We start from the raw sequence: 55,724 nt of genomic DNA on the forward strand, positions 1-55,724 counted from the left end.
CGGTCCGCTCGCCCATCACACACAGACAGCGACCGCACTCCGGCCGAGACACCGAAAACGCCCGACTCAGGTTGCACACCGTCAGGCTTAAGCACGAGACAGGGATATCAGTAACTGCGCCAAGGTGGCAGAGTTCGGCCCAACGCATCCGCCTGCAGAGCGGAACCCCCGCCGGTTCAAATCCGGCCCTTGGCTTTTTGCTTCGAACGTCGCTCCCGTGAGCGACGCGTCTCGGAATCGAATCGGCGAGTGACGACGCTATCGCACGAGTCGTGCTTCGAGCGCGTCGGCCGCGTCGACGTCATCCAGTTCGCGTGCGAGTTCGAGGGCGTCGAGTGCGGTCTTTCGCGCTCGAACCCCTGCTTCGACGGACGAAAAGCACGTCGTAGCGCGCCGTTGTTCGGCGAGCGCCTCGGTTGCGTTGCCGACTTCGCGGAGTGCACCGGCGTACTGTCGGCGGCATCGACCTTCGAGGACCGCCGTCGGCGCGGACTCGGTTGCCGCCGCGAGAAGCGAGAGTCCGTCGTCAGTCTCACCCGACCGCACGTACATGTCTCCGAGAGTCATCTTCGCGAGCGCCTTCGGTTCGTCACCGAGCGCCGCCGCTCGTTCGTGGGCTCGTTCTGCGACCGTTCGCGCGTCGTCGAACGCTTCTTGAGCAAGTCGTATCTGTGCTTGAACCGCTAACACTTCGACGAGACGTGACTCGTTGTTCGAACAGTACGACGCCGCGCGTTCGGCACAGGTGAGCGCCTCGTCGAGTTCGCTTCGGTCGAGGTGCGTATCGGCGAGGCCGTGGTAGACACCGCCGTTGACCCATCCGTACTGTTGACTGTCGACGACGTTCTTCAGTTCGAGGAACTGTTCGTGTGCGGACTCGATGTCGCCGCGCTGGAACTGAATTTCGGCGAGGTTTGTCGCCGAAGACGCGGCTCCCATCTGGCCTCCGATTTCGCGTCGCACTTCGAGCGCCGCGCGGGTGTACCGCTCTGCTTCGTCGAGTGTTCCGTCTTCGATTTCGATGAGGCCGAGAATCGAGAGTGAGAGCGCCTCTCCCCAGCGGTATCCGATTTTCCTCTGTCGTCGTAAGCTTTCGCGGGCGTACTCGCGGGCAGGCTCGTACGAGCCGACCGACTGCTCCGTCCGCGCGAGGTTCGCAATCGTACTCGCGATTTTCGCCTCGTCGCCGACAGACCGACGGATTTCGAGTGCTCGCTCGTAGTTGACTCTCGCGCCTTCGTAGTCGTCGTTTCGCGCTTTGATGTTCCCGAGCGCGTTCAACACGTCGCTTCGTCCCACGTCGTCGTCGATTCGGCTGAACCGTTCGAGGGCTTCCCGTGCGTACTCGCGGGCGCGTTCGAACGAGCCGCGGTAGCGCTCGACCTCGGAGAGTCCGGCGAAGCCGTCGGCACGCGCGCGGACCAGCACCGTTTCGCTGCGGCCCTCGCCATCGAGCGACGCGAGCGACTCGAACTCTCGTTCGGCGCGTTGGAGTTCGCCTCCGTTGACGAACATGCGGGCACGCCACCGACGCACGTCGAGTCGGAGGTCGTCGTCGCAGGCCGCGGGTACGTCGACGCTCGAGAAGTCGGTCTCGGCGTACAGTTTCGACAGCGCCGGGTTGTTGACGCCGAGTTCGAACACGCCGCGAACGAGTCATTCGCCCCACGCCGCGGGGTCGTTCTCGATGGTGCGGACGATATCGGCGGTCCCGCCGAACACCGATTGGACGGCCTGTCGCGCGTCGTCGTCGACGAGCGAGCAGAGCGCGTCGAAGCATCGCTCGAATCGTCGGCGGGCGCGGCGTTCGGATTCGAGGTCGAGCAGTCGCTGGAGAAAGCGCGCGGACCACGTCTCGTGGACCGTTCGGACCCGTTCACCGTCGGTCCCGTCGTCGAACGCGGAGTACAGCACCGACCGTTCGAGCGCGTCGAGCGCGTCTTCGACGACAGACTCGTCGGGTCTCGATTCGGTGAGCGCGTACGCCAGCGGCGTCGAGACGCCGACACCGGAGGCGTTCAGGAGGTTCACGAGGACGCCGACGTCGACGCCGAGGCGGTCGTCGACGCGTTCGAGGTCGGCGTAGACGGAATCGATATCGTCGAGGAGGCTCGTCGGGGCGGTCTCGCCGGTCGCTGGTTCGGCGTGTCGGGCGAGTCGGCGGAAAAAGAGATACATCTCGTCGGGGTCGAGGTCGCCGCCCCCGCTCGGGGAGAGTTCGTCGGGGTCGATATCGACCCGCGTCCCGACGGTCGCCTCGAAGTGGTCGACCAGTCGGGTTCGCTCCCGGGCGTCGACGGGTGGAACGGAGACCACGTCTATCGACTGGGTCCGATGGGATTCGAGGCGGGCGGCCCCGCGGAGCGTGCCGTCGCGCCACTCGTTTTCCCGGCTGTCGAGGAGGAACGTCACGCGACCGTCGTCCCCGAACTCGCGGACGAGTTCGAAGATGCCGTTGGCCTCGTTTCGGGTCGCGTCCTCGACGACGACGAGGACGCGCCCGCTCGTCTCGGCGAGGTACGACCCGAGGTGAGCGGTGGCGGTAAACGGGTCGCGCCGGCCGGACTGCCGATAGAGCACGGGGCCCTGTTCGCGCTCGTGCCACCGGCACGCGACGGACATACAGACCGTGCTCTTTCCCGCACCGGGCGGTCCCGTCACGACGAGGTCGTTCCCGGTTCGAAGCCGCGAGAACAGGTCGTCGGTGACGTTCTCCCGGGCGTCTTCGGTCGCTCGCTCGCGGTCGAGCGCGTACCCGACGCGGACCTCGCCGAGGTCGAACCCCGCGCGCCAGCACGCGAGCGGTGGCGAGACGCCGACGCGGTCGAAGTACGTCGGCGAGAGTCGGACGAACCCCTGTGACTGAAGCGTCGTGGGGAGCGGCGGGCCACGAACCGACGAATCTGCGTCGGCGTCGTCGGTGGCGTTTTCGCTCTCCGACTCGGCTCTCGTCGACTCGGCGGGGACGCCGTCGGAGTCGGAGTCGGAGTCGGAATCGCCGTCTAATCGGGTCGCCGATTCAAACCCGGGTTCGGGCGCGGGCGACGCCGACCCGGCTTCGCTCGCGGTGCCCGCGTAGGACTCTGGGGCGTCCCCGCTGACGGCTCCGTTGAGGTCGAACGGCGACGCCGCCTCCCAGACCGACTGCACGCGGCTCCGGGCCCACGCCACGGCGCGTTCAGCTGTGTTCTCGATGACACAACTGGCACGCGCGTCGTCGTCGTAGGCGACGACCGTCATGTGGGGAACCCCGTCGAGCGTCGTCTGTGCGATGGCGAACGGCGGGACTTCGCCGACCCGAAGCTCGCAGTCCGGGACGGTTTGTACGGTTTCGAGAAACGCCGGATACGTCCGCCAGGTGGCGGTGATGACCGATTCCGGCGCGACGAACCGACAGGAGTGGCCGTCGACGAGCCACGACGTACATCGGTCGACGAACGTCTGGCTCGGGAGGTACGGGAGGACGAACGCTCCGTTGTTCGTCGCCGTCAGCCTGTTTCCGAGCGCGTCGAGTGGGTGTGACACGCGGGGCCCGGTCATCAGCTCGTCGGCGCCGACGACGGCTTCGACCGGAAGCGGGTAGTCGGCGGTCGTTCCGGCGACGAACGAGTCGAGTTCGAGCACGTCGGCGACGGCGTCGCGGGCGGTGCGGAACAGGGAGACGAACTGTCGCCCCTTCAGCGACGTGATGTAATCGCCGTCGTCGAGGACGAGACCCGCGGCAGTCAGGTCGCGTATCGCGCGGTCGACCGTCGACCGGGAGTGCGGAAGCGATTCGGTCAGGTCGCGCTTGTCGAGGCGTGCGCCGTCGAGCGCGTCGAGGAAGTCGAACCGGTCGGAGACGAGTTCCAACTGCTCTATGATGTGGTCGTCCGCGCGCGTCACGGCCCTCCCCCGATGCGGTGCCGTCGCGCGACTGGTCCGTAACTCATGATACGTCCGTTCGGCCGACAGATTCAAAAAGTCTCGTCAATCTGCGACCGCGACTGCGCTTCCGCCCCGCCGTATTGAGGGTGGGAGTCGCCGCCGGCGGGCGCGCGACGCGGTGACACGCTCCGAGGAAAAGTAATCGTTATACGCCGCGTGGCCCATGCCGAAACCATGCAACGACGCGCCGCGGTCATCTCCGTCGTGTTCTTCCTGGTCATCGGTGCCGGTGCATACTCGCTTATCGCGACTGCATCGACGCCGTCGGTCAGTTTCGAGAACCCCGAGTACTCGCTGGCACAGGGAGACGAGTTCTCCGTCCCCGGTAGCGACCAGGCGTACACAGTATCGTCGATAACCGAAGAGGAGGAGTCGGGCGGCCACGGTGGCGGCACGACGCTGGTCCGTTCCGGTGAGCTCACGTACGTGAACGAGTCGGCCCGGTACACGGAGACGTGGGACAACGAGAGCACCGTCACGCTCGACGGCACCGACTACCGTGTCGAAATCGCCAACGTCTCGGACCCCAGCGAGGCGACGCTGGTCGAACTGTACAACGAGACCGCGATTCTCCGGGCCGACTCGAACGCCGACAACGAGACCGTCACCCGTGACGGCGAGCGCTACGTCGTCATCAACGATTCGACGCTCGTCTCGGTCGACGAGTACTTCCCGGAAAACGAGACGCGCACCGTCGCCGAGGGCGACTCCTTCGGCTACAACAACCAGTCTGTCACCGTCGCGGCTGTCGAGACTTCCGGCGTGACCGTCGAGTGGTTCGCTCCCGAGGAGAACACCGTCACCGTCGACAACGAGGCGAACCTGACTCTCTCCGGACAGCAGTACCTCGCGTACTTCCCGGACGGCGAGACCCTCGTCCTGACGCAGAACTACGACAGCTATCAGGCCCAACTGTCCGAAATCGAGCACTACCACGAGACGGAAAACGGCCTCTGGGGTGTCGCCATCGTTTCGTTCACCACGAGCATTCTCCTCGTCGGCATGGCGTTCCTCCCGTCGCGGTACTGAACGCCGCGGCAGTCACCGTTTTTCGCGCGCAGTCTTCGCTTCGAGCCACGCGATTCCGATTCCGATAGCGACGGCCGACAGCGACCCGAGTATCTGGAGCCCGGCGACCGTGAGAACCGAATCACTGGGTGCGTAGCGCCACGAGGCCTCCACGAGTGTCCCGAGGCCGACGAGGACGAGGAACGCGCTGACGGCGACCGACGGCCACGACTCCGTCCGCGCGAGGGCTCGGCGAATCATCACTCGGAAGCGTCGCGCCGCGAGGAGAAAAGCGAGACGGGAACACGGCGGGGACACAGCGGGGACAAGCGGGGACACGGCAGAGACATGGCGGGCCGACACGAAGCGGAGACGAAACAGAAACGCCGGGGGCGGTCGGCGAGCGTCGACCGAACCGGGCGACTACCGCCGCAGGAAGTCGAGGAAGTGGTAGTCGTGGTCCGGCGTGTAGGTCCGAAACAGGAGGCTGTTCGTGAGGACGGACACCGACGACAGCGCCATCGCGCCCGCGGCGAACACCGGCTGGAGGAGGCCGAGCGACGCGAGCGGAATCATCGCGGTGTTGTAGCCGAGCGCCCAGAACAGGTTCTGTTTGATTTTGGCGAGCGTCCCCGCGGAGATGCGGATGGCCTTCACCACGTCGAGCGGGTCGTCGCGCATGAGCGTCACGTCGGCGGCCTCGATGGCCACGTCGGTGCCGGAGCCGAGCGCCGTGCCGACGTACGCGGCGGCGAGCGCGGGCGCGTCGTTGACGCCGTCGCCGACCATCATGACGCTCGTCCCGTCGGCCTGCAGAGACTCGACCGCGTCGGCCTTGTCCTCGGGGAGGACGCCCGCGCTGACGTTCTCGGGGTCGATGCCGACCTGCTCGGCGACGGCGCGGGCGGTGCGCTCGTTGTCGCCGGTAATCATGTGGACGGTCACGTCGCGGTCGCGGAGCGCGGCGACGGCCTCGGCGGCCGACTCCTTGATTTCGTCCGCGTCGGCGACGACGCCCGCGAGGTCGCCGTCGACCGCGACGAGCATCGCGGTCTTGCCCTCGCCTTCGAGGTCGCGGAGCGCGTCTTCGGCCGGCGCGGGGTCGACGCCCGCCTCAGAGAGGAGTTTGCGGTTGCCGACGAGGACGGTCTTTCCCTCGACGGTCGCGCGAATCCCGTGGCCGGGAACGTTCTCGAAGTCCGCCGGCTCCGCGAGGTCGAGACCGCGGTCCTCCGCGCCGGAGACGATGGCGCGGGCCAGCGGGTGTTCGCTGTTGCGCTCGGCCGAGGCGGCGTACCGGAGGACGGCGTCCTCGTCGAGCGTCTCGTCGTCGGCGGTGACGACGCCGGAGCCGTCGGCGGCGGGGCCGACGGCGACCACGTCGGTCAGCGTCATCTCGCCTTTGGTGAGCGTGCCGGTCTTGTCGAAGACGACCGTCTCGACGTCTTTGACGCGTTCGAGCACGTCGCCGCCCTTGAACAGGACGCCGTTGCGCGCGCCGATTGCCGTCCCGACCATCGTCGCGGCGGGGGTGGCGAGGCCGAGCGCGCAGGGGCAGGCGATGAGCACGGCCGAGGCGAAGACGACGACGGCGAACTCGAACGTCGAGACCGCGCCGCCCGCGGCGACCGGACCGCCCGCGACGAGGCCCCAAAGCGGGAGCGACCGGATGAAGCCGGAAAGCGCCTCGGGGAAGAGGAACCAGACGACGCCCCACAGGAGGGCGTTGGCGATGACCGCGGGCACGAAGTACGCCGAGATGCGGTCGGCGAGGTTCTGAATCTCGGGCTGGCGGCCCTGTGCTTCCTTGACGAGCGAGACGATCTGCTGGATGGCCGTCTCGGAGCCGACCTTGGTCGCTTCGACCACGAGGACGCCGTTTTGGTTCACCGTCGAGCCGACGACCTCGTCGCCTTCGGCCTTCGAGACGGGGACGGACTCGCCGGTGACCATCGACTCGTCGACCGCGGAGTCGCCGTCGACGACGACGCCGTCGGTCGGAATCTTCTCGCCGGGGCGGACCTTCATGCGGTCGCCGACCTCGACGTCGTCGAGGGGGACCTCGCGTTCGGTCCCGTCGTCGTCGACGAGCGTCGCGGTGTCGGCTTCGAGTTCGAGGAGCGTCCGGAGCGCCTCCGACGCCTGTCCCTTCGAGCGCGCTTCGAGGTAGTTCCCGAGCGTGATGAACACCAAGATGAGCGCCGCGGTGTCGAAGTAGAGACTGCCGGCGAGCAGGCCGCTGAGGACGGCGATCGAGTAGACGTACGCCGTGGACGACCCCATGGCGATGAGCACGTCCATGTTGGCGGTGCGGTTCCGCACGACCGCCGTGTAGGAGTTCTCGTAGAACTCGCGGCCGAGGTAGACCTGCACCGGCGTGGCGAACGCGAAGCCGATCCAGCCGACCGGGACGCCCGTGCCGGGAATCGTCTCGGGGAGGCCGCCGCCGAACAGTTCGACCGCGAGCATCGCCAAAAGCGGGAGCGACAGCGCCGCGCCGAAAAGCGTCAGGCGCTTCTGTCGGCGAATCTCCTCGTTGCGGGCGGCGTCGCGGGCGTCCTCTGCGTCACCCTCGTCGTCGCCGCCCTCGCGGATGGGCGTGTAGCCGGCGTCTTCGACCGCCCGATACATGTCGTCGAGGCTCGCGTCGGCGGGGTTGTAGGTGACGTGCGCCTCGTCGGTGGCGAAGTTGACCTCGGCGGCGACGACGCCCGGAACCGACTCCAAGGACTTCCGGTTCGCGTCGGCGCAGTTCGCACAGCTCATCCCGGTGATGCCGATGGTTCGGGTCTCCGAGAGCGCCTCGTAGCCGGCGTCCTCGATGGCGTCGTATATTTCGCCGAGCGATACCTCCTCGGGGTCGTACTCCACCGACCCCTCGTCGGTGGCGAAGTTGACGCTGGCGCTCGTCACGCCGTCGAGCGCCTCCAACGCCTCGCCGACGGTGCGCGAGCAGTTCGCGCAACTCATTCCGCGGATGTCTAAATGGGCCGTTCGGCTACTCATCTCACCTAGACGTACGTGCCCCTTGCTTACCTCGGTTGCCCCTTCAGAACCGAACGTCCGAGAGGGGCGGAACTTTAGATTCGAAACCGGTGGGTTCGACGCTCGGTCGCCGCCAGCACCGCCCGACCGTCGCCCGCCCGCTCAGTCGTCGTTCGCGCCGGCTTCGAGGCGGTCGTATCGGTCTTCGAACCGGCCGAGACAGGACGAACAGCAGAAGTGGTAGAGCGACCCGCCGATGCGGGCGCTCTCGCCCTCGCTCGTCACCGTGTTGCCGCACTCGGCGCATTCGAGGGCGAAGCCGGTCCCGTTGACCGTCGGCGTCCACTCGGCGGACTCCACGAGGCTCACCTCGTAGTCGCGGACCCGCGAGAGGTCGACGAGGTCGTCCAACTGGGCGCGGACGGAGCTTCCGTCGAGTCGGGCGTGGGCGGTCACCTCCCCGTCGGCCGCGACGAACAGGTGTTGGACCGGGTCGGCCGCGCGGAGGGCGTCGCGGACCTCGTCGACGAACTCCGGGCGGACGGTCAGCCTGACGAGGACGGGCGTCCCGCCCGACAGCGTCGACTGGTCGAGGTCGACGGTGAACCGACGGATGATGCCCTCCTCGCGGAGGCGGTCGATGCGGTCGGAGACCGCCGGCGCGGAGAGGCCGACTTCGGCGGAGATGTCGCTGAACGGTCGGCGGGCGTCTTCGGCGAGGAGTTCGAGGATGTGGAGGTCGGTTTCGTCGAGCGCACGCATGGCTCCGTTTGGCACCGCGATGTCATAGGTTTTTCCCGCGTTCAGCTTTCGATTCGAAAGCAGATACCGGCACGACACCGAATCGTCGAAAGGGAAACCCACTAAATCGAGAAGCCCCTCCCTCGAACCGTATGCCGACAACCCTCACCGTCACCGGGATGACCTGCGAACACTGCGAACAGCGCGTCGCTGACGCCCTCGCCGGCGTCGACGGGGTCGAGGACGCGACCGCCGACCGCGAGGCGGAGCGCGCGACCGTCGAGGGCGACGCCGACACCGACGCCCTCGTCGCGGCCGTCGAAGACGCGGGCTACGACGCGAGCGCCTGACCCCGAGGCGACGACGGGCCGGGCGAGAAGACTCGCAGAACGAAGACTCGAAGAATCGGACGGCGCGACCGACAAGTCGCTTCGACGCGCCGACCTGAACGGTTTTAGCCGGCGACCCGCTACGCTCGACCATGCACGCGCGGTCGTGGGCGACCGTCCTGTTCGCGCTCGCCATCGGGCTCCTCCTCGCGCTCGGCGTCGTTCGACTCGCCGCCGGCGACACCGGGGACTTCGCGAGAAACGCCGGAATCGCCGCCCTGCTGACGATTTTCGCCGTCGCGCTGGTCAGGGACTGGGAGTCGAGCGCGGAGTGAACCGGCGGGCGGCGAGTCGGAGTTGTGCCGGTCCCGCGGCGAACTGTCATCCGCCTGTCTTTCACTTCGGCTGTAGGCGGTTACAAGAGGCCGCGGTTCCAACCCCGTCTGTGTCTCCACCGAGCGACGACGACTTTCGCACGCACTCCCCCACCGCCCCGATAGACGACACGCCCACCGTCTCGTGTTCGCGTTGCGGCGAGGAGTGGGACCTCTCGTACGAGCTGGACGAGCTACAGCTGGGGAACCAGTCGGTCGAGCAGTTCGCGCTCGACCATCGCCGCCACACCGGTCACTTCCCGGACGACGTCTCGCCGTGGGTCGTCAGCTGTCGGCGGTGTCCCGACGGCGAGCAGTTCCTCTCCGAGGCCAGCGCCCGCCGGTGGGCCCGCGCGCACGCCCGCCACACGCGACACGAGGTGTCGATGGACCACGCCGACGACGACGGGGTCGTCATCACGCCCGAGTGAGGCTCGGCGGCGTCCGGTTAGTCGCGCCGCTGGCGCGTGGTCAGTCACCGCCGCCGGTGTCGGTCGTCGGCGCGCTCGCGGCGGGCCGCATCCTCGGCCTCGACGCGTACCTCGAAGCGATGGAGTTCGTCCGCCGGCGGCCCAAGCTCAAGTACCTCCTCGGCTGAGGGGGGCGCTCCGGCCGCGTTCGGCATCGTTTCTCTCGGACGACATCGTCGATTACCAGGAACGTGAGTTCCTCTTCGGACCGTTTCGAAGCGTGTCGTCGGGTTTAGGAGTCCCTAAAATCCGAAAGTGGTTTATTGTATTAGGGACGCCTAAAACGTATGAACGAAGACGGAGTCGACGTCGACCACGCGTTTCGATGGGCTGTTCTCACGGGGAGGGTCTGAGCCGTGACCGCTCAAGACACCGGCCCCGAATCGGCGGACGTGGTCGTCGTCGGCGGCGGTCCCTCGGGATGCGCCGCGGCCGTCTTCACCGCGCGATACGGTCTCGACACCGTCGTTTTCGACCGGGGCAACGCCGCCTTCCGCCGGTGTGCGTACCTCGAAAACTACCTCGGTTTCCCCGCCGGCATCGGCGTGGACACCTTCACCGCGCTCGTGCACGAACACCTCGCCGAGGTCGGCGCGGACTACGTCGCCGACATGGTCGTCTCGGTCGAGCGACCGGGTGACGAGGGCGAGGCCGCGGATGCGAGCGAAAGCGAGTCGGACGCGTTCGATGCCGACGCCCGGCGGTTCGTCGTCCGCACGCAGGAGGGTCGCCGGGTCGAGGCCGACTGCGTCGTCGCCGCCGCGTGGTACGACGGCGACTACCTCCGCGGCCTCGACGACGACGACGCGATGTTCGAGGAACGCGACCACCACGGCGAGGTCCACGAGCACTTCGATTCCGACTACGCCGACGACGGGCGGACCCCCGTCGAGGGGCTGTACGTCGCCGCGCCCTCGGGCGAGAGAAACGCGCAGGTCGGCATCGCGGCCGGACAGGGCGGTCACGTCGCCCGGTGTCTCATCGAGGACCGCCGGCGCGAGCGCGGCTTCCCCGGCGACCTCGCGCGCCACTACGACTGGCTCCGCGCCGACACCGAGTTCCAAGGCGAGTGGGGCGACCGCGACCGCTGGCGCGAGTGGTTCGACGGCGAGGTGCCGGCCGACGCCGACCTCGACGACGAGCGCCTCGCGGAACTCCGCGAGTCCTACATCGACCGGGCGTTCGACACCCGCCGGACCGACCACGAGGTCGAGGCCGCGGAACCCCGCGGCATCCGGCGACTCGTCGAGACAATCGGCACCGAGCGCGTCCTCGACGCCCTTCCCGACGAGGCGCTCGCTGACTACCTCGACGGGCGCGAACTCGGAGGTGTCGAGCAGTGAGCGGGACGACGCCGACCGAACAGTCCTCCGGGTCGGCGCTGACCCGGCTGTTCGGCTGGATTGACGGGTCGCTCCTGTCGCTTTGTCTCGCCAGCCTCGTCGTCGTCGTGGCCGGCGGCCTCGTGCAGGTCAGCTTCGGCGCGTTCTCGATGACTATCGCCGAGGCGTGGCGCGCCGTCTTCGACCCCGCGGTCATCTTCGACCCGCAAGTCTGGCAGGTGTTCCTCCTCGGCGGCGAACTCCCCGAACTCGGTCGACAGACGCTCATCGTCTGGAACATCCGGCTTCCGCGGGTGTTCGTCGCCATCATCGTCGGCGCGAACCTCGCGATTTCCGGCGCAATCTTTCAGGCGGTCACGCGGAACGAACTGGCGAGTCCGTTCATCCTCGGCGTCTCGTCGGGGGCCGGACTGCTCATCCTCCTCACGCTCGTCGTCTTCTCGGGGCTCGCGGCGTACCTCCCGCTTCTGGCGGCGCTCGGCGGGATGTTCGCGTTCGTCCTCGTCTACCTCATCGCGTGGAAGAACGGCACCTCGCCGGTCAGGCTCGTCCTCGCGGGCGTCATCGTCGGCACCGTCTTCCAGAGCCTCCAGACGGGGCTTTTCTTCTTCGTCGACGATATCGGCGTCGTCCAGTCGGCCATCGCGTGGACGACCGGCTCGCTCACCGGCACGGACTGGGAGCAGGTCCGCATGGCCCTCCCGTGGTCCATCATCGCCGTCGCCCTCGCGCTCGGAAGCTCCCGACAGCTCAACGTCCTGCTTCTCGGCGAGCAGACCGCCCGCTCGCTCGGGATGTCCATCGAGAAGGTCCGGTTCGCCCTCTCGGGCGTCGCGGTCCTCGCGGCCGCGGCGAGCATCGCCGTCGCCGGCATCGTCGGCTTCGTCGGTCTCGTCGTCCCGCACCTCGTACGGAACGTGGTCGGGAGCGACTACAAGCGCCTCGTCGTCGGCTGTCTGTTCGCCGGCCCGGCGCTGATGGTCGCCGCCGACGTGGGCGCGCGCCTCGCGCTCAACCCGATTCAGCTCCCGGTCGGTGTCGTCACGGGCCTCGTCGGCGGGCCGTACTTCCTCTATCTCATGCGCAAACAGCAGAACATCGGTGAAGTGTGATGTCGAACCAGCAACCAGAGAACTCCCGACAGATGGCACACCACGGCGAAACGGCCGCTGACGACAGCGGCACCGCGAGCGTCGAAGGCGAGACCGACCGCGAGAGCGCGCTCACCGGCGACGCGCTCGAACTCTCGTATCCGACGAGCGAGGGCCCGGTCGTCGAGTGCGACCGAATCGACATCCCGCGCGGCGAAATCACGGCGCTCGTCGGGCCGAACGGCTCGGGCAAGAGCACGCTCCTGAAATCCCTCGCCAAACAGCTCTCGCCCGACAGCGGGAGCGTCTACCTCGACGGGAAGTCAATCTCCGAGTACGACGACAAGGCGTTCGCCCGCGAGTTGGGGATGCTCTCCCAACAGCACGACTCTCCCACGTCGCTCACCGTCGAGGACCTCGTCTACCACGGCCGGTACCCCCACCGGAGCTTCTTCGAGCAGGTCAACGAGGCCGACCACGAGGCGGTCGAGCGCGCCATCGACCTCGCGGGCGTCGAGCACATCCGCGACAAGCAGATCGGTAACCTCTCGGGCGGCCAGAGCCAACTCGCGTGGATTGCGATGGTGCTCGCACAGGACACCGACGTGCTCCTCCTCGACGAGCCGACGACGTACCTCGACTTACACCACCAGCTCCGCGTGTTGGAGACGGTCCGCCAGCTCAACGAGGAACGCGGCGTCACGGTCGCGGTCGTCCTCCACGACATCGCGCAGGCGGCGCGGTTCGCCGACTACCTCGTCGCCATGCAGGACGGCGAACTGTACGACTGGGGCCCGCCGCGGGAGGTCGTCACCGAGGAACTCCTCGCCGACGTGTTCCGCGTCGAGGCCGCGGTCAACTACTCGCCCGACCCGGAAATCGTCCCGAAGCACTCGCTGTAGCGGGTCGACCCGTTTCGTTCCGTGCGGCCGCTCGGCAGAAGCGACTCGACACGCCCCGTGCGCCTACTGGACGGCGACGATTTCGATGTCGAAGACGAGCGTCTTCCCCGCGAGTTCGTGGTTGAAGTCCACCTCGACCTCGTCGTCTCGGACGGCGATAACGTCGCCGTGAAGCCCGTTTTCGGCGTGGACGTGCAGGCCGACCTCGGGCGTCTCGCCGACCATCCCCTCGAACGTCTCGGGGTCGTAGGTTCGGATTCGGTCGGGGTCGAACTCGCCGTAGGCGTCTTCCGGCGGGACGGTCACGGTCGCCTCCTCGCCGGCCGACATCCCGACGACGGCCTCGTCGAGCCCCGGAATTATCTGGCCCGCGCCGACGACGAACGTCTGGGGGGCGTAGTCGTCGCGGTCCTTCTCTTGGGCGTCGAACAGGCCGCGTTCGACCGCCACCTCGTACCGCGAGGTGTTGAAGACGGTCCCGTCTTCGAAGCGTCCGACGTACGCGAGCGCGACTCGGTCTCCCGACTCGATTGCCATAGCGGGGGTCGGCGGAGGACGCGCATAAAAGTCGTCATCGAGGCGTCCCACCGGGGGTTCGCGTCAGTCGCCCGTGCTCATCTTCCGGGCGTGTTGCGGGGGGAGTCGGAGCTCGTCGAGTCCGGGGAGGTGTTCGATGTTGTAGACGACTTGCAGGTCGTCGGTCACCGGGAGGCTGATACACGACAGCCGGACGCCCTGGTCCAGCATCTCCTCCGAGAGGATGTGGTTCGAGGGCATCTTCACCTCGCCGTCGACGACCGCCACCGCGCAGTTCGCACAGGCCCCGCCGCGGCAGGCGAAGGGCCAGCTGTGGCCGGCGTCCTCGGCCGCTTTCAGGAGGTTGGTCCGCGGCTCGACGAACACCTCGCCGTAGGCGTCGCCGTCGAGGCCGCTCTCGGCGGCCTTCTCGAAGAGGTCGTCGTCGGTGAGCGACCAGCCGCGGTCGGTGAGCACGTCGTAATCGAGGAACTCGACCCGCGCTCCACGCCGTTCGGGTTCGGGCTCCGGGTCGGCGTCGACGCCAGCGCCCTCGCCGCCGGTCCCGTTTTCGGCGCGGCCGTTCCGGGCGGCACCGGCGTCGTGCCGTCCGTTTCGGGCCGCGCTCTCGTCGGTCGGGCGGCGGGCGTCCGTCTCGACGGGTTCGAGTTCGTCGCCGGGCTCGTAGCCGCCTCGAATCGCCTCGTAGGCCGTCCGAACCGCCTGAAATTCCTCCGCCGACCCGCCGTGGTCCGGGTGGGCCGACTTCACCCGCCGACGGTACGCGTCGACGAGTTCGTCCTCGTCTGCGTCCGGGTCGATGCCGAGCGTCTCGAACGGGGAGTCCACATCGGGGCTAGTAGGAACTCGCGAGCATAAATCCACGGCCACCGGCCGTCTCGTCGTGGTTTACTCCTCGAATCGGAGCGCGACGGGGGACGCCTGAGCGCGGCCGCGAGCCGCGGTGGTTTTGTAGCGGGCCTCGCTTGCTTCGGGTGTGAGACGCGGGGTTCGGTTCGCCGTCGGCGCGGGACTCGGCATCGGAGCGCTCGCGGCGTATCTCTGGTACGTCGGGCCGGGAGAGGTCGGCTCGCGCGTCGCGGCCGTCGCCCCGTGGGCCGTCGCCGTCGTCTGCTGTCTGATGCTCGCCGAGGCGACCGTCGACGGCCTCGGCGTCTGGGCGTCGGTGCGCCCCCTCCGGGGCGGACTCTCGCCGCGCGCGAGCGTCCAGTTCGCGTTCGCCGGCGACTTCTTCGACGTGCTCAGCCCCGCCGGCCCGGTGAGTTCGGAGCCAATCATGGCGCAGTTCTTCGGCGTCGCGACCGAGACGAGCTACAGCGAGGCCCTCGGCGTCCGCGGCGTCGCCAAGTACGTCAAGTCCGCGGCACAGCTCCTCCTGTCGGTCGCCATCGTCGGCGTCCTCTTTCTCGACGCGCCGACGCCGCGGTTCGTCCTCGTGACGCTCGCTGGCGCGGTCGCCGCGCTGTTGGTCGTCGGTGCCGCGCTCGTCTGGGCCCGAGACGCGCTGTCGGCGGTCGTCGTCGCGGTCCTGACTCCGGTCGTTCGCGTCGTCAGCGGCGTCACCCGCGAGACCCCGCTCGGCCGCGACGCCGTCGCCGACGCGGTCGAGCGGTTCTGGGAGCGCGTCGTCCGCTTCCGCGACGCGCCGGAACTCCTCGGCGTCATCGCGCTCAGCGGCGTCTTCGAGCAACTGCTCACGTCGCTCGCGCTCTGGGTCGCGCTCGCCGGCACCGGCACGACCGTGGCGTTCCTCCCGATTGTCGCCGTCATCCCGCTCCCGCAGGCGGCGAGCGTCGTCCCCGTTCCGGGGAGTCTCGGCGCGTACGACGTGCTTCTCGCGGGCGCGCTCAGCCTCACGACGGGCGCGCCGGCCGCGGGCGCGGCCGCGGCGGTTCTCGTCGTGCGGACGTTCGAACTCCTCGTCTCGCTCGGCTGTGGCGGCGTCGCAACCGGCTTCCTCCGCGGCTTTCGGGCCTGAGGCGAGTTGGTCGGCCCCCGTCGCGGCGGCGTGAGAGGTGATGAGAGGAGCGAAAAGCGAGTCAGTCGGCGGTGCGCTCGTGGATGGGGACGCTCGCCAGCCCGACCGCGTTAGACTTCGAGGAGACCGAGAGCGTCGCGTGCCAGCCCCCCTCGGCCGGCGTGACGTGCAGGGAGACGGGGCTTCCACGACGACGCGCGGCGGTAGAGCTCGACGACGACCGGCAGTACCGGGAGCCGGCCCTCGCGCGCCGAGAGGGCGTAGCCTTCGAGGGTCAACTCCGCCGACCTCGTGCCGGCGTCCGGGCCGGGCCGCCACGCCGAACAGCTGTACGACTCCACGAGGCCGAGCCGTTCCATCTCCACCAGCGTCGCCTCCAGCGCCCCCGCGGAGTCGGGCCGCGACGCGAGATGCGAGGCGGCGCGTTCGAGCACGTCCGCCTGCTCGGCCGACGGGAGGTGCACGTGGAGCGCGGTCGCCATGCTCTCCAACAGCCGCAGACAGAGGTCGTCCGCGCTGGACACCGTCTCCGCGAGGTCGAAGTACGCGTCCATCACCGCGGTCTCGACCGCCCGGTGGCCGGCGTCCACGAGTGCTTCGAACACCGCCGCCGCGACCCGGTGACAGAACTCGACCCGCTCGGCGCGGTCGCCGCCGTCCACACACGCCGCGCGGCCGTCCGCGTCGGGTCCGAGGTCGAGGTCGCAAGACGGGTTCGGGAGCCCCGGCGTCGCCCCGGCGGTCGCCCACCCCTCCGCGGGCGCATTCGCGCTCGCGCCGCCGCCCCCCGACCGCGCCTCGTGCTCCGAGACGATGAGGTCGTAGTACGGGACCTTCGGGTCGTACCGCCGGAGCGCGGAGCGGTACTTCCTCGCCGCGCGCGCGGCGGCCTCGGCGGTCGCGCGGTCCTCGAACCGGAGGCCGTCGACCGGAACGGGTCGCTCCCCGGTCCGTCCGCAGACGAGCTCGTAGCTCCCGTCGTCGCTCGCGAGCGATTCGATGTGGGTCCGTATCTGGGTGAGTGTCGTGCCGACCATGATGTGTCAGTGTGTCCGTTCGCGGGTCGTCGCCGACGCCGCGGTCCGTTCGTCGCTCGCTCGACACATTGTTTAGGCGGGCCTAAAACGTATTGGTTCGAGCGGTCGCTCGGGAGGCCGCCCGAGACGCGCTTCCCTCGGTCGTCTGCCCTCGTTATCGCACCCGTGTCGGTCGGTCTCGATTCGAATTTGGGCCTAATTTGTGCCCCTCTCGGGGGCAACTCTGCGTCGAGTTCGGCGAATCATTATCCGCCGTTACGCGGGTAGATTCGATAGATGACGCACTCGACGAACTGCGAGACGAACACGCCCTCGATGACCGGCCGCGGGACGACCGCGACGGGCGCGCGACGATGACGACCCACAACCGCACCACGAGAACGCCGGCGCTCCAGCAGACGACGACAGATGCACGTCACGAACACCGGCGGAGCAAAACGGGAGCGCAGATGAGGCAGTTGTTGTGGTGGCTCGTCGGCGGGACCCGCGGCGGGAAGAACCGCCTCAGAATCATCCGCGCGCTGAACGAGCGCCCGATGAACACGAACCGGCTCTCGAACGAACTCGACTTGAACTACAAGACCGTCCAGCACCACCTGGAGATGCTCACGGAGAACGGCGTCCTCACCACCAGCGGCGAGGAGTACGGCAAGCTGTTCTTCCTGACGCCGGAGATGGACGACAACCTCGACCTCCTCGACGACATCGCGGAACAGACCGATATCGAGGACGAGGATGCATGAAACCGCGGCGCTCCGGCGAACCGCCGGGTACACCGCGGTCGCCGTCGCCGCCTCGCTGGGCGTCGTGTTCTCGCTCCCCGAGGCGGGGCTCCCGATGTTCTTCGACCCGCGGACCCCGCTTTTCGGCGCGCTCGTGCAGACGAAGCTGTTCTTCTCGACGTTCACGACGCTCTTACTGCTCGTCCTGCTCGCGACGTACGGCCGCGTCTACCGCGAGTTCCCGAACCGCTTCACGCTGAGTCTCATCCTCTTTACCGTCGCGCTGTTGTTGCACGCGGTCACGTCGAACCCGTTTCTCCCGCTGTTGTTGGGGTTCGGCCGCGGCGTCGAACTCGGACCTTTCACGTATCTCCCGGACCTCTTTACGAGCGTCGCGGTGGTCATCCTCCTGTACCAGAGCCACAAGTAGGGGCCGCCGCCCGCGATTGGGCCGTCCGAACTCGGTGGGAGTTGCGCCTCATCCGGCCCCGAATTGGTCGTAAGTTCGGAAATCGAATTTCACCGTTCGACCCGCACCTCGAACCATGAGTTCCGGTAGTGCCCCGTCCAAGCGAGACCGCCTCGAACAGTACCTCTCGGCGCGCGCCTCGGAGGGAGCGTTCCACTTCAAGAGCAGACACATCGCCGACGAGATCGGACTGTCTTCGAAGGAAATCGGGTCGCTCGTCGGGAGGCTTCAACGCGAGGCGGAGGCCGCTCGCATCTCCCAGTGGGGGTACACCCGCGGCACCACGTGGTACGTCGAGCCCGCCGACTGAGTTGCGAGGCGCTTGCCCGACGGCGGCGCAAAAGAGTGTTGGTGGGATTCCGGCCCGAAGTGGCAGGGCAACCGGGTCCGAGACGGTGCGTCAGTCCGGGCCGACAGGGGAGACGGGGAACGCGGCGGCCGACGACCGGCCGAGCGACCGTGGGGTGGTGCTCGGCGGACGCGGCGCGCCGCCGACGGGGTCCGTCACAGAGAGGGGAGTTCTGTTCCCCGTCTACACATGAGCTAACGGTGAAATAGCGGTTTTCCGAACTTCGGGACAACACCGACCGAACTCTCGCCGAACTCCGTTCGGATTACACCCAATTCTCGCTCGCGGCGACCCGCGACTCGGTCACGACGCGTCGTTGGCGTCTTCGCCCGGTCTGTAGAACGTTCGGTGGAACATCTTGTAGGAATCGGTGATGGGGACGATGGTGTAGGTGTCGACCACGTCGCTGTCTTGGAGGAGTTCGCGGACGTAGCTGTTGATACTGCTCAAAGAAGACTGCCAGACGCGAATCAGCAGGTCGTACTCGCCGATACATTCGGCGACCTCGTACACCAGCCCCTCGTCGAGGAGGCGCTCGATGAACGCCGTAATCTCGTCGTTCGTGGCGTGGTTGTCGTAGGAGATGTGGACCTCGGCGTAGGGGTAGTTGGCCGCCCGAAAGACCAACAGCGCGAAGATTTCGAGAATGCCGTCTTCTTGGAGCATCTTGCGCCGCCGCCGCGCGGCCGTCCGCGAGAGCCCGACGCGGTCGGCCAACTCCGTGTCCGAGATGCGCCCGTCTTTGTTCAGCTCGCGGAAGATGAGGACGTCCTTTTTGTCCATCCGGTCTTCGAGAAGCTCGACAACGCGCGGGTCCTCCATCCACTCCTGCGAATCGGGCATTGCTAGTCTCACGGTTATATCGCTTATCTTCATATATATGAATGTTTCTTCGAAATCTCCGAATTGGATATAGTATGTGAACGAATCGTTTACTCACGTCGAGACGGCGGCCGACCGAAATCGCAGGCCGTCGGTGGAACGCGCGTTTCGGCCCCCAAACACTTTTACTCCGCGTTCACGGAGGGGAACGACATGGTTCGCGGAAAAATCAATCGAACGAACAAGGCCCTCGCGGATTGGGCCGACATCCTCACTGAAATCGACGAGGTCTCGAGGGAACTCGAAGATTCCGGCTGGGAGACGCTCGTCCTTCACCCGGGAGACGTCTCCACGTCGGACGCGGCGGCGGCCGCCGACGCCGGATTCCGGCTCCTCGTTCCGGATTCCGAACTCGAAGCCCTCGAATCGGCAGTCTCGGGGGCTAATTCGGCGTTCGACCAGTTCGAGGTCTACCGCGCCCGCGACACGAACGTCCGAATCTTCGTCGTCGTCGTGAAATCCGAGGAAACGATGGAAGCGGTCCTCTATCCCGTGTTTTACGACGCCGACACCGACTCGTCGTTCGTCGAAACGCTCCGGACCGAATCCGAGATTCGAACGACGGTGAGCGACCTCGGAAACAGTCGCCGCTGTTCGTTCCGACACACCGAACCCGGCCTGTTTCTCCCCCAGTAACTGCCCGCGGGGTCGCTGATTCCGTCTCGTCCCCGACCGCGCTCGCCGCGACGTTCTCGTGATTGACGAGCCGAGTCTGTCCACTATTCTCACGATTAGCTGTGCATATTCGATCTCTATCGGGGAAGCCAAGACCGAATCGGCTTCTATATCTTCTCATGGGGTGTATTCGTCCATATCTGTGGGTTCTCGGTTCTCTCCAATATTATTACAAACTCACAATTAGATGAATCAACTTTTTTTATAGACGATATGTTCAATCACTAGGAAAGCTTTATACGAATGGGGTATCCACAAACCTCCATGCCAACCGGCAACATAGAGCGCAGAAAACTGCTGAAACTCATCGGTGCGGGCGCGACGAGTGTCGCGCTCGCGGGCTGTCAGGGGACCCAGCAGACCGAGACGAGCGACGGGAGTTCCGGGAGCGACTCGACTGCGACCGAACAGACGAGCGACGGCGGAAGCGGCGGAAGCGGCGGCAACGACTTCCACTTCATCGCCGGGCAGGTGTTCGGGACGCTCGACCCCGCAGAGCAGGTCGACTACACGCAGGGGCTCGCGGCGCAGAACCTCTACGACGAACTCATCACGGTCGACGCCGAGACGCTCCAGCCGACCGCCCACATCGCCGAGAGCTGGGACACCGAAGACGAGGGCCAGACGTGGGTGTTCACCCTCCGCGACGACGTGACGTTCTCCGACGGCACACCGCTGACCGCCGACGACGTGGCGTACTCGCTCACCCGGATGCTGGAACTCCAGCGCGGCTACTCGTCGTTCTGGCTCGACTACCTCGACCCCTCGAACATCTCCGTCCGCGACGAGCAGACGGTCGCCTTCGAGTTCAATCAGGCGTACGGGCCGGCGCTGGCGACGTTCGTCCAGTTCTACATCGTCAACAGCGCCGTCGTCCAAGAGAACGAACAGGACGGCGACTACGGGAACGCCTACCTCCAGAGCAACTCCGCCGGGTCGGGCGCGTACGTCCTCGACGACTGGGAGCAGGGAAACTCCATCGAGGCGACCGCCTACGAGGACTACTGGAAGGGCTGGAGCGAGGACAGCTTCGACACGTTCCGCTCGACGGTCATCACCGAGGAGTCCACCATCAAGACGACGATGCAACAGGGCGAAGGCGACATGACCGACCAGTACATGGGCACGCAGGCGTACGCCGAGATGGACTCGTACTCCAACGTCCGCGTCCCCGAGGTGCCGCAACTGCAGTTGTTCCACTTCCCGCTGAACTGCCGGAAGGCACCGACCGACGACATCAACGTCCGGAAGGCCATCGCCTATGCCTTCGACTACGACAGCGCCGTCAACGACATCATCGGCGGCGGCGGCGTCGCGGCCGGGCCGGTCCCCCGTCAGATGGCGGGCCACAACGGCGACCTCGTCCCGATGGAACAGGACCTCGACAAGGCCAAGGAGTTCCTCGACAGGGCGGACTACTCCGTCGAGGAAATCAACGAAATCGGCCTCGAACACGTCGTCGTCGCCGGCACCGAGCTCCAGCGCCAGATGGGGCTTCTCAACCAGGCCGGGCTGAACGAACTCGGCATCGACCTCGAAATCAACCCCCTGCAGTGGGCCCGCCTCACCGACCGCGCGACGAGCGCCGAGTCGACCGCCCACATGACGAACATCTTCCACACGGCGAAGATGCCGTCGCCGGACAGCCACACCTACCTGATGTACCACCCCTCCTCGTTCGGGTCGTACATCTCCCAGTCGTGGTACTCCACCGACGAAATCGCGGCCACCCTCGAAGAGGCGCGCCAGACCTCCGACCTCCAGTCGCGGCTGGAGAAGTACGAGGAGGCGCAGGCGCTCATCGTCGAGGGCATGCCCAGCGTCTACATCGCCAACCCGCCGTACCGCATCGGCATCAACGAGAACGTCGAGGGCTGGCAGTACCGCGGCGTGATGTCGTTCGACTGGGACGTCCACTCGATGACTCGGAGCGGCGAGGGTCGCGCGGAGTAGCCGCCCGACGACTTCCGACGCCCCGCCTCGGGCCGTCTTTCCAACTCACCAATGTCATACGTAGATTACCTCGTTCGGCGCGCAATCCACTCGGTCCCCGTCATCTTCGGGCTGTCAGTGCTCATCTTCCTGATATCCCGCGTGATTCCGGGCGACCCCGTTCGGTTGGCGCTCGGACCGGAAGCAACTGACCAACAAGTCGCGGCACTCCGCGCCGAGATGGGCCTCGACCAGCCCCTGCCGATGCAGTACGTCGACTGGCTCGTCGGCGTCGTACAGGGCGACTGGGGGATGTCGCTACGGACGAACAACAACGTCTTTTCCGACATCGTCGCTCGCCTGCCCGCGACGCTCGAACTGACCGTCGTCACGCTGTTTTGCGCCGTTCTGTTGGCCATTCCGTTCGGCGTCGTCGCCGGCACCAACAAGGACCGCTGGCAGGACCATCTCTCGCGCATCACCGCCCTGTTCGGCGTGTCGATGCCGCGGTTCTGGGTCGCTATCGTCCTCCAAATCGTCTTCGTCGTCAGCCTCGGGCTGTTGCCCCTCTCGGGGCGGCTCAGCGACGGCGTGGCACCTCCGCCGGCGGTCACCCGCCTGTATCTGGTCGACAGCCTCATCGCCGGCCAGTTCGGGACGTTCGTCGACGCGGCCACACACCTCCTGTTGCCGACCGTCGCGCTCGGCCTCGCCACGCTGGCGCAGGTGATGCGGCTCATCCGCTCGGACATGATCGACGAACAGCGCAAGGACTACGTCCTCGCCGCGCGGGCTTACGGCCTTCCGAACACCCTCATCGAATACAAGTACATGCTCCAAAACGCCTTTACGAGTTCACTCACGGTGGTCGGCCTCGCGTTCGGCTTCCTCCTCGGGAACGCGTTCCTCGTGGAAATCGTCTTCGCGTGGCCGGGGATGGCGCGCTACGGCGTCCAGGCCATCCTCTATCAGGACTTCAACGCCATCGTCGGCGTCACCATCGTGGTCGGTATCGGCTTCGTGACCGCCAACTTCGTGGTCGATCTGCTGTACGGCTACCTCGACCCGCGGGTGCGGCTGGAGGAGGGATAGCCGTGTCCACGAAGACCACTATCCCGTTTCTCGACACCGAGAGCGCCGCCCGAAAAGAGCGGATTCGACAGCTCAAACGCGGCTTTCGGACCTTCGCGGGCAACAAGCTCTCGCTCGTCGGGCTGGCGATGATTCTGACGCTCGTCGCCGCGGCGCTCCTCGCGCCGTACATCGCGCCGTTCCCCGAACACGCCGGCGCGGGCGTCTACTTCGACCAGGCGAGCGAGCCGCCGAGCGCGACGCATCTGATGGGCACCGACACGACCGGCCGCGACATCTTCAGCCGCGTCCTGTTCGGCGCGCGCCTGTCGCTCCTGATGAGCGGCGTCGTCCTCTCTATCGCCATCTCCATCGGCGTGACGCTCGGGCTCATCGCGGGCTACCTCGGCGGGACGACGAACACCGTCATCATGCGGGTGACGGACATCTTCCTCGCCATCCCGCCCACGCTTCTCGCCATGGCGGTGGTCGCCGCGACCGGCGCGTCGCTGTTCAACGTCATGGTCGCCATCGCCTTCTCGTGGTGGTCGTGGTACGCCCGCCTCGTGCAGGGCGAGGTGCTCTCGATAAAGGAAGACGAGTTCATCGAGTCGAGCCGGGCGCTCGGGTCGGGGTGGGTGCGGACGACGTTCAAAGAGATTCTCCCGAACGTCGTCAGCCCCATCACGGTCAAGGCGACCCTCGACATGGGCTTCGTCATCCTCGTCGGCGCGGGCCTGTCGTTCCTCGGCCTCGGCGCGCAACCGCCGACGCCGACGTGGGGCGCGATGATCGCGCAGGGCCGCAACTACGTCACGAGCTTCTGGTGGATCGCCGTGTTCCCCGGACTGGCGATTTCCTTCGCCGTCCTCGGGTTCAACTTCATCGGCGACGGCCTGCGCGACGTGCTCGACGTGGAGGTGGACTGAGATGGCCGACCCCATCTTAGAGGTGAAGAACCTCCACGTCCACTTCGAGACCCACGACGGGACGGCCGAAGTGATAAACGGCATCGATTTCACCATCGACCGCGGCGAGACCGCGGCGCTCGTCGGCGAGACGGGCTGTGGCAAGAGCGTCACCGTGAAGTCAATCATGGGCCTGCTCCCCTCGGCGACCATCCCCGAGGGCGAGATTCGATACAAGGGCGAGGACGTGCTCTCGCTTTCCGACGCCGAGCGCCACTCGCGGCGCGGCAAGGAGATGAGCATGATAATGCAGGACCCGATGACGAGTCTCAACCCCGTCCTGACGGTCGGCGAGCAGATGGTGGACGTGCTGAAGTGGCAGGGGCGGCCGCGGCTGTCGCTGTCGAAGCTCGTCCGCGACGCGCTTTCGACCGGCTCGAAGGCCGAATACAGGCGGCGGGCCATCGAGATGCTCGGCGAGGTCGAAATCTCGGCCCCCGAGCGCGTCTTCGAGAGCTACCCGGTCGAACTCTCCGGCGGGATGCGCCAGCGCGTCCTCATCGCCATCGCGCTCCTGTCGGAGCCGGACCTGCTCATCGCCGACGAACCCGGCACCGCCCTCGACGTGACGACCGAGGCGAAGGTGCTCGACCTCCTCGACGAACTCGTCGAAGAACGCGACACGAGCGTCCTCTACATCACCCACGACCTCGGGGTCGCCCGCGAGGTCAGCGACCGAATCAACGTGATGTACGCGGGCGAAATCGTCGAACAAGCGCCGACGGCCGACCTGTTTGCGAACCCCCAGCACCCCTACACCCGCGGGCTGTTGGAGAGCATCCCGACGCTGTCGACCGGCATCGGCGACGGCATCGAAGGGCACCTGCCCGACTACACGGACCCGCCGGTCGGCTGTCGGTTCGTCGAGCGCTGTCCGCACGCGGAGCCGGCCTGTTACGACGCGTACCCGTACCCGCGGCAGACCGGCTCAGACCACGCGACCGCGTGCCACCTGTTCGACGGCTCGCCCGCCCGCGAGCGCCACGAATCGCTCGCCGCCGACACGGTCGACATCGGCACCGCGCCGTGGCTGGCCGGCGGCGGCGACGCGCCCGGCGACGTCTCCGCCGACGGGGGGACGGACCAATGAACGACTCAGCGTACACGACCGACCCGACGGCGGCGGCACAGCGCGACCGGGACCTCGACGACCCGATGGTCACGGTCGAGAACCTCAAGAAGCACTTCCCGCTGTTCGAGGGTATCCTCCAGAAGAAGGCGGGGGAGGTCCGCGCCGTCGACGGCGTGAGCTTCTCCATCGCGGAGGGCGAGACGTTCGGCCTCGTCGGCGAGTCCGGTTCCGGCAAGACGACGACCGGCCGGTCGATGCTCCGCCTGACGGAGCCGACGAGTGGGCGGGTCGAAATCGACGGCCAGAACGTCGTCGACCTCTCGGACGGCGAGCTCAAGCGGTTCCGTCGGAACATGCAAATCGTCCATCAGGACCCGTCTTCGAGCCTCAACCCGCGCCACCGCGTCAAGTCGATTATCGAGGCACCCCTGAAGATTCACGACTACGGCGACTCCGAGGCCCGGCTCGAACGGGTCGAGGAACTCCTGGACATGGTGGACCTCCCGCGGGAGTTCATGTACCGCTACCCCGGACAGCTCTCGGGCGGCCAGAAACAGCGCGTCGGCATCGCCCGCGCCGTGGCGCTCAACCCGAAGTTCGTCGTCCTCGACGAGCCGACGAGCGCGCTCGACGTGAGCGTGCAGGCCCGCATCATCAACATCCTCGAAGAGATACAGGAGGAGTTCGGCATCACCTACCTGTTTATCACCCACGACCTCTCGCTCCTGAAGAACGTCGCCGACCGAATCGGCGTCATGTACCTCGGGCGGCTCGTCGAGGTCGGCGACGTGGACTCGGTGTTCGGGTCGCCGCAACACCCCTACAGCCGGGCGCTCCTCTCCGCCATCTCGACCATCAGCGAGGAGGACGAACTGGCGAAACCCGACCGAATCACGCTCGACGGCGAGGTGCCGGACCCGAGAGAAAAGCCCAGCGGCTGTGCCTTCCGGTCGCGCTGTGCCCACGAGTTCGACGCCTGCGCGGTCGAGGAACCCGACCTGTACGAGCGCGGGCCGGACCAGGTCTCGCGGTGTTTCCTCCAGACGACCGGTTCGAGGAAGGCGCGGAGTGGGAATGACCGCAGAGCGCGCGGAGCGCCTCGCCGCCCTCCGGCGGGCGCGGCGGAACCGCCCGTGGACCGACGAACTGCTCCGGTCGTGCGCGTCCGACCCGGCGGCGTTCAAGGCCGCCCAGCCGGCGTGTTCGGCCTGCGACCGGCCGTGCCGCGACGACGAGGTCTGCGCCACGGCCGTGGCGAAATCGGACGGACTGTTCGAATCGATGGGCCGCGACCAGACGTACCACCTGCTCGCGGCGGGCATGAAGCGACTCCGGGCGCGGGGGACCGCGACGCTTCGCAACGCCGACAGACAGCGGCCGAACGCCTTCCTCAGCGCGACGGCCGACGACGCAGACACCCCCGAGGCACCCCAATGACGACAGACGACACGCGGACGATAACGGCGGAATGGGTCGAAGACATCGCGGTCGGCGGCGCGGTCCTCGGCGGCGGGGGCGGCGGCTCGCTGGCCAAGGGCATCGAGTTCGGCGAACTCGCCGTCGAGTACGGCCGGCCGACAATCGTCTCGGTCGCCGACCTCGACCCGACGGACGTGGTGCTGACCGTCAGCGGCGTGGGCGCGCCCGCCGCGACGGAGAGCCACGTCGACCCCGCGGACTACGTGCGCGCGGTCGAACTACTGGTGGACAGACTCGCGGCCGACGGGACGACCGTCGGCGCGCTGATGACGAACGAGATGGGCGGGTTCGCCACGGTCAACGGCCTGCTCCAGTCGGCCGTGACCGGGCTCCCGCTCGTCGACGCCGCCTGTAACGGGCGGGCGCACCCGACCGGGCCGATGGGCTCTATCGGGCTGTCGCAGGACGCCGAGTCGGTGCAGGCGGCGGTCGGCGGCGTGCCGGGCACCGCGGCCCGACTGGAGACGGTCGTCGAGGCGGAACTCGGCACGGCGGCGTCGCTCGTGCGACACGCGGCCGAAGACGCCGGTGGCCTCGTGGCCGTCGCTCGCAACCCCGTTCCCGCGAGCTACGCCGAGGCGAACGCGGCGCTCGACACGTACGACCGGGCCGAGGCGGTCGGTCGCGCGGTCAGACTCGCCGACGACGGGCGCGACGCCGCCGACCGCGTCGCCGACGTGCTCGGCGGCGAGGTCTCGCTCGTCGGTCCCGTCGAGTCGTTCGCGCTCGAGACGACCGGCGGCTTCGACGTGGGTGAGGTCGAAATCGAGGGGCGCGAACTCACCTTCTGGAACGAGTACATGACGCTCGAACTCGACGGCGAGCGCCTCGCGACGTTCCCGGACCTCATCACGACGCTCGACGCCGAGACGGGGATGCCCGTCTCGACGGCGGAACTCGCGGAGGGCCGGTCAGTCGCGGTCGTCGTCGCGCCCGCGGCGAACCTCTCTCTGGGCGCGGGGATGGCCGACCCCGCGCTCTTCGACCCGGTGGAACAGGCGGTCGGAAAAGCGGTCAAATCACACGTATTCAACTAACGACACTCATGTTCGACAAGATTCAGCAAGCATACGACATCCTCAGCCGTCCCGACGCGGACGGCGAACTGGTACGCGACGCGCTCGAAACGTACGGTCTCGACACGGAAGTCACGACCATCTCGACCGACGAGGGGTCGACCGACTTCGTCAAGACGGTCGTCCCCGGGGCCGACCCGGACGCGCCGACGCTCGGCGTCATCGGTCGCCTCGGCGGGGTCGCCGCCCGGCCGGCCGAACTCGGACCGGTCTCCGACGCCGACGGGGCCATCGTGGCCCTCGCGGTCGCGCTCCACCTCGGCGAGATGCGCGCCCGCGGCGACGTGCTCGCCGGCGACGTTCGCATCGCCACGCACGTCTGTCCCGACGCGCCGACCTCCCCCCACGACCCGGTGCCCTTCATGGGCAGTCCGGTCGATACGAGCACCATGAACGAACACGAGGTGGACGAGGAGATGGACGCCGTCGTCTCCGTCGACGCCACGAAGGGCAACCGCGTCCACTGCGAGCGCGGCTTCGCCATCACGCCCACGGTCAAGGAGGGGTGGGTGCTGAAGGTGAGCGACAGCCTCCTCGACATCCAAGAGCGGTCGACCGGCCGCCCGCCGAGCACGCTCACGCTCACGATGCAGGACATCACCCCCTACGGCAACGACGTCCACCACATCAACAGCATCCTCCAGCCGGCGACGGCGACCGACGCGCCCGTCGTGGGCGTGGCGACGACGAGCGTCTCGCCCGTCCCCGGCTGTGGGACCGGCGCGAACTACCTCACCGACCTGCTCGACGCGACCGGGTTCGTCGTCGAGACGGCCAAGGACTTCACCCGCGGCCGCGCGTCGTTCTACGACGAGGCCGAGTACGACCGCCTCACGTCGCTGTACGGTTCGATGGGCCGCCTCCAGACGCTCGGCGAGGGCGAGGGCGTCTGAGATGTCGACGCTCGGACTCGTGACCATCGGTCAGGCCCCCCGGACCGACGTGACGCCCGACATCGCGGCGGCCCTCCCGCCGGAGGTGGACATCGTCGAGGTCGGCGCGCTCGACCGGTTCGACTCGGCGGCCGAGGTCGAGGCCGCGGTCGGCCCGCGCGATGGAAAACCGGTGTACGTCTCCCGACTCTCCGACGGCACGGCCGTCACCGTCGACCGCGAATCGGTCGTCGACCTCCTCGGAGCGCGCATCCGCGACCTCGAATCCGAGGTGACGGCCATCGGCGTCCTCTGTACGGGTCACTTCCCGCCGTTCGACGTCAGTGTCCCCGTCTTCGAGCCGAGCGACCTGCTTTCGGCGTGGGTTTCGACCATCCTCGACGGGGGCACCCTCGGGGTCATCATGCCCAAGGAGGAACAGGAGGCCATGACGTTCGAGAAGTGGGCCGACTACGACCTCGTCACCGCCGCCGGGTCGCCGTACGCCGACGAAGACGAGGTGTCGGCCGCCGCGGCCGACATCGGCACCGACGCCGACCTCATCGTGATGGACTGCATGGGTTACACGCCCGAGATGAAGGCGACCGTCCGCGAGATAACGGACACGAGCGTCCTGCTCGGGCGGTCAGTGCTGGCGAAGACCGCAGAGGAGGTGCTCTGACGTGGCCGACTACCGCGCCGTGGCGAAGCGACTCCTCGCCGAGAACATGAACGCCCGTCCCGGCGAGACGCTCCTCGTCGTGACCGACACCGACACGAACCACATCGGGCGGCCGCTGTTCGAGGCGGGGGTCGAACTCGGCTTGGAGTCCGGGCTGTTCGAGATTCCGCCGATGGAGCGAAACGGGATGGAGCCGCCGGCGTCGGTCGCCCGCGCGATGGAGTCGGCGGACATCGTGGTCTGTCCGACCAGCGCGTCGCTGACGCACACGCGGGCCCGAGAGGCCGCGACCGAGGCCGGCGCGCGCGTCGCCACGATGCCCGGCATCACGGACCAGATGTTCAGCGAGGGCGCGATTACGGCCGACTACGAGGAGGTCGAGCGCCTGACGGCGGCGCTCACGGAGAAGCTCACCGCGGCCGACGAGGCCCGCATCGAGGCCGGCGGCGCGTCGGCGACGATGTCGCTTTCGGGCCGCGACGGCATCCCGAGCGACGGCATCATCGCCGACCCCGGCGACTCCGGCAACCTCCCGTCCGGCGAGAGCTACATCGCGCCGGTCGAGGGGACGGCCACCGGCACGCTCGTCTTCGACGGCGGCCTCGCGGGCGTCGGCGTCCTCGACGACCCGCTGACGGTCGAACTCGACGCGGGGCGCATCGCGTCCGTCGAGGGCGCGGCCGCCGACGAGTTCCTCGACGCGACGAGCGGCGACGACTGCGCCCGGCGGGTGTGCGAACTCGGTCTCGGGACGAACCCGGCGGCGAGCATCATCGGCACCGTCCTCGAAGACGAGAAGGTGTACGGCACCTGCCACGTCGCCTTCGGCGACAACCTCGGCTTCGGCGGCACCATCGACTGCGACTCGCACCTCGACGGCGTCATCCTCGAACCGACGGTCTCGCTCGACGGCGAAGTCGTCGTCGCCGACGGCGAGGTGCGCGTGTGAGCGACCGCGCGCCCTCGACCGGTGACCGCGCGGGCACGGACCACACGGAGCAAACAGCAGACCACGCGGACCGTCCCGCCCTCGCCGCGGCGGCCGCCGACGTCCCCGATCTCGCACCGTGGCTGGCGCGCCGCGCGACGGTCCGCCAGTTCGACACGGACGCCGAAATTCCCGACGACGAGGTCCGCGCGATGGTCGACGCCGGGCGGAAGGCCCCGACGAGCGGGACGACCCAGATGTACAGTTTCGTCTGGATACGCGACCCCGACCGCCGCGAGCGGATTCATGAACTGTGTAGCCGCGGCACCGTGCAGGTCGAGGAGGCGAGCCACTTCCTCCTCGTCTGCATCGACGTCCGCCGGATTCGACTGTTGTTGGAGCACCGCGACCGCGAGTTCCGGACGACGCCCGCGATGGGGCTGTTGGAGGGGGCGATAGACGCCTCGCTGGCCGCGATGGGCGTGATGCTGGCCGCCGAGAGCCGCGGCTACGGCGTCTGTCCCATCGGCAACATCCTGAACAACCTCACCGAGGTCGCCGCGACGGCCGACCTCCCCGCGGGCGTCCTGCCGGTTTTCGGCCTCTGTCTCGGCGTCCCGCGCCACGGCGAGGCGACCGAGAACGCCCCGCGGGTTCCGCTCGACACGGTGCTCCACGAGGGCGGCTACCGCGACCCCACCGCGGCGCAACTCGACGCCTGCTACGACGCGATGAACGAGATGTACGGCGACAGCGTCTACGGCGACGACCGCCGCGAGTGGCAGGAGACGCTCGAACGCTACTGGGGCCCCAACGGCTTCATGAATCGCCGCGAGGGCGAACTGCTCGCCGCGCTCCGCCAGCAGGGCTTCTTCGCGGCCCGCGGCATCGACGAGCCGGCGGACGCGGACACGGCGGACGCGGACTCGGGCGCGCCGGACCCGGACGCCGACCGGAACGGGAACGGCGGGGGTGCCGCCTGATGGTCGAACTCGGCGTCCTCCGCGTGCTCACCCTCGACGACCCCGAGGAGGTCGCTCTCCACGGACGACTCGTCGAGCGACACTACCCGCACGTCTCGACGCTGTCGCGGTGCATCCCCGACCACCCCGACGGGATTCCGAACGCGGCCGCCGAGGCCGACGCACTCCCGCACATCGAGGCGCTCGGCCGCGAGCTGGCGACCGAGGTCGACGCGCTCTGCGTCAGTTGCGCGCTCGACCCCGGCGTGGAGGCGCTCGACGAGGCGCTCGACATCCCGGTCGTCGGCGCGGGCGCGAGCGTGGCGGCCGTCGCGTCCGCCCGCGGCGAGCGCGTCGGGACGCTCGGCCTCGAAAACGGGGCCGGGTCGGCCATTCGTGACCTGCTCGGCGACCGGCTCGCGGCCGAGGAAGTCGTCGAGGGCGCGGCGACGACGAACTACCTCACGACCGACAACGGGCGGGCGGCGATTCGCGCGGCGGTCGACCGCCTCGTCGACGCCGGCTGTGACGTCGTCGCGCCGAGCTGTACCGGCATCTCCTCGTCGGGCGCGATTCCCGACGTGCGGGCCGACGTTCCGATACCCATCGTCGACCCTGTCGTGGCGATGGGCGCGGTGGCGACGACCGCTGTCGCGCCGCCGCGTCCACCACGGCAGTAAGCTGCCGGACCACCCCGACGGCATTCCGCGCCGCTCGCGCCGCGCTCGGGGTCACGCGCGAGCGATTTTCTCGACAGTCGTCGGTCGATTGTACCGAGCCGAAGTAATGAGCTTCCGACTTCGAACGCTTCCGTCTCCGTGTTTCGAACCGCCCAAAGAGTCGGCCGGCCCCCGTCTCAGTCGTCGAGGCCGTCGTTTTCGAGCCGCCACGTGAATATCGCCCGGAGCACCGCGACGAGGCTGTTCGTCTCGCCGGCCCTCCAGATCGCCGTCTCCGACCGAGGGCTCGACGGAGCCGCGTCTCTGCCGTTGACGAGCACGCTCACGAGCGTTTGCGTTCCGTCGACCATCATGAGGCGGCCCGCGGGCGTGTCCGACCACATCCACAGCGTGTCGAACAGCTCCGCCTCGGGAATCTCTTCGTGAAGCGTGTCCTGAACGTCCGGTGAGACACCCGCGAGCCGAATCGAGACCCCGCGGTGTGCCGCCTCGCTCAGCGCCTCGGTGACGTCCTCGGTAAGCAGGTCCTCGACGGTCATGTAGACGATTTCGTCTTCCGCCCTTTCGATGAATTCGAGGACGCGGTCCGTGACCGCAGACTGGCCGTTGACCGTCCAGACACCGCGCTGTTCTTGCTTGCGTTGCGCCGTCCCGAGTTCTTGGAGCGCCGTCGTCAGAAGGGAGGTCCGCTGTCTCATCTCGTGTTCGAATCTCTGGCACGTCGTCTCCGCGGACACCACCCAGAACTGCTTCGGTGAGGACTGCTGGACGTCGACGAGTCCCCGCTCGCGTAACTCGTCGACCGCGTCGTACACCCGAGTTCGCGGGACCTCGGAGACCTCGCTAATCTCCGTTGCCGTGCCGATACCGAGGCTGGTGAGTGCGACGAAGGTCCGTGCGGCGTACGCGCTGAGGCCGAGTTGTTTCAGTTGTTCGATTGCGACAGAACGGAAGTCGTCGCCCGAGTCAGTACTCATAGTGGGTGCCTCGCTGTCTGCGAAACTCAGCCACGACAAGTGGCTGAGGCGGCACGTGTCGGTTGTGGTTGGGACACAGTACTTCGCTGTGTGCCGCACTCTCCATTCGTCTTGGCGCCGTATAGTTGTTTGTGATTAACTGAGTGAATCTATTAAGTGCCTATCGTCTGCGCGTAACGTGCGAAAATCCGGGGGAGACTACTTTGTAACTAAGAAAATAACAACGGCACGTTCGGAGCCGGGGTGAAAGCACGTTTTTAACGCCGAATTAACCCGGTTGGCTAATACTGTCGAAACGCATTCACTCGAAAAGTAACAATTGTTATCCGTTCGCCGATACAAGCGTTCGTGAGGAGACGGGACGCCTCGGAGTTCGGTTGAGACATATGAGCACGGGAGATTCACAAGAAGACGCTATCGACGTACTTCAGCAACTCGGACTCAAAGAGTACGAGGCAAAGTGTTTCGTCGGTCTCACTCGCGTCTCGACGGGCACGGCGAAGCAACTCAGCGAGATTACCGACGTACCGCGGACTCGCGTGTACGACGCGGTTCGCGTGCTGGAGGCGCAGGGGCTCGTCGAAGTCCAGCACTCGAGTCCGCAGCGGTTCCGGGCCGTCCCGCTCGTGGAGGCGACCGAGACGCTCCGTGCGCAGTATCAAAACCGAATCGACCGGCTCACGAACGCGCTGGAGCGGACCGACAGAATCGACTCGGACGAACAGGGCTCGGTTCAGGAAGTCTGGGCGATGTCCGGGACCGAGGGCATCGCGAACCGGACGCACAAGCTCATCGACGACGCGGACGACGAAATCGTGCTCGTCCTCGGCGACGACTCGCTTCTGACCGACCGGTTCGTCGATGACCTGAACGCCCGAGCCGAGGATGTGGACGTGCTCATCGGGGCGGCGACCGAATCCCTGCGACAGCAGGTGCGGGCGGCCGTCCCGAGCGCGACGACGTTCGTCTCCGGTCTCGAATGGCTCCGCGGCGAGAACACCGCCGAGAACCTCGCTATCGGCCGGCTCTTACTCGTCGACCGCTCGTCGATTCTCGTCAGCACCATCGTTCCCGCCACCGGCGAAGAACACGCGATTTTCGGCAGTGGATTCCAGAACGGACTCATCGTCATCTCGCGTCGGTTGCTGTCCCAAGGATTGCTCGGCCGCGACTCGGAGTAATCCGCTAGCGGCGCTGCCGTTCGTTCGCACGTCGGTTCGCTCGACGACGCCTACAGTACGTCGCCCGGCAGTTTCTTTCGGTGGTCGTCGATGACGCGCAACAGCGGTTCGATCTCGTCGAAGCGCGGACCTCTGCGGATATCGTACCAGTTCCCGCTCGGCTCGATGAGGCCCATCTGTTCGAGCTTCGGGAGGTGCACGTGGTACATCTCCAGTTTCAGTTCCCGCACGTCGGTTCCCGGAGGTGTGTGGTCAGCGTCGAACGCGGTGCTGTCGGGCCCCGCTCTGAGAAGCGTGAGAAGCAGTAGACGCCGTTCGACGTGTTGAATAGCCGCAAGTTGCGTGTCAAACGAGAGTGCCGTTGCTCTATCGTCCATGGTGCGTGCGAATACAGCGGCGATATTCTTTAATGACACACAAATTCACGTGGTAAGTATTTTTGATTATCCGAGTGAGGTGTGGGTACCTCAGTACGGTTGGACTTCTTTCGAGGACCCGAAACCGGCCGATTCCGACCTCCCACCCGCTTTCACCTCCGATTCGGCGGCCGGGTGGCGGAAGGTGGACGCGCCGAGCGCCACAACTTGTTACTCCGTTTGCTAGATGTGTTTTACTGATAGACTACGTACCAAACGCGAGCCCTCCGGAGAATTATTCATAAAGTAAAAAGATTGCTTTGGCTATAACCAAGACTTAATTCAAAATCAGTCAATTTTATCACCCAAAAGCGGTAACCGTTGGGGTATGAATGGCTCCGACCATGACTGGTGGCCGAACCAGTTGAAACTCGAAACCCTCGACCAGAACGCACAACAGACCGACCCGATGGGCGAGGAGTTCGACTACGCCGAGGAGTTCCAGAAGCTCGACTACGAGCAGGTGAAAGCCGACCTCGAAGAGCTGATGACCTCCTCGCAGGACTGGTGGCCGGCGGACTACGGTCACTACGGTCCCCTCTTTATCCGGATGGCGTGGCACAGCGCCGGGACGTACCGCGCCCACGACGGCCGCGGCGGCGCGTCCGGCGGACACCAGCGCCTCCCGCCGATCAGCAGTTGGCCGGACAACGTGAACCTCGACAAGGCGCGACGCCTCCTCTGGCCCGTCAAGAAGAAGTACGGGAACCAGCTCTCGTGGGGCGACCTCATCGTCCTCGCCGGCAACGTGGCCCTCGAATCGATGGGCTTCGAGACGTTCGGCTTCGCGGGCGGTCGCGCCGACGACTACGTCGGCGACAAGGCCCCCAGCTGGGGCCCCGAAGAGGAGTGGGAGACGACCTCCCCCGACCGCTTCGACGAGGAGGGTAACCTCAAGGAGCCGCTCGGCAACACCGTCATGGGCCTCATCTACGTCAACCCCGAGGGCCCCAACGGCGAACCCGACCTCGAAGGCTCCGCGAAGAACATCCGCCAGACGTTCAGCGGCATGGCGATGAACGACAAGGAGACCGTCGCGCTCATCGCCGGCGGCCACACGTTCGGGAAGGTCCACGGCGCGGACTCCGGCGACAACCTCGAAGCGGAGCCCGAGGCGGCTCCCGTCGAGGAACAGGGCCTCGGCTGGAAGAACAACTTCGGCTCCGGGAAGGGCCCCGACACCATCACCAGCGGCATCGAGGGTCCCTGGACCAGCGCGCCCACCCAGTGGGACATGGGCTACGTCGCCAACCTGCTCGACTACGAGTGGGAGGCCCACAAGGGGCCCGGCGGCGCGTGGCAGTGGCGGCCGGCCGACGAGTCGCCCGCGGACAAGATTCCGGACGCGGCTCCGGACGCGCACCTCCCCGACCAGTTCGTCGACCCGATGATGCTCACCACCGACATCGCGCTGAAGAAGGACCCCGACTTCCGCGCGGTGCTCGAGGAGTTCCGCGAGGACCCCGCGGAGTTCCAGGAGTCGTTCGCCAAGGCGTGGTACAAGCTCCTCCACCGCGACATGGGCCCGCCGTCCCGGCTCTACGGTCCCGAGGTCCCGGACGAGGCGATGCTGTGGCAAGACCCCATCCCGGACGCCGACTACGACCTCATCGACGACGAGGACGTCGAGGAGCTCAAAGCCGAGCTTCTCGACTCGGACCTCTCTGTCTCTCAGCTGGTCAAAACGGCGTGGGCCGCGGCGTCCACGTACCGCGACAGCGACAAGCGCGGCGGCGCGAACGGCGCGCGCATCCGCCTCGAACCCCAGCGTAGCTGGGAGGTCAACGAGCCCGACCAGCTCGATGACGTGCTCGGCACCCTCGAAGGGATTCAGGAGTCGTTCAACGGCGCGCAGTCCGACGACACCCGCGTCTCGCTCGCGGACCTCATCGTGCTGGGCGGCGCCGCGGCCGTCGAGCAGGCGGCGGCGGACGCCGGCTACGACGTCGAGGTGCCGTTCGAGCCCGGACGGACCGACGCGTCGCAGGAACAGACCGACGTCGAGTCGTTCGAGATGCTCAAGCCGGACGCCGACGGCTTCCGAAACTACATCGCGGACGACGTCGAGGAGCGCCCCGAGGACCTGCTCGTCGACAAGGCGGACCTGCTCGCCCTCTCGGCGCACGAGATGACCGTCCTCGTCGGCGGCATGCGCGCGCTGGGCGCGAACTACCAGGACTCCGACCTCGGCGTCCTCACCGACGAGCCCGAGACGCTCACGAACGACTTCTTCGTGAACCTGCTCGACATGGACTACGAGTGGGAGCCGGTCTCGGACGATCAGTACCTGTACGAAGTCCGCGACCGCCAGACGGGCGACGTCGAGTGGGAGGCCACCCGCTTCGACCTCGTCTTCGGGTCGAACTCCCGGCTTCGCGCCATCGCGGAAGTGTACGGCGGCGACGACGGCGAAGCGGAGTTCGTCGAGGACTTCGTCGAGACGTGGCACAAGGTCATGAGCCACGACCGCTTCGACCTCGAATAACCGCGCCGTCCGCCGCGTTCGGTCGCGGCTGAGCGCGCGACGTCGGTTCCCGCCGGGGCGTCTGCGGTCGCGGTCGCCGCCGCGGGCTGATTTTTTGACGTTCTCGCGCCGATTCGATTCCCCCGACTCAGTCGTCGGCGGGAACGTCGCAGTCGAACGTGTCGAGTCGCTCTTGGAGGCCGCCGGTCTGGCCCCTGAGTTCGTCGAGTTGCGCTCGAATCTCCGAGATCGTCGCCGCTCGGGACTCGGCTTGGCTCGCCAGCGCGTCGCTCTGTTCCGCGATGTCCCGCGAGTGGTCGGCGATGCCGATAATCGCGTCGACGACCTCCTCGGTCGTCCGCGCGCCGTCGTCGGTCGCCGTGGCGACCTCGTCGACCGACATATCGACGCTCTCGACGATGTCCGAGACCGCCGCGAACGCCTCGGCGGCGTCGGTCGTCGTCGCCCGCCCCGTTTCGAGTTGCGCCTTCGTCTGTTTCATCTCCGCCTGCACGCGCGCCACGTCGTCGACCGTCTCGGATATCGTCCGCTCGATGGCCGACGAGTGGTTCTGCGTCTCGTCGGCGAGGGACTTCACCTCGTTCGCGACGACGGCGAACCCCTCACTGCCGTCCGAGGCGCGGGCGGCCTCGATGTTCGCGTTGAGCGCGAGCGTGTTCGTCTGCTCGGCGATGGACTCGATGAGGTCGGTGCTCTTCGAGACGTCGTCCATCCGCTCGTCGAGCGACTCGACGAGCGACGCGAGTTCGCCGACGCTCTGTTCGACGTTCTCTATGGCCTCGATGGCCGCCGCCGCGGTTCCGGTCCCCTCGTCGGCGGCCGCCGCGGCGTCGCTGGCCTCGCCCGAGACCTGGTCGGCGTTCGCGGCGATTTCCTCGATTGTCGCCGAGAGACTGCTCAGCTCGTCGGTCGTGGATTCGAGGTCGCTGGCCTGCTCGCGCACGTCCGCGGCGAACGACCCCACGTCGGTCGCGAGCTGTCGTTGCGTCCGTTCGAGCGTCTCGGCGTCGTCGTGGACCGACCGCGTCGTCCGCTCGACGGTCGCCGCGAACGACCGGAGGTCGACGATGGTCGACGAGAGATCGCGCTTCATCGCCACGAAGGCGTCGCTGATGGCCTCGATGGCCTCGATGTCCGAGCCCTCGGGCGGGTTCGCGGTGAAGTCCCCCTCCGAGACGGCGTCCATGGCCGCGGCGAGCTCGTCGGCCCGCACCACCAACTGCTCGTTCAGGCGCTCGACTTCGGCCTTCGCCTCCTCGCTGTCTTCGAGGCTCTGCATCTTCTGTCTGGTCTCTTCCCGAGAGCGCTCGATGGAGAACCAGTTCGTGACTAACGCCGCCGCGAGCGCGAGGAGGAACACCGCGTGGACGAGCCCCCATCCCATCGGGTTGGCGATGGCGTCCGGGTGGTTGTATACCGCTTCCGGATGCGCCATGCCGAAGACGCCGTGCTGGATGGCGACGTACAGGATACCGACGACGAACGGGACCCAGTCCTCGTACACCGCGAGGACGGCCACGATGACGAAAAAGTGGAAGTGCGCCTCGATGTAGCCGCCCGAAAAGTAGACGAGCAGGGCCGAACACGTCAGCAACCCGGTGGACGCGAACCCGCTTCGTAACCGCCGCGGGAGCCACGGGAGCCACGCGAAAAGCGCCAGCACCGCGACCGCTCCGACACCGACCAAGACGTGCTCGACGGGCGCGGCGGTGAAGCTCGCACCCGTGACGTACGGTTCCGATCCGGTGAAGTTCCCGAGAGCGTACAAAAGCGGTGCGTGCGCCACGAGGAAGACGAGGATGTTTCGGTGCCGCGCCCGCCACGACTCGCTCGGAATCGAGTCCCCCTGCGGGACGTATCTCACTGCGTCTCGAAGCCCCTGTCGCCACCGCCCCACACCGCCGCGACGACGCTGTCTGTCCGCTGTCGGCGTTCCCATACCCCTCCCCTTCGACTTCGCGGTGAAATGAATTGGCGCTCGTTTATCAACGTTGATTCTCTCACTGGCGATTTTCGTTCCCAGAACCCCAATATTGTGGGGTTTTCGGCGTTTCCCTTTCCGTTTACCTAATTGATGCTTGACGGGTTTCCGTGCGGTCGGTGGGACTCGTCAGGGGCGTGTGTGGCGCGGGCGAACCTCGGTCACGCGACGGTGGTACCCGCACTGCTCGGACCATCGTATTTTTTCAGTTGGCTGTCCTCTCACTGATATGGACGGCGGTGACGTCTCGGTCGCCTGTGTTGGACTCTCCCGTGAGTTCGGACCCACTGTCGCGCTCGACGGTGTCGATATCCGCCTCGACGAACCCGAGATTCTCGGCCTCGCGGGACCGAACGGTTCCGGTAAGACAACGCTCATCCGCTGTCTGCTCGGACTGCTCGCCCCCTCCGCGGGGACGAGTGCCATCAACGGCGTCCCTTCACTCGAACTCGGGCCTGCGACGCGCGGGCGAATCGGGTTCATGCCACAGTGAGAAGCCGTGTACTCCGACCTCACGGTCCGCGAAAACGTTGCCTTCTTCGCGCGCTTGTACGGCCTCTCGAACCGACGTGAAGCGGTCGAACGGGCGCTCTCGTTCGTCGAACTCGGTGACCGGGCCGACGACCGTGTGCGGACGCTCTCGGGCGGCCTGGTTCGCCGGGTGAGTCTCGCGTGTACGCTCGTCCACGACCCCGACGTCATCGTCCTCGACGAACCCACCGTCGGGGTCGACCCGGTGCTTCGGGCGTCGATGTGGCGCGGATTCCGCGAGCGGCGTGACGACGGTGCCATCGTCATCGTGTCGACGCACTACCTCGGCGAAGCGACGAACTGCGACCGCGTGTTGTTCTTGCGAGACGGGCGCGCCCTCGCGGTCGACACGCCCGACGCGTTCCTCGCGTCGACGGGGGCCGCCGACCTCGAAAGCGCCTTCCTCGAACTGTTGGGGGAGCGATGAACGGGGCACAGGCGGTCTCGCTCCGAATCCTGATGACGCTTCGGGGAGACAAACGGACACTCGGATTGATTCTCGTCGTTCCCGTGGTCCTCATCTACTTGTTGAGCGAGGTGTTCGAGCGCCCAACCGAAGTCGCGCCGGTACTGCTCGCGGTGTTCGTGTTCATGCTGACCTACATTCTCACCGCAATCGGGTTCCTGCGAGAGCGTCAGGCGGGGACGTTCGAACGCGTCCTCGTCTCACCCATCTCACGGCTGGAACTGGTCTTGGGATACGTCCTCGGGTACGGGTTGCTGGCGACTGCGCTGTCGCTCGTGGTGCTCGGCGCGTCGGTTCACTTCTTCGAACTCGAGTTCGAACACGGGGTTGCGCTCTTCTTTCTCGTCGAATGGCTCGGCGCGCTGTCGGCGCTGGCCATCGGTATTCTCCTGTCGCTGTTCGCCCAAAACGAGTTCCAAGTGATGCAGTTCATCCCCGTCGTCATCTCCCCGCAGATTATCCTCGGTGGCACGTTCATGCCCGTCGAAGACCTGCCGTTCGCACTCGAAGTTCTCGCACGGGTCATGCCGCTTACCTACCTGATTCAGGGAATGAACTACGTCGTTCTCGACGTGGGGAGCGCGAGAGACCTCTGGGTCGCGGTCGTGGCGCTCCTGTTTTTCACCGAACTGTCCGCGATCGCCGCCAACGAGACGCTCCGGCGAGTCCGGTGAGAGTCCGGAGAAATCGCTATATTCCAGTCAAACGTATATCATTAAATGCCACCGCAACCTGGAAGACCGTTTGACTACACGAGGGAGAACATCCGAGGTAGTGTGCCTGCGGAAGCGGGAGTGTACTGGCTTCGAACGAATGACGGTGTCGCGTATATCGGAGAGAGCAATAATCTACAACGCAGATTGTTTGAGCACGCCGAGAAAGACCCTCTGCGATTCCAGTATGACACTGTGCGGTCGTACTGTGAGCGGTACGATTTGGTGAACTACCCGTGGCGATCGCCAAAGTGGATGGCGCATAAGATCGAGAACACCGAATTGAGCCTCTACGAAGACCGGTTCGGTAGGCTCCCCCCGCTGAACCAGAAGCGTAACAACCACCGGACAGACGTACTCGAGAGTGTCATTGAGACGGTGTATCGAGAAGGCAAAAACTGGTGGCCATAAGCGCTCCCCGCTCGTTTCGGGACCCCGGTGAAGAGGCACGGTTTCGATGTGCCGCCGAGGGCGGCTGGTCTCGCTCAACTGGTGTTGCCGATGAGTTCAGGGAGACTCGTCTGGTCAGTTATGAACCACCGTATGCACCGGGGGGAGCTTTGCGTGAACCCGGAGTGAACGAGCATCGATTCTTCTTATACTTAGGATGTCAATGACATCGACCGTGCCAACCGGGTGATCGAATCGGTTGAATTCTATGCACGCTGTTCGCCGATGACGGTGGTGACGGTGCATACATCGAGGCCTTCTTGTACAGCGCACCGAGTTTCGGGTGGTACAGAGGGTCGCCGTTAGCGCTCTCGCGAACGTGCTGTGGATGGTAGTGCTTCAGCTGTAATCCTCGAGGACGGTGCTGGCTATTCGGGAAGAGATCAGTAATAGCCGAGCGGTCGAGCCGGAGCTGGTGGTTGTAGCCGACTACGTCCTCGTTGTTCGAATCGTAGACGACGTGCGAACCCTCGATATCGGCCGAGAGCATGAACAGACGCATGAAGACGCCGTCGCGTCGAACCAGTTTCTTCGCCTGATCGCGGTCGATCCGCAGGTAGCGTTCGTGCTGAGTTATCGTCGAGAACTCGTGTGGCTCCTCGGCGAAGTACTTGCGCGACCAGTCGAACCCGACCTTCTCGCAGACTCGACGCATCACCCACGTGATGACGTGCGGTATCTCGTCTAACTCGAGGTTGACCACGTTCTGCAGTTTCACGTTCGTCGCGGGACCGAGAGCCGCAGGGACGCTATCCGGTCGGTTCTCGTCGGACCACGCGAGTCTCGGCTGTACGCAGACCGGAAGCTTCCGCTCTCCCTCGCCGTAGGCGTTGATGTCGTACTCGAGAAGCGAGTTTACTGTGTCTGCCTCGCGCGGAGACAGGCCCGACTGGTGGAAGCCCATCGAGACTTCCCATGTCTCGGTTCCGTCGTCCTCGAGGCGGGGCACTTCTATCTCGATCTTCGAGATACCGCCGTCGATGTGGTTGTATAGCTGGCGAACCGCCCAGTACGGCGATGACCCGTACTCGTCGTAGAGGAGATCACCACGTGTCTCGTGGGGTGCACTCGCGACGGAGCTCACCGCCGGTCCTCCTCCGCGAGATCGCGGCCGCAGTACTCACAGCGGAAGATGCAGTCGCTGTCGCGGCTACAGGACGGACAGCGAACCGTCATTGCCACCGCTCCGGGTTACCGCCGTGACGACCGGACGCACCGTTCCACGGGTCCGGAATCGGAACGTCGAGACCGCCCGCGGAACCGCGCTGTAGACGGACCAGCGTATCGCACTCGTGACAGCGGTGCGCGCGGTCCTCGCGGTCACCGTAGACGCGGCGGAAGTCGCGGGTGACGTGTGACCCGCAGTTGAGACAGCTGCTCTTTCGGCTCTCCGAGTCGAGCAGCATCATGCCGACCACCCCGTCTGTCCCGCCTGACCGCAAGACAGCGGCGACCCGCGTTCCGTTTCGTGGTGGACTCTTTTTCGGCCCCCGCTCGCGAATATATATACTCGCGATGAGACCAGCCGGTAGAAGTCGTGAGCCGGTCGTTTTCTACATATAGAAAACGCCGAAAATTTGGACGGACCCGACGGGATTTGAACCCGCGACATCTTGGTCCGGAACCAAGCACTCTGTCCACTGAGCTACGGGCCCTCAGCGGGCAGAGCTACACGGCACCGACGTAAAACCGTTGTGGAACCCGCGCCGGCGGCCGATTACGTTCCGGTCGCGTCGGCGTCGACGACGCTGTGTTTCCACGTTCCGCGGGTGAACCACGCCGTGGCCGCAATCGCACCGAGAATCTGCCCGACGGCCATCCCGAGCCAGATGCCCGTCTCGGCGAAGCCGAACTGGAACGAAAGCAGGTAGACGATGGGAACCCGGCCTAACCAGAGCGCGAAAAGCGAGAAGCCGAGGGCGGTCTTCGTGTTCCCCGCGCCGCGGTACGCGCCGAGGACGACCTGGAGAACGCCGATGAAGCCGAACTCGAACGCGCGGATGCGGATGTACTCGACGCCGAGGTCGATAGTTTGGGCGGCCGAGGCCGTCCCGGTCTGGAGGAAGAACGCGACGACGGGTTCGGCGAAGACGTACGCGAGGACGCCGGTGACGAGCATGACGCTCGCGCCGACTTTGGCGGCGAGCCAGACGGCGCTCTCGGCGCGGTCGGGTTTCTTCGCGCCGAGGTTCTGGCCGACGATGGTGTTCGTCGCCCGACCGAGGCCGAGCGCCGGAAGGAACACGAGCGACGTGAGGCGGTTGCCGAGGCCGAACGCGGCGACGACTTCGGGGGTGAACGTGACGACCATCGCGGTGAGGGTGATGAAGCCGAGGGCGGTGGCGGACTGCTCGATGGCGCTCGGGACGCCGATATCGACGATTTGCTTGATGTACTCGAACTGCGGGCGGAAGTCGGCGAGTTGCACGTCGGGGCCGGCGCTCGTCCCGAAGATGACGTAGATGCCGATGACGGTGGCGACGGCGCGCGAGAGGACCGTCGCGTACGCCGCGCCGGCGACTTGGAAGCCGTCGAAGCCCGTGGCGGCGAACAGGCTGGCCTGCAGGCCCTCCATCCCGAGCATCGAAAACAGCGGGTTGGCGTCGAAGCCGAAGATGAACACGGGGTCGATGACGACGTTGATGAGGACGCTGATGAACATCACGACCATCGGGGCGCGGGTGTTGCCGTAGCCGCGCATGAGCGCGGAGAAGACGAAGAAGCCGAAGAGGAACGGCAGGCCGAGGAAGAACACGCGCATGTAGTCGCCGGCGAGGGGGATGACCTGCCCGGCGGTCGCCTCCGAACTCGGGAGGACGGCGAGCATCGCGTCGGTGGCGAAAAAGCCGATGACGCCGACGACGACGGCGATAACGGTGATGAAGGTGAGCGTCTGTCCGGCGACGGTCCCGGCGGAGCCCTCGCTTTTCGCGCCGGTGTACTGGGCGACGAGCGTGCTCCCCGCGACGGTGAAGCCGCCGCCGACGGAGATGAGCAGGAAGATGAGCGGAAACGCGAGGCTGATGGCGGCGACGGCGTCGGTCGAGAGCCGACCGAGCCAGACGGTGTCGGCGAGGTTGTACGCCACCTGGAGGAGTTCGGTGACGATAATCGGCCACGCCAGTTCGAACATCGGGCGTTTGAGGTCGCCCTCGGTGAGGGAACCGCCTTCGGGGAGGGACACTGAACAGGTGAGACTCGCGGAGACCGTTTGAAACCGTCGATTAGCGTCTTCGAACGTGGGTGCGTCCCGGCACCGAACGAGCGCGACTGGTCGAGTCGCGACGGGGCGGCCGTCCGCACGAGCGGCGACCGCGGCTCACCGGAGCGGGTGGCGTCGCGAGAAACGGTGGGTGGTTGCAGTTCGTCGCGTTACGGCGCTTCGCCGGTCTCGATGGCGAAGTCGGCCTTCGGGTAGGCGACGCAGGTGAGCGTGTAGCCGTTGTCCATCTCCTCGTCGGAGAGCGTCTCCTGGGTGTAGTGCGTGATGTACTCTTCGGCCGGGCCGTTGGTAATCTTCGCGGCACAGGAGACGCACGAGCCCTGCCGGCAGGCGTACGGGAGGTCCATCCCGGCGTCTTCGCCCTGGTCGAGCACCGTCTCGTTGCTCGCCAGTTCGATGGTCTCGCCCTGCTTGACGAACTCGACTTCGAAGTACTCGACTTCGTCTTCGGGCATGTCGGCGGGGCTTGGTTCTTCCTCCGCTTCCTCGCCTTCGAGTTCGGCGCCCTCTTCGCCGGCTCCGACCGCGGCGACGCCGCCGCCGCCCCCGATAGAACGGTTCATCGGCTCGGGGAAGTCGGTCTCTGCGACGGTCGCCGCGCGGCGTTCGAGGACCTCCTGTGTGATGTCGGCGGTCGGCTCCCAGCCGGTGCCCTTCGAGTAGTGCAGGGCGACGACGAGGAGTACCAGGACCAAACCGGCCCCGACACCCACCAGACTGATGACTGCCATACCGGCGGATATGGAGGGAGGGGTTAAGGAAATTGTGATTGTGGCGGCACCCGCGGGCGGTCGATTTCGCCCCCGAAACGCGGGTCTCGCGGAGGTTCCCACAGTATCGAGGGCGCGCACGTCGTCCGCCGCGGCCGACCCGAAGGCGGTTCGGCGGGGACAACCGCGTCAGTTCACGACCGCAGAAGCGGGTCAGTTCACGGCCGTAGCAGGCCGGTTCGCGACCGCGTCAGTCGTCCTTCCGAGCGACCTCGTGGCGGCCGAAGCCGTACCGGAGCCGGTTGGCGAGGCGACGGGAGAACCGGTCGTCGGCGCGGGAGCCGAACCGCTCGGCGAGCGACTGGTAGATGAGCGGGACCGGGACCTCCTGTTCGAGCGCCTCCTGGACCGTCCACGTGCCCGTCGAGCCGCCCGCGACGTGGTCGTCCACGTCGCCGAGGTCGCTTCCCTCCTCGCGGAACGCCTCCTCGCAGAGTTCGAGAAGCCACGAGCGGATGACCGCGCCGTTGTTCCACGTCTTGGCGACCGATTCGAGGTCGAGGTCGTAGCGGCCCTCGGCGAGCAGTTCGAAGCCCTCGCCGTACGCCTGCATCAGCGCGTACTCGACGCCGTTGTGGACCATCTTCACGTAGTGGCCGGAGCCGGAGTCGCCCATGTGGCCGTGGCCGTCCGGGCCGGTCGCCACGGCGTCGAAGACGGGGGTCAGTTCGTCGTAGGCCCACTGCGGGCCGCCGACCATGAGCGAGAAGCCGAGGTCGGCACCGGCGGGGCCGCCGGAGGTCCCGCAGTCGAGGTAGGCCGCCGAGCACGCCTCGGCGCGCCGCACGGACTCCTCGAAGTGGGAGTTGCCGCCGTCGACGACCACGTCGTCGCCGTCGAGGTGCGGGTCGAGGTCGTCGAGCGTCGCGTCCACCGCGTCGCCCGCGGGAACCATGAGCCAGATTCGCTTGTCGTCGCCGAGTCGGTCGGCGAGGTCGGCGACGCTGTCCGCGGGTTCGGCACCCGCGTCGGCGGCCGCCGCGACGGCTTCCGCCGAGAGGTCGAAGGCCACGACCTCGTGCCCGGCATCGAGCACTCGGTCGACTACGATGCGCCCCATCCGGCCGAGGCCGATGACGCCTAGTTGCATGCGTCGGCATCGTCCGCGGGGGGTGGTAGTGGTTGTGGTTTGGCGCGTGCGCGGCCGTCCGCCGAGGCGGCACTCCTAGAGCCGCCCCCGCGTTCAGAGCCGTGCCAAGAGCGCCTCGGCCAACCGGTCGCCGGCGTCGTCGTCGGTTCGGAAGAACAGTTCCGGCTCGATGAGTTCGACTTCGAGGAGGTAGAAGTCGTCGCCGCGCTCCACGCCGTCGACGCGGGCGTACAGCGGCGGGTCGCCGCCGAGGTGGGCCGAGACGGCGTCGACGACGCGCCGAGCGTTGTCGAGGAGCGTCTCGCTCGGCACCTCGACGTGGACGCTCCCCCCGTGTTTCTCTTGGACGCGGTAGTCGCCGGGTTCGGGTCGCTTGACGACCGCATGGCTGAACTCGTCGCCGAAGAAGACGAGCGACCACTCGCCGTCTTCGATGTCCGGCGCGAACTCCTGAACCAGCACGTCTTTCTCCGCCACGAGGTCGTCCACCCACGGCTGGGCGGCGGCGGCCTCCGCGCGACTCAGCTGTCTCGTCTCGAACGCGCCCGCGCTCACGGCGGGCTTGACGACGAGTTCGTCCCAGCCCCGCCTCTCGAAGACGGCTTCGAGGGACACGTCGTCGCCGCGTTCGACGTACTCGGTCGGAAGGGTCGAGACGCCGGCGTCGGCGAGGTCACGCAGGTAGAACTTGTGGCTGTTCCAGTCGAGCGTCGCCGTCGGGTTCCACACCGCGCAGTCGGCGTCGGACAGTCGGTCGACCCACGCGGCATACGCCGCCGGACGCCGGTAGTAGTCCCAAATCGACCGGACGACCACGGCGTCAAATCCGTCCCAGTCGACCGACTCGTCGGACCAGACGACCGGTTCCGCGGTCACGCCGCGCTCCCGGAGCGCCGCGAGAAACGAGGCGTCGTCATCGACGAGTCCGGGGAGGTCCGCGGCGGTGGCGAGTGCGATGGAAGTCACGGCGGTGGATGATAGACATCGGGCGATAAGGGTTCTGTAACGCTCGGAGCGTCCGCCGCGACCCTCCGCGTTGCGGCCGCGGTCGGTCGGCCTCGCGCCCGCAGACGCCGACGTTTTTACCGCCCCGCGCGACGGTCGCGTATGGACGAACGCATCCACGAGCACGCCGCGGTGCTCGTCGACTGGAGCGCGCGAATCGAGGCCGGCGACGACGTGGTCGTCTCCGTCGGCGAGGGGGCCCACGACCTCGCGGTCGCCGTCGCCGACGCCCTCGGCGAGCGCGGCGCGAACGTCGTCACGACGTACGCCTCCGAGGAGGTCCAGCGGGCGTACCTCCGCGCGCACGACGGCGACTTCGAGCTTCCCGAACACGAACTCGCCCTCTACGAGGCCGCCGACTCGGTGCTCTTCCTCGGCGGCACCCGCAACACGGCGGCGACCGCCGACGTGCCGACCGCGACGCGGCAGGCCTACGGCCGCGCCACGAGCGAGGTCAAAGAGGCGCGCATGGACACCGACTGGGTGTCGACGGTCCACCCGACCCGCGCGGCGGCCCAGCAGGCCGGCATGTCGTTCGAGGAGTACGCCGACTTCGTCTACGACGCGATTCTCCGCGACTGGTCGGAACTCGCCGAGGAGATGGCGAACATGAAAGACGTGCTCGACGCCGGCTCCGAGGTCCGCATCGTCAAGGCGGACACCGACCTCACGATGTCCATCGAGGGCCGGACCGCCGTCAACTCCGCGGCCTCGGTCGCCTACGACTCCCACAACCTCCCGTCGGGCGAGGTGTTCACCGCGCCCGTCGAAGACGCCGTCGAGGGCGAGGTGTTCTTCGACGTGCCGATGACGCTGGAGGGCCAGCGCGTCGAGAACGTCCGCCTGACGTTCGAGGGCGGCGAAGTCGTCGACTTCTCCGCGGGCGCGGGCGAGGACGCGCTCGCCGGCATCCTCGACACCGACGAGGGCGCGCGCCGACTCGGCGAACTGGGAATCGGCATGAACCGCGGCATCGACCGCTTCACCGACAGCATCCTCTTCGACGAGAAGATGGGCGACACCGTCCACCTCGCGGTCGGCCGGGCCTACGGCGCGTGCCTCCCGGAGGGCGAAGACGGGAACCAATCTGCGGTCCACACGGACATGATAACCGACATGAGCGAGGACTCCCGCATCGAGGTCGACGGCGAGGTCGTCCAGCGGAACGGCACGTTCCGGTGGGAAGACGGGTTCTGAGCCCTCTCTGAGGCGTTTTCTGACGCAGACCGCGGTGGGCGGTTGAGACGATTAAGATACCATGACATGTGGTAACTCTACGCTTACTAAAACCGCGTGGTGACGTAGCTCCGGCTATGGCACGATTCGTCCGAACGAGGCGACGGTTCCTCGAACTGGCAGGCAGTGGTGCGGTGGTGGGAATCGCCGGCTGTCTCGGTGGGGGCGGCGGCCAGCAGGAAACGGAGACGGAAGCGACGACCGAAGCGGCCGACGACGACCACGACGAGGAGCGTCCGGAGGGCGTCTCCGCCGAGGAGTTCGTACGCGGCCCGGTCCCCGAACCGTACCGGACCGCGCTCTCGCAGGCGAACGAGCGACGGGACCCAGACGACCTGTTCACGAAGGAGGCGGTCAAGTTCCAAGAGGCGGACGACGCCGTCGAGGCGGGACTCACGGAGGCGGGGCGGAACTGCGGCAACTGCGCGGAGTACATCCCCGACAAGAACGGCGACGGCTTCGGTGCCTGCGCCAAGGTCGAGGGCTACATCGGCCCCGAAGACTGGTGTTCGCTCTGGGAGTCTATCGAGGAGGCCGAGGCCGAAGCCGAAGAAGGCGAGGACGGAGGCGAGACCGCGTCCGTCGTCTGAGGTTCACTCCTGAGCCACGCCGATGTTCTTCAGCGACCCGCCGCACCGCGGACAGACCTGTTCGTAGACGCCGTGGCCCGAGCGGTAGCCGCACGCGGCACACTCGTACCGCGCGCGCTCGACGAGCGTCGTCGGTTCGGCCTCGACGAGCGTCTCCGTCCGGCGTTCGACCAGCGCCTCGGTCCGGCGCTCGACCAACTCCGCCGGGGGTCGTTCGACGAGGTCCGTCGGCTCGGGGCCGACCAGCGCCCGTGATTTGGCTTTGACGAGGTCTACAGGCCCGCGAGTGTCGATATCCTTGCTCATGTCACTGTGTACGCTGTGTCAGATGTTAACTCTTACCGGCACGCTCCGTTCTCCCTGACGACGCCGAATTCGGCCGTTTCGCCCCGATTCGGTGGGTTCGGTCCCGAGACGCGCTTTCGACGTACTTTTTATCCGCGACCGTTTTCATCCGCGCATGGCAGAATTCATGGTCGTCGTCGCCGACCCCGACTCCGGTGCGACCTACCAAGTCGACGTCGAAGGACAGGACGCAAACCGATTCCTCGGCCGCGACCTCGGTGACGAGGTCGACGGCGCGGCCGTCGGTCTCGACGGCTTCACGCTCGAACTGACGGGCGGTTCGGACAAGGCCGGCCGACCGATGCACCCCAACGTCCCCGGCGGCGCGCTCAAGGAAATCCTCGCCGAAGACGGCATCGGCTACAAGCCGTCCCGCGACGGCGAGCGCAAGCGCGTCACCGTCCGCGGCCGCGAGGTCTCCGGCGAGACCGTCCAGATCAACGCGAAGGTCGTCGCCGGCGAGGGCGACGTCGCCGCCGCCTTCGGCGAGGGCGACGACGAAGAAGCGGACGAATAACGCCGTCTCACTCCTCTCTTCCCCGTGCCAGAGCAACTGCCCTCCGACCATCCGTCGGTCCAGACGTTCCGCGCGAACATCGCCCGCAGTGGCGGCACCCGCCGTCCCTGCCTGCGCGTCCCCGACGACGTGCTCGCCGCCGACGGCGATTTCGTCCGCCTCCATCTCGGCGGCACCGCCTATCACGCCCGCCTCTCGGCCGACGCCTCGGGGCTCGTGATTCGCGGCGCGTACGACAACAAGCGCCTCGCCCGCACCCCGAACGGCGGCGAGAACCGCCTCGTCGAGTGGTGCCGCGAACACGACCGGGCCGATGGCGACGCCGTCGAACTCGATGAACTGGACGACGGCTACCAGTACGGCCTCCGGGTTCCCGGGGTCCGACAGGTGTACCGCATCACCGAGCGCCCGAACGACTCGCTTTCGAGCATCGCCGAGCAGTTCGGCCTGTCCGACGAGTGACCGGTCGGGCTCCGAGACACGCCGCTTTTACGCGCCGACCGCACTAGGCGGGGTATGAGCAAGGTAACGGAGTACCTCGCAGGCGAGCGTCTCGACGACGTGGCGCTCTATCTCACCCACGAGTACCTCGACAGCCAGGGCAAACTCCCGAACATGGGCGTCGAAGTCGAAAACGGCTACGTGCTCGTCGTCCCCGGCGACGACGGCCGACGGGCCTTCGCGGCCGGAACCGGCATGGACGCCATGGAGTTCGCCCAGACCGCCATGGGCAACGACGGCGACATCGACGACGACCTCAGCGGCGGCACCTGCCCCGAGGCGGCCGCCGAGGAGAACCACGAGGTGAAGTTCATCTTCTCGTTCGCCGAGGCGCAAAACGAGGAGGTCGGCGGCATCTACGAGGAGGGCGACGTGGTCCACGCCTACGCCAAATGTACCTGCGGCACGACGTACTCCGACCGCTGGGTCGTCGACGACGCGTAACCGCCCGATTCGGGTTCGAAGCTAGTTTTCGGGGGGGTCGACGCGAACGCTAGCGCTCGGTCTCGACGCCTTCGTCGTCCTCGTCGTCGGCCGCGGCTTCCGCTTCCGCCTTCTCGACCGCGTCGGCGACCTGTTCGAACGCTCGGAGGATGACGCGCTTCGTCGTCGCGCCCTGCGTCGTCCAGTGGTGGGCGTAGTCGAGCATGTCGTCGTAGATATCGGGCTTACAGCCGGCGGCCTTCGGGTGGCCGCCGCCGTTGACGAGGTCGGCGACCTCGTGACAGCGCTCGAAGTCGTCGGAGCCGCGGATGGAGGCGCTCCCGGCGGGCTTGACGACGACCGCCGCGTCCGCTCCCGCCTCGCGGAGGGCGTCGGCGACCTCGTTTTGCGAACATCGGCCGTAGGTGATGCCGACGGTCCAGTCGCCGACGGTCTTCAGGTCGGCGCGGTCGACGGCGGCCTGAATGAGGTTCTCCTTTTCGACGCGGCGGTGGGCGATGTACTCCTCGACGACCGGCGGGAGGTCCGCGCCGTACGCGCCGACGACGGCGACGTACTCCTCTTTCGAGGTCCAGTAGGCGTAGTCCGCGAGGTCCTGACTCCGCTCGTCTTCGTTCAGCCAGAGGTCGTGGTCGCGGGTGACCGCCGCGAGCTCCGAAAACCGCTCGTCGAACTCGTAGTCGAGTTCGCGGAGCGTCACGTCGGTCGAACACTCCTCGTCGGACTCGCCGACGACGAGGTCGACGCCGGCCCCGCGGACCGCTTCGGCGACTTCCGGCTTCCACTGGTGGTGGTCGTACCAGTGAATCTCGCCCGCCGTCTCGACGAGCGCGGTGAGCTCCTCTTCGACGTACTCGAACTTGTCCGGACAGAGGTCGCAGACGTACACTTCGACGCCCTCGGGGGCGTAGTCGGCGACGCGCTGAAGGTCGTCTTCGAGCGAGTACGGACTCGACCCCATCAGCGCGACCGGCGATTTCGGACGCTCGTCCTCGTCGCCCTCGTCGAGGGCGGGTTCGTCGTCGTCTTCGTCATCGTCGCCTTCGTCGTCCGCGAGTTTCTCCTCGATGCGTTCCTCGAAGTCGGCCACGTCGAGGGCGGCGTCGTACGCCTCCCGGAGGAGGGCGACACAGCCGAGGCCGTCGGCGTCGGTGTCGGTGACGACCGCGACCGAGGCGTCTTCGAGTTTCTCCTCGGCGCGCTCTTCGGCGCGTTCCTCGTCGAACGACTCGGGGTAGAAAAACCCGGCACCGGGGAGCACGGACTTGCGGGGGAGCGAGAGCCGAGAACTGTCGATGAGCTCGTCTTCCATACGCCGAACTCGGGCGCGACGGGGAAAACTCCTCCCGATTCGGTCGCCTCGTCGCTCAGGCGGCCTCGTCGCTCAGGCGGCCTCGTCGCTCAGCAGGGAGTCCGTCGTCCCCGCTTCCAACTGGCGGACCGTCAGCACCGGCACCGGGCAGGTCCGGACGACGCGCTCGGCGACGCTCCCGATGAGAAACCGGTTCTCGCCGTGTCGGCCGCGGGTGCCCATGGCGACGGCGTCGGCGTCCACCTCGCGGGCGTAGTTCGAAATCTCGGCCGCGGGGCGGCCCTCCCGCACCGCGACGGTCACCTCGCGGTCGGTCGCGGCCTCGACCTCGGCGAGCGCCTCCTCGCCGCGTTCGGTGAGCGCGTCGCGCATCTCGTCGCGGAGTCGGTCCGGCGCGGTCTCCACGTCGCCGGCGTCGATGACGTACAGCGCATGGACCGACGCGTCGAACCGCTCTGCGAGGTCGACGGCGACGCTGACCGCCCGGCGGACGCTCGCCGAGCCGTCGGTGGCGATGACGATGGTGTCGAACATGTCCACGGGTTCTCGGCGCGGCGGCATAAAACCAGTCTGGGGCGGCCGGCCGGCGGGACCGTGGGGTGAGTTTTTTGTCGTCCCCCGACGCAGGTGGGGACATGTCACCGCGCCCGCTCTCTATCGACCTCGTTCTCGTGCCGGTCGACCAAAGCGAGGAGGCGACACGCGCGGCGGAGTACGCCGCCGCCGTCGCGGCCGAGTACGACGCCGCGGTCCACGCCGTCCACGTCCTCGGCGAGGACGTCGTCCGCGCCATAGAGCAGGGCGTGGTCGACGAGGACGCCGTCGCCGAGGACAGCAAGGCCGTCACCGACACGATTTCGGCCCTCGCCGAGACCGCCGACGTTCCCGTCACCACGTCGGTCGCCTACGGCTTCTCGCGGACGAGCAAGCTCCGCCACCCCGGAAGCGTCGTCCTCGACACCGCAGAAGAACTCGACGCGGACTTCATCGTCGTGCCCCGAGAGCCCGTCTCGGGCGACCCCGGCGAAGTGCTCGCCAAGGCCGCCGAGTACGTCCTCCTGTACGCCAGCCAGCCCGTGCTTTCGGTCTGAATCCTGAATCGGGGGTCGCTCGCCGCCGCCCTCAGCCCCCCTCCTCGTCCGGCGGCTCTGCGAGCCGGATGGTCATCTCCAGTTCGAAGCTCTCGGCGTCGCTCGTCTCGAAGCCGACGGTCTGGTAGAGGCCGACCGCCGCGCGGTTCCACCGCTCGACCGTGAGCCACACCTTCTCCACGCCGGACTCCCGGCCGTAGCCGAGAAGCGCCTTGATGAGCCGCGTGCCGATTCCGGCGCGCTGGTAGGTCTGGTGGACGAAGATGGCGAGTTCGTAGGCGTCGCCGTCGGGGACGAGCGTCGCGTGGCCGGCCACCTCGTCGCCGTCCCACGCGATGACGTTCAGGCAGTCCTCGTCGAGGATGTTCTCCAGCCAGTCGCGGATGCGGTCCTCGCGGCCCGGTGGGATGCCCTGCGCGCGGTCCGAGGGGTCGAACGCGTCGTACATCTCGACGAGCGCCTCCAGTTCCTCGTCGGAGCCGTCGTGCGCGCGCACCTCGATGGTGCGGTCCTCCCTGTCGGTGAACGACAGCGGCGGCGCGTCGTAGGGGTCGGCGACGGCGTCGGAGAACGTTCGGTCGCTCATCGTACCAGAGTGACGGTCACGTGGGAGTTCAGGAGGACGAACTCCGCGATGTTGCCGATCTGTATCTTCCCCATCGGGCTCGTCTCGCCGCCGCCGAGCACCAGTTGGTCGAACCCCTCGTTCTCGGCGAGGTCCACGAGGGCGCTCCCCGGGTCGCCGTCGAGCGCGCGGACGGTCGCGTCGACGCCGCGCTCGTCGAGCAGTTCCGTCACCCGCGCTTCCATGTCCTCGCGCGAGCGCTCGCCCGACGGGTTGTCGACGATGGCGACCGTGAGGTCGTCGCCGACCTCGGCCGTCCGTTCGACCGTCGTTTCGAGCGCGCGCATGGAATCGTCGCTGCCACCGATTCCGAGCAGTACCTTCATGATTCCCAATCTCGCGGGCGCGATAGAAAACCCTTACCCGGAAACGGGGGGCGACACCCCCGTCGGCGGGGGACCGAACATCGCGGAACCCTTTTCGGCCGTGCCGCGGTAGCCCGCGGTATGACAGACGAGTCCGACGAGTTCGAGACGGGCGCGAGCGACGCCGAGGAGACGGCTCGCCCCGACGCGGACTCCCGAGCGGCGGCGGACGAAGCGGCGGCAGACGCGGAGCCCGAGACTTCGGCGGCGGCGACCGCGGAATCGACGGGTGCGGAATCGACGGACGCGGCCGGAGGAGATTCCGGCCCGGACGCCGAAGACGCGGTTCCCGAGGACGTCCAGAAGTACGCCCGGTTCAAGAAGGTCGACGGCGCGCAGTACGACCGCGTCAACGACTTCCTCCGCGAGCGGACCTACGTGACGGCCCGCGAGTGGGCAATCGCGCGGCTCTGTGCGGACTTCCGAACCGAGACGGGCGTCGAGATGACGAAAATCGGGAACAACCTCCCAGAACTCGTCCCCTTCATGACCGACACCTACACGCCGCAGGCGGTCAATCAGGCCCGTTCCGCGTTCCGCGACAAGGTCCGGAAGTCGGGCGCGACGTTCCTCTACGGCGCGATGTCGGGTTTTTTCACGGCCGAGGAGCTCGACGAGATGATGTACGAGGTGACGGAAATCGCCAAGTTCCTGCTCGAAGTCGAGGGCGTGGACCTCTCGGTCGAAGAGGAACTCGAAGCCGAAGAGCGTATTTCGAGCGTCATGCGCGAGGTGCGCGAGGCGAGCACCGACCTGCGGAAAGAAGAGCTGTCGGACGAGGAGTGACGCCCCGCGGCCCGTGCGACTTCGACCCGGCGCTGACTCCCCGAACCGACGCCGCGCCGACTCGAACTCAGGGGAAAAGCGGGTCTGGCTCCGACTGGACTAACTCGACGCGTCGGTCCGCGTCGACCGGTCGAACGTAGAGGCGGAGTTCGCCCTGTTCTCGCGCCGTCGTCGCCATCGCGGCCACCTCGTCCAGCCCGTAGTACAGCGGGACGACGACGGCTTTCGATGACGCGGCGTCCTGTACGACGGAGACGACGAACACGGTGTCGCCCTCGCGGGCGCGGTAGACGTCGTAGCGGCCGAATTCGGCAGATTCGACCCACGACGACAGCGCGTCGAACTCGCCTCCGGGGACGAGCACGTCGAAGCCGACGCGCTCGGTCGCCTCGGGCAGGTTCGCCGGCGGCAACACCGTCACGTCGCCGGGATGGACCACGAGCGTCTCCCACCCCTCGGCTTCGTACTCTGCCGCGGTCGCCTCGGCGTCCTCTACGACCGTCTCCCAGAACGACAGCAACCCCGTGAGTTCGGATGATTCGTCCGCGTCCGGGTCGCGGTCTCGCGGTGGCGTCCGCTCGTCGGTCATGCGTGTCACGCACTCTGGGAGTCGGACGGGAAAAGGATTCGCCTGCATCGGGGCGTCGTCCGGCTCCCGACCGACGCTCTGACGCCCCGACGCCCCGGCGACGACGGAACAGCTATCTGTCCGCCTGCCGACAGTCGGCCCGATGCGCCGGTCACTTCGGGCGGTCCTCGGGTCGCTCCAGCTCCCCGTCGCCGGTTCCGGGGTCGCCCTCCTCGCGTTCGTCTGGTGGACCGCCGTCACGATGCCCCCGCCACCGCCCGGAAGCGACGGCTTCGCCCACGGGCTCGCGGGCTTTTTCCTCCTCGTGTTCGGGGTCGTCGGCTTCGCCCTCCTCGCGAGCGGCCTGCTCATCCCGCCGGGACCGGGTTACGGCGTCCGGTTCACTCGCAGACAGCGCTGGCTGTTCGCCTACGCGCTGGTCGCGCCGGCGCTCGCCGTGGGCGGCTTCCTCGCGACCGTCGTCCTGTCGGCCGCGCTCGGCGGCCTCGCCGGGT

55 protein-coding genes, 2 tRNA genes and 6 pseudogenes (1 of these 63 running past the window's edge) are annotated in these 55,724 nt (G+C 67.2%); 39 read left to right on the forward strand and 24 right to left on the reverse strand.

Annotation, left to right across the window (positions count from 1 at the left end; all coding sequences use genetic code 11):
• Window positions 1-118 precede the first annotated feature (118 nt).
• Window positions 119-195, forward strand: a tRNA-Cys gene (locus tag C441_RS12395).
• Window positions 196-258: 63 nt separating this feature from the next.
• Here C441_RS12395 and C441_RS20695 read toward each other — a convergent pair.
• A pseudogene (locus C441_RS20695) lies at window positions 259-3,885 on the reverse strand (tetratricopeptide repeat protein).
• Between the two features lie 216 nt (window positions 3,886-4,101).
• Here C441_RS20695 and C441_RS12405 point away from each other — a divergent pair.
• Complete coding sequence (locus C441_RS12405) at window positions 4,102-4,956, forward strand: hypothetical protein (RefSeq protein WP_007275381.1); 855 nt, start codon at window positions 4,102-4,104, stop codon at window positions 4,954-4,956.
• 12 nt (window positions 4,957-4,968) lie between these two features.
• Here the strand turns inward: C441_RS12405 and C441_RS12410 are convergent, their stop codons facing one another.
• The 3 genes from C441_RS12410 to C441_RS12420 all read right to left on the reverse strand — a co-directional run bounded on the left by C441_RS12410 (window position 4,969) and on the right by C441_RS12420 (window position 8,682).
• Window positions 4,969-5,196, reverse strand: coding sequence for a hypothetical protein (locus C441_RS12410; protein WP_007275382.1), 228 nt, complete (start codon window positions 5,194-5,196; stop codon window positions 4,969-4,971).
• 162 nt (window positions 5,197-5,358) lie between these two features.
• Window positions 5,359-7,941, reverse strand: coding sequence for a heavy metal translocating P-type ATPase (locus tag C441_RS12415; RefSeq protein ID WP_007275383.1), 2,583 nt, complete (start codon window positions 7,939-7,941; stop codon window positions 5,359-5,361).
• 141 nt (window positions 7,942-8,082) lie between these two features.
• Window positions 8,083-8,682: an AsnC family transcriptional regulator gene (locus C441_RS12420; RefSeq protein ID WP_007275384.1), complete on the reverse strand. Its 600-nt coding sequence runs from the start codon at window positions 8,680-8,682 to the stop codon at window positions 8,083-8,085.
• A gap of 131 nt (window positions 8,683-8,813) precedes the next feature.
• Here C441_RS12420 and C441_RS12425 point away from each other — a divergent pair, with 131 nt between their 5' ends.
• From C441_RS12425 to C441_RS12450, 7 genes and pseudogenes are all read left to right on the forward strand, one after another.
• Window positions 8,814-9,011 (forward strand): CopZ family metallochaperone, encoded by a 198-nt coding sequence (locus C441_RS12425; protein WP_007275385.1) that lies wholly within the window; start codon window positions 8,814-8,816, stop codon window positions 9,009-9,011.
• A gap of 131 nt (window positions 9,012-9,142) precedes the next feature.
• Window positions 9,143-9,325 (forward strand): hypothetical protein, encoded by a 183-nt coding sequence (locus C441_RS12430; protein ID WP_007275386.1) that lies wholly within the window; start codon window positions 9,143-9,145, stop codon window positions 9,323-9,325.
• Between the two features lie 110 nt (window positions 9,326-9,435).
• Window positions 9,436-9,795, forward strand: a complete 360-nt coding sequence (locus C441_RS12435) for a hypothetical protein (RefSeq protein WP_004967592.1) — start codon at window positions 9,436-9,438, stop codon at window positions 9,793-9,795.
• Between the two features lie 62 nt (window positions 9,796-9,857).
• Window positions 9,858-9,962, forward strand: a pseudogene (locus C441_RS19080) (quinol oxidase); the annotation flags it as partial.
• A 228-nt stretch (window positions 9,963-10,190) separates the two neighbouring features.
• The gene (locus C441_RS12440; protein WP_007275388.1) at window positions 10,191-11,177 is read left to right on the forward strand and encodes an FAD-dependent oxidoreductase; all 987 of its coding nucleotides are present in this window, start codon (window positions 10,191-10,193) and stop codon (window positions 11,175-11,177) included.
• Window positions 11,174-12,289, forward strand: coding sequence for a FecCD family ABC transporter permease (locus C441_RS12445; protein ID WP_007275389.1), 1,116 nt, complete (start codon window positions 11,174-11,176; stop codon window positions 12,287-12,289). The genes C441_RS12440 and C441_RS12445 overlap by 4 nt, the downstream gene beginning before the upstream one ends.
• Window positions 12,289-13,170 carry an ABC transporter ATP-binding protein gene (locus C441_RS12450; RefSeq protein ID WP_193363601.1) on the forward strand — a complete coding sequence of 294 codons (882 nt, stop codon included), beginning with the start codon at window positions 12,289-12,291 and terminating at the stop codon, window positions 13,168-13,170. Before C441_RS12445 ends, C441_RS12450 begins: the two co-directional genes overlap by 1 nt.
• Window positions 13,171-13,233: 63 nt before the next feature.
• Here the strand turns inward: C441_RS12450 and C441_RS12455 are convergent, their stop codons facing one another.
• Together C441_RS12455 and fer are read right to left on the reverse strand one after the other, a co-directional pair.
• The gene (locus C441_RS12455; RefSeq protein WP_007275391.1) at window positions 13,234-13,707 is read right to left on the reverse strand and encodes an FKBP-type peptidyl-prolyl cis-trans isomerase; all 474 of its coding nucleotides are present in this window, start codon (window positions 13,705-13,707) and stop codon (window positions 13,234-13,236) included.
• Window positions 13,708-13,770: 63 nt separating this feature from the next.
• The gene (gene fer / locus C441_RS12460; RefSeq protein WP_007275392.1) at window positions 13,771-14,535 is read right to left on the reverse strand and encodes a ferredoxin Fer; all 765 of its coding nucleotides are present in this window, start codon (window positions 14,533-14,535) and stop codon (window positions 13,771-13,773) included.
• A 148-nt stretch (window positions 14,536-14,683) separates the two neighbouring features.
• On the opposite strand from fer, the gene C441_RS12465 reads away from it, so the two are divergent.
• A complete protein-coding gene (locus C441_RS12465) occupies window positions 14,684-15,685 on the forward strand; it encodes a lysylphosphatidylglycerol synthase domain-containing protein (protein WP_007275393.1) in 1,002 nt (333 codons plus the stop codon).
• 61 nt (window positions 15,686-15,746) lie between these two features.
• On the opposite strand, the pseudogene C441_RS12470 reads toward C441_RS12465, so the two are convergent.
• Window positions 15,747-16,722, reverse strand: a pseudogene (locus C441_RS12470) (DUF7551 domain-containing protein).
• Between the two features lie 449 nt (window positions 16,723-17,171).
• Between C441_RS12470 and C441_RS12475 the strand changes: the two are divergent.
• From C441_RS12475 to C441_RS12485, 3 genes are all read left to right on the forward strand, one after another.
• The gene (locus C441_RS12475) at window positions 17,172-17,465 is read left to right on the forward strand and encodes an ArsR/SmtB family transcription factor (protein ID WP_004967581.1); all 294 of its coding nucleotides are present in this window, start codon (window positions 17,172-17,174) and stop codon (window positions 17,463-17,465) included.
• Complete coding sequence (locus C441_RS12480) at window positions 17,458-17,874, forward strand: hypothetical protein (protein WP_007275396.1); 417 nt, start codon at window positions 17,458-17,460, stop codon at window positions 17,872-17,874. Before C441_RS12475 ends, C441_RS12480 begins: the two co-directional genes overlap by 8 nt.
• Window positions 17,875-17,989: 115 nt before the next feature.
• Window positions 17,990-18,223, forward strand: coding sequence for a DUF7123 family protein (locus tag C441_RS12485; protein ID WP_007275397.1), 234 nt, complete (start codon window positions 17,990-17,992; stop codon window positions 18,221-18,223).
• A gap of 342 nt (window positions 18,224-18,565) precedes the next feature.
• On the opposite strand, the gene C441_RS12490 is transcribed toward C441_RS12485, so the two are convergent.
• Complete coding sequence (locus C441_RS12490; protein ID WP_004967578.1) at window positions 18,566-19,105, reverse strand: Lrp/AsnC family transcriptional regulator; 540 nt, start codon at window positions 19,103-19,105, stop codon at window positions 18,566-18,568.
• 192 nt (window positions 19,106-19,297) lie between these two features.
• Here C441_RS12490 and C441_RS12495 point away from each other — a divergent pair, with 192 nt between their 5' ends.
• The 13 genes and pseudogenes from C441_RS12495 (at window position 19,298) to C441_RS12555 (ending at window position 31,541) form a co-directional block, all read left to right on the forward strand.
• Window positions 19,298-19,780 carry a DUF7529 family protein gene (locus C441_RS12495; RefSeq protein WP_007275398.1) on the forward strand — a complete coding sequence of 161 codons (483 nt, stop codon included), beginning with the start codon at window positions 19,298-19,300 and terminating at the stop codon, window positions 19,778-19,780.
• Window positions 19,781-20,083: 303 nt separating this feature from the next.
• Window positions 20,084-21,772 (forward strand): ABC transporter substrate-binding protein, encoded by a 1,689-nt coding sequence (locus tag C441_RS12500; RefSeq protein ID WP_007275399.1) that lies wholly within the window; start codon window positions 20,084-20,086, stop codon window positions 21,770-21,772.
• A gap of 51 nt (window positions 21,773-21,823) precedes the next feature.
• Window positions 21,824-22,843, forward strand: a complete 1,020-nt coding sequence (locus C441_RS12505; protein ID WP_007275400.1) for an ABC transporter permease — start codon at window positions 21,824-21,826, stop codon at window positions 22,841-22,843.
• 2 nt (window positions 22,844-22,845) lie between these two features.
• Window positions 22,846-23,751, forward strand: a complete 906-nt coding sequence (locus C441_RS12510) for an ABC transporter permease (protein WP_007275401.1) — start codon at window positions 22,846-22,848, stop codon at window positions 23,749-23,751.
• A gap of 1 nt (window position 23,752) precedes the next feature.
• The gene (locus C441_RS12515; protein WP_007275402.1) at window positions 23,753-24,880 is read left to right on the forward strand and encodes an ABC transporter ATP-binding protein; all 1,128 of its coding nucleotides are present in this window, start codon (window positions 23,753-23,755) and stop codon (window positions 24,878-24,880) included.
• A gap of 65 nt (window positions 24,881-24,945) precedes the next feature.
• Window positions 24,946-25,842, forward strand: a pseudogene (locus C441_RS20575) (ABC transporter ATP-binding protein); the annotation flags it as partial.
• Between the two features lie 94 nt (window positions 25,843-25,936).
• Complete coding sequence (locus C441_RS20580) at window positions 25,937-26,299, forward strand: hypothetical protein (RefSeq protein WP_083874923.1); 363 nt, start codon at window positions 25,937-25,939, stop codon at window positions 26,297-26,299.
• A 95-nt stretch (window positions 26,300-26,394) separates the two neighbouring features.
• A pseudogene (locus C441_RS20585) lies at window positions 26,395-27,378 on the forward strand (DUF917 domain-containing protein); the annotation flags it as partial.
• Between the two features lie 8 nt (window positions 27,379-27,386).
• A complete protein-coding gene (locus tag C441_RS12535) occupies window positions 27,387-28,310 on the forward strand; it encodes a DUF1177 domain-containing protein (protein WP_007275404.1) in 924 nt (307 codons plus the stop codon).
• 1 nt (window position 28,311) lies between these two features.
• The gene (locus C441_RS12540; RefSeq protein ID WP_007275405.1) at window positions 28,312-28,971 is read left to right on the forward strand and encodes an AroM family protein; all 660 of its coding nucleotides are present in this window, start codon (window positions 28,312-28,314) and stop codon (window positions 28,969-28,971) included.
• Between the two features lies 1 nt (window position 28,972).
• A complete protein-coding gene (locus C441_RS12545; protein WP_007275406.1) occupies window positions 28,973-29,920 on the forward strand; it encodes an aminopeptidase in 948 nt (315 codons plus the stop codon).
• Window positions 29,917-30,882, forward strand: a complete 966-nt coding sequence (locus tag C441_RS12550) for a nitroreductase family protein (protein ID WP_007275407.1) — start codon at window positions 29,917-29,919, stop codon at window positions 30,880-30,882. Before C441_RS12545 ends, C441_RS12550 begins: the two co-directional genes overlap by 4 nt.
• Window positions 30,882-31,541, forward strand: a complete 660-nt coding sequence (locus C441_RS12555) for an aspartate/glutamate racemase family protein (protein ID WP_007275408.1) — start codon at window positions 30,882-30,884, stop codon at window positions 31,539-31,541. Before C441_RS12550 ends, C441_RS12555 begins: the two co-directional genes overlap by 1 nt.
• 176 nt (window positions 31,542-31,717) lie before the next feature.
• Here the strand turns inward: C441_RS12555 and C441_RS12560 are convergent, their stop codons facing one another.
• A complete protein-coding gene (locus C441_RS12560; RefSeq protein ID WP_007275409.1) occupies window positions 31,718-32,518 on the reverse strand; it encodes a TrmB family transcriptional regulator in 801 nt (266 codons plus the stop codon).
• Between the two features lie 386 nt (window positions 32,519-32,904).
• Between C441_RS12560 and C441_RS12565 the strand changes: the two genes are divergently transcribed.
• A complete protein-coding gene (locus C441_RS12565; protein WP_004976490.1) occupies window positions 32,905-33,699 on the forward strand; it encodes a TrmB family transcriptional regulator in 795 nt (264 codons plus the stop codon).
• A 50-nt stretch (window positions 33,700-33,749) separates the two neighbouring features.
• On the opposite strand, the gene C441_RS19965 is transcribed toward C441_RS12565, so the two are convergent.
• Window positions 33,750-34,076: a hypothetical protein gene (locus tag C441_RS19965; RefSeq protein ID WP_152420733.1), complete on the reverse strand. Its 327-nt coding sequence runs from the start codon at window positions 34,074-34,076 to the stop codon at window positions 33,750-33,752.
• A gap of 367 nt (window positions 34,077-34,443) precedes the next feature.
• Between C441_RS19965 and katG the strand changes: the two genes are divergently transcribed.
• Window positions 34,444-36,600: a catalase/peroxidase HPI gene (gene katG / locus C441_RS12575; RefSeq protein WP_007275411.1), complete on the forward strand. Its 2,157-nt coding sequence runs from the start codon at window positions 34,444-34,446 to the stop codon at window positions 36,598-36,600.
• A gap of 127 nt (window positions 36,601-36,727) precedes the next feature.
• Here katG and C441_RS12580 read toward each other — a convergent pair whose 3' ends face one another.
• Complete coding sequence (locus C441_RS12580) at window positions 36,728-38,464, reverse strand: methyl-accepting chemotaxis protein (protein WP_007275412.1); 1,737 nt, start codon at window positions 38,462-38,464, stop codon at window positions 36,728-36,730.
• 346 nt (window positions 38,465-38,810) lie between these two features.
• On the opposite strand from C441_RS12580, the pseudogene C441_RS20305 reads away from it, so the two are divergent.
• The 3 genes and pseudogenes from C441_RS20305 (at window position 38,811) to C441_RS20700 (ending at window position 40,702) form a co-directional block, all read left to right on the forward strand.
• A pseudogene (locus C441_RS20305) lies at window positions 38,811-39,539 on the forward strand (ABC transporter ATP-binding protein).
• Entirely contained in the window at window positions 39,536-40,252 is a 717-nt protein-coding gene (locus C441_RS12590; protein WP_007275415.1) for an ABC transporter permease, read from the forward strand. Before C441_RS20305 ends, C441_RS12590 begins: the two are co-directional and overlap by 4 nt.
• Before the next feature lie 45 nt (window positions 40,253-40,297).
• On the forward strand, window positions 40,298-40,702 hold the full coding sequence (locus C441_RS20700; RefSeq protein ID WP_152420734.1) for a GIY-YIG nuclease family protein: 405 nt from the start codon (window positions 40,298-40,300) through the stop codon (window positions 40,700-40,702).
• A gap of 199 nt (window positions 40,703-40,901) precedes the next feature.
• On the opposite strand, the gene C441_RS12595 is transcribed toward C441_RS20700, so the two are convergent.
• From C441_RS12595 to C441_RS12625, 7 genes are all read right to left on the reverse strand, one after another.
• Window positions 40,902-41,825 carry a DUF7845 domain-containing protein gene (locus tag C441_RS12595; protein WP_007275416.1) on the reverse strand — a complete coding sequence of 308 codons (924 nt, stop codon included), beginning with the start codon at window positions 41,823-41,825 and terminating at the stop codon, window positions 40,902-40,904.
• A gap of 88 nt (window positions 41,826-41,913) precedes the next feature.
• Window positions 41,914-42,150 carry a DUF7563 family protein gene (locus tag C441_RS12600; RefSeq protein ID WP_081909213.1) on the reverse strand — a complete coding sequence of 79 codons (237 nt, stop codon included), beginning with the start codon at window positions 42,148-42,150 and terminating at the stop codon, window positions 41,914-41,916.
• Window positions 42,151-42,323: 173 nt separating this feature from the next.
• Window positions 42,324-42,396 (reverse strand) — tRNA-Arg (locus C441_RS12605).
• Between the two features lie 62 nt (window positions 42,397-42,458).
• The gene (locus C441_RS12610; protein ID WP_007275418.1) at window positions 42,459-43,925 is read right to left on the reverse strand and encodes an MATE family efflux transporter; all 1,467 of its coding nucleotides are present in this window, start codon (window positions 43,923-43,925) and stop codon (window positions 42,459-42,461) included.
• Between the two features lie 188 nt (window positions 43,926-44,113).
• A complete protein-coding gene (locus C441_RS12615) occupies window positions 44,114-44,695 on the reverse strand; it encodes a 2Fe-2S iron-sulfur cluster-binding protein (protein WP_049920582.1) in 582 nt (193 codons plus the stop codon).
• Between the two features lie 229 nt (window positions 44,696-44,924).
• Window positions 44,925-45,824 carry a phosphogluconate dehydrogenase (NAD(+)-dependent, decarboxylating) gene (gene gnd / locus C441_RS12620; protein WP_007275420.1) on the reverse strand — a complete coding sequence of 300 codons (900 nt, stop codon included), beginning with the start codon at window positions 45,822-45,824 and terminating at the stop codon, window positions 44,925-44,927.
• A 93-nt stretch (window positions 45,825-45,917) separates the two neighbouring features.
• Window positions 45,918-46,790: an ATP-grasp domain-containing protein gene (locus C441_RS12625; RefSeq protein WP_007275421.1), complete on the reverse strand. Its 873-nt coding sequence runs from the start codon at window positions 46,788-46,790 to the stop codon at window positions 45,918-45,920.
• 141 nt (window positions 46,791-46,931) lie between these two features.
• Between C441_RS12625 and C441_RS12630 the strand changes: the two genes are divergently transcribed.
• Window positions 46,932-48,026: an aminopeptidase gene (locus C441_RS12630; protein WP_007275422.1), complete on the forward strand. Its 1,095-nt coding sequence runs from the start codon at window positions 46,932-46,934 to the stop codon at window positions 48,024-48,026.
• Between the two features lie 116 nt (window positions 48,027-48,142).
• Complete coding sequence (locus tag C441_RS12635; RefSeq protein WP_049920583.1) at window positions 48,143-48,655, forward strand: high-potential iron-sulfur protein; 513 nt, start codon at window positions 48,143-48,145, stop codon at window positions 48,653-48,655.
• 3 nt (window positions 48,656-48,658) lie between these two features.
• Here C441_RS12635 and C441_RS12640 read toward each other — a convergent pair whose 3' ends face one another.
• Window positions 48,659-48,961, reverse strand: a complete 303-nt coding sequence (locus C441_RS12640; protein WP_004967548.1) for a rubrerythrin-like domain-containing protein — start codon at window positions 48,959-48,961, stop codon at window positions 48,659-48,661.
• Between the two features lie 154 nt (window positions 48,962-49,115).
• Here C441_RS12640 and C441_RS12645 point away from each other — a divergent pair, with 154 nt between their 5' ends.
• Genes C441_RS12645 through C441_RS12655 form a run of 3 tightly spaced genes read left to right on the forward strand, consistent with a single transcriptional unit; the run spans window position 49,116 to window position 50,462 of the window.
• A complete protein-coding gene (locus tag C441_RS12645) occupies window positions 49,116-49,517 on the forward strand; it encodes a 30S ribosomal protein S6e (protein WP_007275424.1) in 402 nt (133 codons plus the stop codon).
• Between the two features lie 24 nt (window positions 49,518-49,541).
• Window positions 49,542-49,979, forward strand: coding sequence for a DUF7112 family protein (locus C441_RS12650; protein WP_007275425.1), 438 nt, complete (start codon window positions 49,542-49,544; stop codon window positions 49,977-49,979).
• 54 nt (window positions 49,980-50,033) lie between these two features.
• Entirely contained in the window at window positions 50,034-50,462 is a 429-nt protein-coding gene (locus C441_RS12655) for a DUF5807 family protein (RefSeq protein ID WP_004967545.1), read from the forward strand.
• Window positions 50,463-50,511: 49 nt separating this feature from the next.
• On the opposite strand, the gene C441_RS12660 is transcribed toward C441_RS12655, so the two are convergent.
• Both C441_RS12660 and C441_RS12665 read right to left on the reverse strand, forming a co-directional pair.
• Window positions 50,512-51,774 (reverse strand): DHH family phosphoesterase, encoded by a 1,263-nt coding sequence (locus C441_RS12660; protein ID WP_007275426.1) that lies wholly within the window; start codon window positions 51,772-51,774, stop codon window positions 50,512-50,514.
• 72 nt (window positions 51,775-51,846) lie between these two features.
• On the reverse strand, window positions 51,847-52,308 hold the full coding sequence (locus C441_RS12665) for a universal stress protein (protein ID WP_188424965.1): 462 nt from the start codon (window positions 52,306-52,308) through the stop codon (window positions 51,847-51,849).
• 101 nt (window positions 52,309-52,409) lie between these two features.
• Here C441_RS12665 and C441_RS12670 point away from each other — a divergent pair, with 101 nt between their 5' ends.
• On the forward strand, window positions 52,410-52,865 hold the full coding sequence (locus C441_RS12670) for a universal stress protein (protein WP_007275428.1): 456 nt from the start codon (window positions 52,410-52,412) through the stop codon (window positions 52,863-52,865).
• A gap of 31 nt (window positions 52,866-52,896) precedes the next feature.
• Here C441_RS12670 and C441_RS12675 read toward each other — a convergent pair whose 3' ends face one another.
• Both C441_RS12675 and C441_RS12680 read right to left on the reverse strand, forming a co-directional pair.
• Entirely contained in the window at window positions 52,897-53,451 is a 555-nt protein-coding gene (locus tag C441_RS12675; protein WP_004967541.1) for a GNAT family N-acetyltransferase, read from the reverse strand.
• A complete protein-coding gene (locus tag C441_RS12680) occupies window positions 53,448-53,816 on the reverse strand; it encodes a universal stress protein (protein ID WP_007275429.1) in 369 nt (122 codons plus the stop codon). The genes C441_RS12675 and C441_RS12680 overlap by 4 nt, the downstream gene beginning before the upstream one ends.
• A 120-nt stretch (window positions 53,817-53,936) precedes the next feature.
• Between C441_RS12680 and C441_RS12685 the strand changes: the two genes are divergently transcribed.
• On the forward strand, window positions 53,937-54,641 hold the full coding sequence (locus C441_RS12685; RefSeq protein ID WP_007275430.1) for a DUF5806 family protein: 705 nt from the start codon (window positions 53,937-53,939) through the stop codon (window positions 54,639-54,641).
• Window positions 54,642-54,708: 67 nt separating this feature from the next.
• Here C441_RS12685 and C441_RS12690 read toward each other — a convergent pair whose 3' ends face one another.
• Window positions 54,709-55,230 carry a DUF7529 family protein gene (locus C441_RS12690; RefSeq protein WP_007275431.1) on the reverse strand — a complete coding sequence of 174 codons (522 nt, stop codon included), beginning with the start codon at window positions 55,228-55,230 and terminating at the stop codon, window positions 54,709-54,711.
• Between the two features lie 142 nt (window positions 55,231-55,372).
• On the opposite strand from C441_RS12690, the gene C441_RS12695 reads away from it, so the two are divergent.
• On the forward strand, window positions 55,373-55,724 hold the 5' portion of the coding sequence (locus tag C441_RS12695; protein ID WP_007275432.1) for a hypothetical protein. 92 nt of this gene lie beyond the right edge of the window; only the first 352 of its 444 coding nucleotides appear in the window; its start codon is at window positions 55,373-55,375; the stop codon falls past the right edge of the window.

It is taken from the genome of Haloferax sulfurifontis ATCC BAA-897, assembly GCF_000337835.1.
GTDB classification, from domain to species: domain Archaea; phylum Halobacteriota; class Halobacteria; order Halobacteriales; family Haloferacaceae; genus Haloferax; species Haloferax denitrificans.

Bases quoted from the DNA above. Each gene is read 5' to 3' on its own strand.
- C441_RS12600 (WP_081909213.1), bottom strand. From the start codon at position 42,150: ATGATGCTGCTCGACTCGGAGAGCCGAAAGAGCAGCTGTCTCAACTGC.
- C441_RS12645 (WP_007275424.1), top strand. From the start codon at position 49,116: ATGGCAGAATTCATGGTCGTCGTCGCCGACCCCGACTCCGGTGCGACC.
- C441_RS12555 (WP_007275408.1), top strand. From the start codon at position 30,882: ATGGTCGAACTCGGCGTCCTCCGCGTGCTCACCCTCGACGACCCCGAG.
- C441_RS12660 (WP_007275426.1), bottom strand. From the start codon at position 51,774: ATGGAAGACGAGCTCATCGACAGTTCTCGGCTCTCGCTCCCCCGCAAG.
- C441_RS19965 (WP_152420733.1), bottom strand. From the start codon at position 34,076: ATGGACGATAGAGCAACGGCACTCTCGTTTGACACGCAACTTGCGGCT.
- C441_RS12565 (WP_004976490.1), top strand. From the start codon at position 32,905: ATGAGCACGGGAGATTCACAAGAAGACGCTATCGACGTACTTCAGCAA.
- C441_RS12425 (WP_007275385.1), top strand. From the start codon at position 8,814: ATGCCGACAACCCTCACCGTCACCGGGATGACCTGCGAACACTGCGAA.
- C441_RS12670 (WP_007275428.1), top strand. From the start codon at position 52,410: ATGTCACCGCGCCCGCTCTCTATCGACCTCGTTCTCGTGCCGGTCGAC.
- C441_RS12410 (WP_007275382.1), bottom strand. From the start codon at position 5,196: ATGATTCGCCGAGCCCTCGCGCGGACGGAGTCGTGGCCGTCGGTCGCC.
- C441_RS12665 (WP_188424965.1), bottom strand. From the start codon at position 52,308: ATGTTCGACACCATCGTCATCGCCACCGACGGCTCGGCGAGCGTCCGC.
- C441_RS12475 (WP_004967581.1), top strand. From the start codon at position 17,172: ATGAGGCAGTTGTTGTGGTGGCTCGTCGGCGGGACCCGCGGCGGGAAG.
- C441_RS12630 (WP_007275422.1), top strand. From the start codon at position 46,932: ATGGACGAACGCATCCACGAGCACGCCGCGGTGCTCGTCGACTGGAGC.
- C441_RS12690 (WP_007275431.1), bottom strand. From the start codon at position 55,230: ATGACCGACGAGCGGACGCCACCGCGAGACCGCGACCCGGACGCGGAC.
- C441_RS12430 (WP_007275386.1), top strand. From the start codon at position 9,143: ATGCACGCGCGGTCGTGGGCGACCGTCCTGTTCGCGCTCGCCATCGGG.
- C441_RS20700 (WP_152420734.1), top strand. From the start codon at position 40,298: ATGCCACCGCAACCTGGAAGACCGTTTGACTACACGAGGGAGAACATC.
- C441_RS12640 (WP_004967548.1), bottom strand. From the start codon at position 48,961: ATGAGCAAGGATATCGACACTCGCGGGCCTGTAGACCTCGTCAAAGCC.
- C441_RS12635 (WP_049920583.1), top strand. From the start codon at position 48,143: ATGGCACGATTCGTCCGAACGAGGCGACGGTTCCTCGAACTGGCAGGC.
- C441_RS12515 (WP_007275402.1), top strand. From the start codon at position 23,753: ATGGCCGACCCCATCTTAGAGGTGAAGAACCTCCACGTCCACTTCGAG.
- C441_RS12655 (WP_004967545.1), top strand. From the start codon at position 50,034: ATGAGCAAGGTAACGGAGTACCTCGCAGGCGAGCGTCTCGACGACGTG.
- katG (WP_007275411.1), top strand. From the start codon at position 34,444: ATGAATGGCTCCGACCATGACTGGTGGCCGAACCAGTTGAAACTCGAA.
- C441_RS12590 (WP_007275415.1), top strand. From the start codon at position 39,536: ATGAACGGGGCACAGGCGGTCTCGCTCCGAATCCTGATGACGCTTCGG.
- C441_RS12405 (WP_007275381.1), top strand. From the start codon at position 4,102: ATGCAACGACGCGCCGCGGTCATCTCCGTCGTGTTCTTCCTGGTCATC.
- C441_RS12675 (WP_004967541.1), bottom strand. From the start codon at position 53,451: ATGAGCGACCGAACGTTCTCCGACGCCGTCGCCGACCCCTACGACGCG.
- C441_RS12415 (WP_007275383.1), bottom strand. From the start codon at position 7,941: ATGAGTAGCCGAACGGCCCATTTAGACATCCGCGGAATGAGTTGCGCG.
- C441_RS12450 (WP_193363601.1), top strand. From the start codon at position 12,289: ATGTCGAACCAGCAACCAGAGAACTCCCGACAGATGGCACACCACGGC.
- C441_RS12455 (WP_007275391.1), bottom strand. From the start codon at position 13,707: ATGGCAATCGAGTCGGGAGACCGAGTCGCGCTCGCGTACGTCGGACGC.
- C441_RS12680 (WP_007275429.1), bottom strand. From the start codon at position 53,816: ATGAAGGTACTGCTCGGAATCGGTGGCAGCGACGATTCCATGCGCGCG.
- C441_RS12495 (WP_007275398.1), top strand. From the start codon at position 19,298: ATGGTTCGCGGAAAAATCAATCGAACGAACAAGGCCCTCGCGGATTGG.
- C441_RS12480 (WP_007275396.1), top strand. From the start codon at position 17,458: ATGCATGAAACCGCGGCGCTCCGGCGAACCGCCGGGTACACCGCGGTC.
- C441_RS12500 (WP_007275399.1), top strand. From the start codon at position 20,084: ATGCCAACCGGCAACATAGAGCGCAGAAAACTGCTGAAACTCATCGGT.
- C441_RS12560 (WP_007275409.1), bottom strand. From the start codon at position 32,518: ATGAGTACTGACTCGGGCGACGACTTCCGTTCTGTCGCAATCGAACAA.
- C441_RS20580 (WP_083874923.1), top strand. From the start codon at position 25,937: ATGACCGCAGAGCGCGCGGAGCGCCTCGCCGCCCTCCGGCGGGCGCGG.
- C441_RS12685 (WP_007275430.1), top strand. From the start codon at position 53,937: ATGACAGACGAGTCCGACGAGTTCGAGACGGGCGCGAGCGACGCCGAG.
- C441_RS12420 (WP_007275384.1), bottom strand. From the start codon at position 8,682: ATGCGTGCGCTCGACGAAACCGACCTCCACATCCTCGAACTCCTCGCC.
- C441_RS12505 (WP_007275400.1), top strand. From the start codon at position 21,824: ATGTCATACGTAGATTACCTCGTTCGGCGCGCAATCCACTCGGTCCCC.
- C441_RS12490 (WP_004967578.1), bottom strand. From the start codon at position 19,105: ATGCCCGATTCGCAGGAGTGGATGGAGGACCCGCGCGTTGTCGAGCTT.
- C441_RS12615 (WP_049920582.1), bottom strand. From the start codon at position 44,695: ATGGCAGTCATCAGTCTGGTGGGTGTCGGGGCCGGTTTGGTCCTGGTA.
- C441_RS12535 (WP_007275404.1), top strand. From the start codon at position 27,387: ATGTTCGACAAGATTCAGCAAGCATACGACATCCTCAGCCGTCCCGAC.
- gnd (WP_007275420.1), bottom strand. From the start codon at position 45,824: ATGCAACTAGGCGTCATCGGCCTCGGCCGGATGGGGCGCATCGTAGTC.
- C441_RS12540 (WP_007275405.1), top strand. From the start codon at position 28,312: ATGTCGACGCTCGGACTCGTGACCATCGGTCAGGCCCCCCGGACCGAC.
- C441_RS12485 (WP_007275397.1), top strand. From the start codon at position 17,990: ATGAGTTCCGGTAGTGCCCCGTCCAAGCGAGACCGCCTCGAACAGTAC.